At 62.5% G+C, this 55,776-nt stretch carries 57 protein-coding genes and 1 pseudogene; 32 read left to right on the forward strand and 26 right to left on the reverse strand.

Annotation, left to right across the window (positions count from 1 at the left end):
• Positions 1-208: 208 nt before the first annotated feature.
• The gene (locus BC363_RS30630; protein ID WP_202618641.1) at positions 209-877 is read left to right on the forward strand and encodes a GNAT family N-acetyltransferase; all 669 of its coding nucleotides are present in this window, start codon (positions 209-211) and stop codon (positions 875-877) included.
• 131 nt (positions 878-1,008) lie between these two features.
• Here the strand turns inward: BC363_RS30630 and BC363_RS34930 are convergent, their stop codons facing one another.
• Complete coding sequence (locus BC363_RS34930; RefSeq protein ID WP_141690501.1) at positions 1,009-1,194, reverse strand: hypothetical protein; 186 nt, start codon at positions 1,192-1,194, stop codon at positions 1,009-1,011.
• A gap of 348 nt (positions 1,195-1,542) precedes the next feature.
• On the opposite strand from BC363_RS34930, the gene BC363_RS30635 reads away from it, so the two are divergent.
• From BC363_RS30635 to BC363_RS30670, 8 genes are all read left to right on the forward strand, one after another.
• Complete coding sequence (locus tag BC363_RS30635) at positions 1,543-2,307, forward strand: IclR family transcriptional regulator C-terminal domain-containing protein (protein ID WP_065785033.1); 765 nt, start codon at positions 1,543-1,545, stop codon at positions 2,305-2,307.
• Complete coding sequence (locus tag BC363_RS30640) at positions 2,307-3,419, forward strand: extracellular solute-binding protein (RefSeq protein ID WP_065785035.1); 1,113 nt, start codon at positions 2,307-2,309, stop codon at positions 3,417-3,419. Before BC363_RS30635 ends, BC363_RS30640 begins: the two co-directional genes overlap by 1 nt.
• Positions 3,420-3,649: 230 nt before the next feature.
• Positions 3,650-5,368 (forward strand): iron ABC transporter permease, encoded by a 1,719-nt coding sequence (locus BC363_RS30645; protein ID WP_065785037.1) that lies wholly within the window; start codon positions 3,650-3,652, stop codon positions 5,366-5,368.
• Positions 5,361-6,440: an ABC transporter ATP-binding protein gene (locus tag BC363_RS30650; RefSeq protein WP_065785039.1), complete on the forward strand. Its 1,080-nt coding sequence runs from the start codon at positions 5,361-5,363 to the stop codon at positions 6,438-6,440. Before BC363_RS30645 ends, BC363_RS30650 begins: the two co-directional genes overlap by 8 nt.
• Before the next feature lie 40 nt (positions 6,441-6,480).
• Positions 6,481-7,695 carry a CoA transferase gene (locus tag BC363_RS30655; protein ID WP_065785043.1) on the forward strand — a complete coding sequence of 405 codons (1,215 nt, stop codon included), beginning with the start codon at positions 6,481-6,483 and terminating at the stop codon, positions 7,693-7,695.
• Entirely contained in the window at positions 7,692-8,540 is an 849-nt protein-coding gene (locus BC363_RS30660; protein ID WP_065785044.1) for a CoA ester lyase, read from the forward strand. The genes BC363_RS30655 and BC363_RS30660 overlap by 4 nt, the downstream gene beginning before the upstream one ends.
• Positions 8,541-8,581: 41 nt before the next feature.
• On the forward strand, positions 8,582-9,610 hold the full coding sequence (locus BC363_RS30665) for a hydroxyacid dehydrogenase (RefSeq protein ID WP_065785046.1): 1,029 nt from the start codon (positions 8,582-8,584) through the stop codon (positions 9,608-9,610).
• Positions 9,611-9,733: 123 nt separating this feature from the next.
• Positions 9,734-10,411: an RraA family protein gene (locus tag BC363_RS30670; protein ID WP_065785050.1), complete on the forward strand. Its 678-nt coding sequence runs from the start codon at positions 9,734-9,736 to the stop codon at positions 10,409-10,411.
• Positions 10,412-10,547: 136 nt separating this feature from the next.
• On the opposite strand, the gene BC363_RS30675 is transcribed toward BC363_RS30670, so the two are convergent.
• Positions 10,548-10,979: a heme-binding protein gene (locus tag BC363_RS30675; RefSeq protein WP_065785052.1), complete on the reverse strand. Its 432-nt coding sequence runs from the start codon at positions 10,977-10,979 to the stop codon at positions 10,548-10,550.
• Positions 10,980-11,204: 225 nt separating this feature from the next.
• Between BC363_RS30675 and BC363_RS30680 the strand changes: the two genes are divergently transcribed.
• On the forward strand, positions 11,205-11,534 hold the full coding sequence (locus BC363_RS30680; protein WP_141690502.1) for an alpha/beta hydrolase: 330 nt from the start codon (positions 11,205-11,207) through the stop codon (positions 11,532-11,534).
• 136 nt (positions 11,535-11,670) lie between these two features.
• Here the strand turns inward: BC363_RS30680 and BC363_RS30685 are convergent, their stop codons facing one another.
• Positions 11,671-11,850, reverse strand: a complete 180-nt coding sequence (locus tag BC363_RS30685; RefSeq protein WP_141690503.1) for a hypothetical protein — start codon at positions 11,848-11,850, stop codon at positions 11,671-11,673.
• Positions 11,851-12,202: 352 nt separating this feature from the next.
• Here BC363_RS30685 and BC363_RS30690 point away from each other — a divergent pair, with 352 nt between their 5' ends.
• Positions 12,203-12,583, forward strand: a complete 381-nt coding sequence (locus tag BC363_RS30690) for a YciI family protein (protein ID WP_065785059.1) — start codon at positions 12,203-12,205, stop codon at positions 12,581-12,583.
• Here BC363_RS30690 and BC363_RS30695 read toward each other — a convergent pair.
• The gene (locus tag BC363_RS30695; protein ID WP_065785060.1) at positions 12,544-13,176 is read right to left on the reverse strand and encodes a GNAT family N-acetyltransferase; all 633 of its coding nucleotides are present in this window, start codon (positions 13,174-13,176) and stop codon (positions 12,544-12,546) included. The two genes, BC363_RS30690 and BC363_RS30695, sit on opposite strands and share 40 nt — an antisense overlap.
• Positions 13,177-13,185: 9 nt before the next feature.
• The gene (locus BC363_RS30700; RefSeq protein ID WP_065785061.1) at positions 13,186-13,824 is read right to left on the reverse strand and encodes an FMN-binding negative transcriptional regulator; all 639 of its coding nucleotides are present in this window, start codon (positions 13,822-13,824) and stop codon (positions 13,186-13,188) included.
• Between the two features lie 74 nt (positions 13,825-13,898).
• Here BC363_RS30700 and BC363_RS30705 point away from each other — a divergent pair, with 74 nt between their 5' ends.
• Positions 13,899-15,401: a PLP-dependent aminotransferase family protein gene (locus BC363_RS30705; protein WP_065785062.1), complete on the forward strand. Its 1,503-nt coding sequence runs from the start codon at positions 13,899-13,901 to the stop codon at positions 15,399-15,401.
• Between the two features lie 2 nt (positions 15,402-15,403).
• On the opposite strand, the gene BC363_RS30710 is transcribed toward BC363_RS30705, so the two are convergent.
• From BC363_RS30710 to minC, 4 genes are all read right to left on the reverse strand, one after another.
• The gene (locus tag BC363_RS30710; RefSeq protein ID WP_065785063.1) at positions 15,404-16,504 is read right to left on the reverse strand and encodes an NAD(P)/FAD-dependent oxidoreductase; all 1,101 of its coding nucleotides are present in this window, start codon (positions 16,502-16,504) and stop codon (positions 15,404-15,406) included.
• 157 nt (positions 16,505-16,661) lie between these two features.
• Positions 16,662-16,925 carry a cell division topological specificity factor MinE gene (minE, locus tag BC363_RS30715; RefSeq protein ID WP_065785064.1) on the reverse strand — a complete coding sequence of 88 codons (264 nt, stop codon included), beginning with the start codon at positions 16,923-16,925 and terminating at the stop codon, positions 16,662-16,664.
• Positions 16,922-17,737, reverse strand: coding sequence for a septum site-determining protein MinD (gene minD / locus BC363_RS30720; protein WP_065785065.1), 816 nt, complete (start codon positions 17,735-17,737; stop codon positions 16,922-16,924). The genes minE and minD overlap by 4 nt, the downstream gene beginning before the upstream one ends.
• A gap of 32 nt (positions 17,738-17,769) precedes the next feature.
• A complete protein-coding gene (gene minC, locus BC363_RS30725; RefSeq protein WP_065785066.1) occupies positions 17,770-18,513 on the reverse strand; it encodes a septum site-determining protein MinC in 744 nt (247 codons plus the stop codon).
• Between the two features lie 48 nt (positions 18,514-18,561).
• Between minC and BC363_RS36280 the strand changes: the two genes are divergently transcribed.
• A complete protein-coding gene (locus BC363_RS36280) occupies positions 18,562-18,693 on the forward strand; it encodes a hypothetical protein (RefSeq protein ID WP_280137950.1) in 132 nt (43 codons plus the stop codon).
• 48 nt (positions 18,694-18,741) lie between these two features.
• Here the strand turns inward: BC363_RS36280 and BC363_RS30730 are convergent, their stop codons facing one another.
• From BC363_RS30730 to cyoA, 5 genes are read right to left on the reverse strand one after another with little or no spacing between them, the layout of a single operon-like run.
• Positions 18,742-19,485: an SURF1 family protein gene (locus BC363_RS30730; RefSeq protein WP_244519980.1), complete on the reverse strand. Its 744-nt coding sequence runs from the start codon at positions 19,483-19,485 to the stop codon at positions 18,742-18,744.
• A gap of 22 nt (positions 19,486-19,507) precedes the next feature.
• On the reverse strand, positions 19,508-19,915 hold the full coding sequence (cyoD, locus tag BC363_RS30735; RefSeq protein WP_065785067.1) for a cytochrome o ubiquinol oxidase subunit IV: 408 nt from the start codon (positions 19,913-19,915) through the stop codon (positions 19,508-19,510).
• Positions 19,912-20,535, reverse strand: a complete 624-nt coding sequence (cyoC, locus tag BC363_RS30740) for a cytochrome o ubiquinol oxidase subunit III (protein ID WP_065785068.1) — start codon at positions 20,533-20,535, stop codon at positions 19,912-19,914. Before cyoC ends, cyoD begins: the two co-directional genes overlap by 4 nt.
• A gap of 1 nt (position 20,536) precedes the next feature.
• Positions 20,537-22,540, reverse strand: coding sequence for a cytochrome o ubiquinol oxidase subunit I (gene cyoB / locus BC363_RS30745; protein WP_065785069.1), 2,004 nt, complete (start codon positions 22,538-22,540; stop codon positions 20,537-20,539).
• Between the two features lie 32 nt (positions 22,541-22,572).
• On the reverse strand, positions 22,573-23,763 hold the full coding sequence (gene cyoA / locus BC363_RS30750) for a ubiquinol oxidase subunit II (protein ID WP_065785070.1): 1,191 nt from the start codon (positions 23,761-23,763) through the stop codon (positions 22,573-22,575).
• A gap of 263 nt (positions 23,764-24,026) precedes the next feature.
• On the opposite strand from cyoA, the gene BC363_RS30755 reads away from it, so the two are divergent.
• Entirely contained in the window at positions 24,027-25,349 is a 1,323-nt protein-coding gene (locus BC363_RS30755; RefSeq protein WP_065785071.1) for an MFS transporter, read from the forward strand.
• Between the two features lie 387 nt (positions 25,350-25,736).
• On the opposite strand, the gene BC363_RS35250 is transcribed toward BC363_RS30755, so the two are convergent.
• Both BC363_RS35250 and BC363_RS30765 read right to left on the reverse strand, forming a co-directional pair.
• Positions 25,737-25,910, reverse strand: a complete 174-nt coding sequence (locus BC363_RS35250; protein WP_161952502.1) for a hypothetical protein — start codon at positions 25,908-25,910, stop codon at positions 25,737-25,739.
• 131 nt (positions 25,911-26,041) lie between these two features.
• Positions 26,042-27,247, reverse strand: a complete 1,206-nt coding sequence (locus BC363_RS30765) for an MFS transporter (protein ID WP_065785073.1) — start codon at positions 27,245-27,247, stop codon at positions 26,042-26,044.
• A 133-nt stretch (positions 27,248-27,380) separates the two neighbouring features.
• Here BC363_RS30765 and BC363_RS30770 point away from each other — a divergent pair, with 133 nt between their 5' ends.
• Positions 27,381-27,956 (forward strand): TetR/AcrR family transcriptional regulator, encoded by a 576-nt coding sequence (locus BC363_RS30770; RefSeq protein WP_065785074.1) that lies wholly within the window; start codon positions 27,381-27,383, stop codon positions 27,954-27,956.
• Here BC363_RS30770 and BC363_RS30775 read toward each other — a convergent pair whose 3' ends face one another.
• The 3 genes from BC363_RS30775 to ilvD form a co-directional block, all read right to left on the reverse strand.
• Positions 27,957-28,361, reverse strand: a complete 405-nt coding sequence (locus BC363_RS30775; protein ID WP_065785075.1) for a DUF2809 domain-containing protein — start codon at positions 28,359-28,361, stop codon at positions 27,957-27,959. It abuts the gene before it with no gap.
• A 220-nt stretch (positions 28,362-28,581) separates the two neighbouring features.
• Complete coding sequence (locus tag BC363_RS30780; RefSeq protein ID WP_202618642.1) at positions 28,582-29,292, reverse strand: isoprenylcysteine carboxylmethyltransferase family protein; 711 nt, start codon at positions 29,290-29,292, stop codon at positions 28,582-28,584.
• Positions 29,293-29,535: 243 nt separating this feature from the next.
• Complete coding sequence (ilvD, locus tag BC363_RS30785) at positions 29,536-31,209, reverse strand: dihydroxy-acid dehydratase (protein ID WP_065785076.1); 1,674 nt, start codon at positions 31,207-31,209, stop codon at positions 29,536-29,538.
• 110 nt (positions 31,210-31,319) lie between these two features.
• Between ilvD and BC363_RS30790 the strand changes: the two genes are divergently transcribed.
• Entirely contained in the window at positions 31,320-32,249 is a 930-nt protein-coding gene (locus tag BC363_RS30790; RefSeq protein WP_065785077.1) for a LysR family transcriptional regulator, read from the forward strand.
• 39 nt (positions 32,250-32,288) lie between these two features.
• Here BC363_RS30790 and BC363_RS30795 read toward each other — a convergent pair whose 3' ends face one another.
• Positions 32,289-32,762, reverse strand: a complete 474-nt coding sequence (locus tag BC363_RS30795) for an Lrp/AsnC family transcriptional regulator (RefSeq protein ID WP_139110112.1) — start codon at positions 32,760-32,762, stop codon at positions 32,289-32,291.
• Positions 32,763-32,870: 108 nt separating this feature from the next.
• On the opposite strand from BC363_RS30795, the gene BC363_RS30800 reads away from it, so the two are divergent.
• The 9 genes from BC363_RS30800 (at position 32,871) to BC363_RS30840 (ending at position 42,580) form a co-directional block, all read left to right on the forward strand.
• The gene (locus BC363_RS30800) at positions 32,871-34,352 is read left to right on the forward strand and encodes an aminotransferase class V-fold PLP-dependent enzyme (protein ID WP_065785078.1); all 1,482 of its coding nucleotides are present in this window, start codon (positions 32,871-32,873) and stop codon (positions 34,350-34,352) included.
• Between the two features lie 3 nt (positions 34,353-34,355).
• A complete protein-coding gene (locus BC363_RS30805) occupies positions 34,356-35,234 on the forward strand; it encodes an MBL fold metallo-hydrolase (RefSeq protein WP_065785079.1) in 879 nt (292 codons plus the stop codon).
• A gap of 97 nt (positions 35,235-35,331) precedes the next feature.
• Complete coding sequence (locus BC363_RS30810) at positions 35,332-36,108, forward strand: sulfite exporter TauE/SafE family protein (RefSeq protein WP_065785080.1); 777 nt, start codon at positions 35,332-35,334, stop codon at positions 36,106-36,108.
• 241 nt (positions 36,109-36,349) lie between these two features.
• Positions 36,350-37,366 carry an ABC transporter substrate-binding protein gene (locus BC363_RS30815; protein ID WP_083222656.1) on the forward strand — a complete coding sequence of 339 codons (1,017 nt, stop codon included), beginning with the start codon at positions 36,350-36,352 and terminating at the stop codon, positions 37,364-37,366.
• A gap of 20 nt (positions 37,367-37,386) precedes the next feature.
• Positions 37,387-39,075, forward strand: coding sequence for an iron ABC transporter permease (locus BC363_RS30820; RefSeq protein ID WP_065785082.1), 1,689 nt, complete (start codon positions 37,387-37,389; stop codon positions 39,073-39,075).
• A gap of 4 nt (positions 39,076-39,079) precedes the next feature.
• Positions 39,080-40,186, forward strand: a complete 1,107-nt coding sequence (locus tag BC363_RS30825; RefSeq protein WP_065785083.1) for an ABC transporter ATP-binding protein — start codon at positions 39,080-39,082, stop codon at positions 40,184-40,186.
• Positions 40,183-41,040 carry an inositol monophosphatase gene (locus BC363_RS30830; protein WP_065785084.1) on the forward strand — a complete coding sequence of 286 codons (858 nt, stop codon included), beginning with the start codon at positions 40,183-40,185 and terminating at the stop codon, positions 41,038-41,040. Before BC363_RS30825 ends, BC363_RS30830 begins: the two co-directional genes overlap by 4 nt.
• A gap of 59 nt (positions 41,041-41,099) precedes the next feature.
• Complete coding sequence (locus BC363_RS30835; RefSeq protein ID WP_083223611.1) at positions 41,100-41,885, forward strand: MurR/RpiR family transcriptional regulator; 786 nt, start codon at positions 41,100-41,102, stop codon at positions 41,883-41,885.
• Between the two features lie 149 nt (positions 41,886-42,034).
• The gene (locus BC363_RS30840) at positions 42,035-42,580 is read left to right on the forward strand and encodes a ribonuclease H (protein ID WP_065785086.1); all 546 of its coding nucleotides are present in this window, start codon (positions 42,035-42,037) and stop codon (positions 42,578-42,580) included.
• A 76-nt stretch (positions 42,581-42,656) separates the two neighbouring features.
• Here BC363_RS30840 and BC363_RS30845 read toward each other — a convergent pair whose 3' ends face one another.
• On the reverse strand, positions 42,657-42,965 hold the full coding sequence (locus BC363_RS30845) for a hypothetical protein (protein ID WP_065785087.1): 309 nt from the start codon (positions 42,963-42,965) through the stop codon (positions 42,657-42,659).
• 284 nt (positions 42,966-43,249) lie between these two features.
• Positions 43,250-44,380 (reverse strand): citrate synthase, encoded by a 1,131-nt coding sequence (locus BC363_RS30850; RefSeq protein WP_065785277.1) that lies wholly within the window; start codon positions 44,378-44,380, stop codon positions 43,250-43,252.
• Positions 44,381-44,454: 74 nt separating this feature from the next.
• Here BC363_RS30850 and BC363_RS30855 point away from each other — a divergent pair.
• Positions 44,455-45,542 (forward strand): annotated as a pseudogene (locus BC363_RS30855) (citrate synthase/methylcitrate synthase).
• Positions 45,543-45,731: 189 nt separating this feature from the next.
• Here the strand turns inward: BC363_RS30855 and BC363_RS30860 are convergent.
• Both BC363_RS30860 and BC363_RS30865 read right to left on the reverse strand, forming a co-directional pair.
• On the reverse strand, positions 45,732-46,061 hold the full coding sequence (locus BC363_RS30860) for a hypothetical protein (RefSeq protein ID WP_065793356.1): 330 nt from the start codon (positions 46,059-46,061) through the stop codon (positions 45,732-45,734).
• A 35-nt stretch (positions 46,062-46,096) separates the two neighbouring features.
• Positions 46,097-47,077: an AraC family transcriptional regulator gene (locus BC363_RS30865; protein ID WP_065785088.1), complete on the reverse strand. Its 981-nt coding sequence runs from the start codon at positions 47,075-47,077 to the stop codon at positions 46,097-46,099.
• Positions 47,078-47,187: 110 nt separating this feature from the next.
• Between BC363_RS30865 and BC363_RS30870 the strand changes: the two genes are divergently transcribed.
• From BC363_RS30870 to BC363_RS30890, 5 genes are all read left to right on the forward strand, one after another.
• The gene (locus BC363_RS30870) at positions 47,188-48,387 is read left to right on the forward strand and encodes an MFS transporter (RefSeq protein WP_065785089.1); all 1,200 of its coding nucleotides are present in this window, start codon (positions 47,188-47,190) and stop codon (positions 48,385-48,387) included.
• A 197-nt stretch (positions 48,388-48,584) separates the two neighbouring features.
• Positions 48,585-48,833 (forward strand): helix-turn-helix domain-containing protein, encoded by a 249-nt coding sequence (locus BC363_RS30875; protein ID WP_065785090.1) that lies wholly within the window; start codon positions 48,585-48,587, stop codon positions 48,831-48,833.
• Positions 48,834-48,969: 136 nt separating this feature from the next.
• Entirely contained in the window at positions 48,970-49,992 is a 1,023-nt protein-coding gene (locus tag BC363_RS30880) for an LLM class flavin-dependent oxidoreductase (RefSeq protein WP_065785279.1), read from the forward strand.
• A 211-nt stretch (positions 49,993-50,203) separates the two neighbouring features.
• Positions 50,204-51,562 carry a dicarboxylate/amino acid:cation symporter gene (locus tag BC363_RS30885; RefSeq protein ID WP_065785091.1) on the forward strand — a complete coding sequence of 453 codons (1,359 nt, stop codon included), beginning with the start codon at positions 50,204-50,206 and terminating at the stop codon, positions 51,560-51,562.
• A gap of 351 nt (positions 51,563-51,913) precedes the next feature.
• Entirely contained in the window at positions 51,914-52,360 is a 447-nt protein-coding gene (locus BC363_RS30890; RefSeq protein WP_065785092.1) for a GNAT family N-acetyltransferase, read from the forward strand.
• Between the two features lie 153 nt (positions 52,361-52,513).
• Here BC363_RS30890 and BC363_RS30895 read toward each other — a convergent pair whose 3' ends face one another.
• Entirely contained in the window at positions 52,514-52,732 is a 219-nt protein-coding gene (locus BC363_RS30895) for a hypothetical protein (protein WP_065785093.1), read from the reverse strand.
• Between the two features lie 33 nt (positions 52,733-52,765).
• Positions 52,766-54,715: a hypothetical protein gene (locus tag BC363_RS30900; protein ID WP_065785094.1), complete on the reverse strand. Its 1,950-nt coding sequence runs from the start codon at positions 54,713-54,715 to the stop codon at positions 52,766-52,768.
• A gap of 555 nt (positions 54,716-55,270) precedes the next feature.
• On the opposite strand from BC363_RS30900, the gene BC363_RS30905 reads away from it, so the two are divergent.
• On the forward strand, positions 55,271-55,663 hold the full coding sequence (locus BC363_RS30905; RefSeq protein WP_065785095.1) for a hypothetical protein: 393 nt from the start codon (positions 55,271-55,273) through the stop codon (positions 55,661-55,663).
• The last annotated feature ends 113 nt before the right edge of the window (positions 55,664-55,776 follow it).

The following is a 55,776-nucleotide window of genomic DNA, read 5'->3' on the forward strand; positions in this document are numbered from 1 at the left end:
AGATGTGTATAAGAGACAGGTTATATTTTAATTAATCGACTACTTGATCTATTATTCGTACATGCTATTTCTGCCGTCAAGCGGGGCCCTGACCTCACACGAACGACACGATTCGTGTCGGCATTGGCCAACCAGATTGAGGTGACTTATGTCTGTGTTTGCACGAGAGATAACCGAGTTCTGGCGGAGAACCTTCCTGAGCGGCGATGTGCTTCGCCGCGATGACGGCTTTATTGTCTCGGTAAACCCCGATTTGAGCGATGAAAACAGGGTGATGGTGCTGGAAGCCATCGACGGCCAGACGATGGCGGTGTTGACGCCCGCACTCGCCGATCGCCTGGACCTCGCACGACGACCGGACCTCAGCGAGCCGGCCTTTCGTCGGATACTCGCCGAAGCATCGGTCACTCTGAATGGCGCCGACTATCTATTCTATTTCCCTGAAGCCTGCAGGAATTCGCTGTTGCGAGATAAAGTGACGGGCGACTTGCGCCGGCTGACAGCGCGAGATGATGCAGTCTTTGGCGCCTTCGAAGATGCCGCGTCGAAGCAGGATCTGGACGACGCCTATGTGGAACTGGACCACTGGGCGGTGTTTGGCGCCTTCGAGCAGGGTCGCCTTGTCTGTGCAGCCAGCATGTACCCCTGGGAGGATGCCCCGATCGCCGACACCGGCGTCCTGACGCTCCCAGCCTTCAGGGGCAAGGGTCATGCGCGTAACGTCGTCCGCGCAATCAGCAAGTATGCCTACGAACAGGGCGTCGAGCCCCAGTACCGATGCCAGCTCGACAACCATGCGTCCGTGGCACTGGCGAAGGCAGCGGGCTTGACGCTGTTTGGAAAATGGGAAGTGGTCTCGCCCGATTCCACGAATTGATCGGTCGCCTTCGCTGGGCGGCTACGTCGGATCCTTGCCGCCCGCTGCTTTCAGAGGTCGTGGGAGGCCAATCCCCGGTAGTCTTGGCCTCTAAGTTCGGGCGGCGCGCGCGGGAAGCGGGCGCCCGATCGTCAGTCGGTATCGCGATCGAACTGGTTGACGATGCGCATGGTCACCGTCCTCTGGGCGTGGCTAACTTCAGCATCGCGCTTGCTTTTCAGCATCAGATGAGCAGCCCGCACGGCCGGCAATGCCACCGGCTTGTAACCTGGTACGGGGATCGGGCGCCCTGCGGCAGTAGGTTTAGGCTTACGCATATGTTCACTCCTCATTCGAACACTGGCCAGGTCATCCTTACGCCTCAACAGCAATGGTCGACGACCGGGCTCGCAAGGAGCCTGCCTGCCAATGGAGGCGAGCGTTTGATCGGCCATTTCAAGATTTGTTGCGGACTGAAATGACGGCACGGCTCGATTGCATCAGCGAGCGCATCGAATGATTCCCGACTGAACCCGACAGCCGGACCCTGCCTGCCTGGCGCGCCCTTACGCGAGAGAACACCCCACGAAACGACAATAAGGACCGCACCTTGACAAGGGCGGTCGCGCTCGGTAAGTTCACTATATAGCACGCGTTCAATATATTGAACAAGGGAAAAATCAGCAATGAGCGGCCGCGGCGCGGAAAGAATTTTGGACCTGATCGAGTGGCTGGCGTCACGTAGCGAAGCCGTCGCGCTCGCCGACGTCGTGCAGGCCCTTGCTCTGCCGAAGAGCAGCACCCTGCTTCTCCTGCGCACGCTGGTCGATGCCCGATATGTGGTCCGCCAAACGGACGGGCGCTATCTGCTGATCCGGCTGCCCGGCGAGCCGTCGGAGGCAAACAGCGGCTGGGGCACGATCCTGAGGGTCGCGGAGCCGATCCTTCGTGAAACAGTTGCGGCGGTCGAGGAGACCGGTTTCATTGCCGTGCTGACGGATGACCGGCAGGTCCGCTATCTCAACAAGATCCTGCCCATACGCGAGATCCGCTATGACCGGGACATCGCCACGCAGCGTGTTGCCCACTATGTGGCAAGCGGACTGATGCTGCTTTCCGGCCTCTCGGATCAGGATCTCGAGGCCTATCTGCGGCGCTCCGTCCCTGATGAGGACGACCCCGAAGCCATTGCCGAGCGCGTCAGCGCCGGGCGCCGGGAAGGCTATGTCGCCAATCTCTACGGCCGGGTCGAGGGCGCTGCCGGCGTCGCGGCACCCATCCGCGATCCCGACGGTCGCATTGTCGCCGTTGTCAACATCTCCGGTCCGCGCGAGCGGATCGCCAACAATCTTGATCGTGTCACCGAGGCGACGGTCGAGGCCGCGCGTCGTGCAAGTGAGGAGCTTTCGCGACGCATCTTCAAAAATGGGAAAACCCACGGGAGGAATTGATGTCCTATTTGAAAAGGGAGCTTGCCGGTTGGCTGTTGGCCGCATCGGCCACGCTCTCGACCAGCGCCTTTGCCCAGGAGCCGAAGCTGCCCGATTACTATCCGGCCGACTACGGCCAGATCGTCGAAGCGTCGCGCAAGGAGGTCGGCCTCGTCGTCTACTCCAACATGGCCGACAACAACTGGCAGCCGGTGATCAAGGGCTTCAACGAACTCTATCCCTGGATCAAGATCGAAACGCTCGACCTCGGTTCCGGCACCGTGCACACCCGCTGGGAAGCGGAGGCCGGCAGCGGCGCGCGCACCGCCGATGTCCTGGTCTCGGGCGCAAACGATCGCTGGGCACGTTACGGCAGCGAAGCGCGCATGCTCGACTATCCGAGCCCGGAAACCGAACGCCTGCCGGGCTTCGCCAATCCCTACCCCGGCATCTATGTGATGTCGGCGGACCCGCTCGTCATCACCTATAATGCAGCCCTGCTGCCGGAGGGCCAGCGCCCGACCGGTTTCGCCTCGCTGGTCAAGGCGGCCGCGGCCGACAAGGCGACATTCGACGGCAAGATCACCACCTATGACGCCGCCCGCAATTCCTTCGGGCTGGCTGCCTGGTGGAAGACCCTGCAGGTCAAGGGTGACGACGGCTGGAAGGGCCTGCGCGAAATCGGTCCGATGATCCGTGGCGAAGTCTCCGGCGGCCCGATGAACGAAAAGATCGCCACCGGCGAATATCTCGTCGGCATCGCCGTCTCCGGCATCACCATCTTCCCGCGCCTGGAGCAACCCGGCGGCGAGATTCTCGGCTTTGCCTTCCCCGATGACGGCACCCCGGTCATGCTTCGCGGCCTCGGCATCCCGAGCGAGGCGGCCAACCCGAACTCGGCCAAGCTGTTCGTCGACTACCTGCTCAGCCAGAAGGGCCAGACCCAGGTCGGCAAGGGCGGACTGACCCCTTATCGCGAAGATGTCGACGAAGCCCAGGTGCGCTACACCTATCAGGCGATCGCCGCCAAGGTCGGCATGGAAAACCTGATCGCCGTCGGCTTCGACAAGGCGCTCATCGACGACGCTGCGGGCTTTGCCACCAAGTGGACCGCTGCGATGGCCGGTAACTAGAGCAATTCCAGCAAAAGTGCGAAGCGGTTTTGCGTCCGGAATTGCCTAAAAACAAAGGGATAGAGCGTTTCGATGATTCCGTGTGTATCGGAAACGCTCTAACCGGCCTCGGCTTGAGGAGCGCCGGCCGCGAAAAGGTCGGCCGGCGGTTCCTCTGCCCTCATTTTCAACTCTACGAAGCCTGACGACCGTCTCTTCGCGTATGCGGACGGCTTTCGAGGACTATTGCCATGACCGAGCTCTCAGCAGGGTCGGCACCGAGCGCCACGCGTGACCGGTCGACCATCACCTTCTGGGCCGTAAGCATCCTGACGACGATCCTGGTGATCGGGCCGATCGCGCCCATCATTCTCCAGGCCTTTCTCGACCGGCCGCTCTACAAGCCCGACGCCGTCGTCACCGCAGGCAACTTCGTTCGCCTGTTTACCGAGGCGGGCATGGGCAAGATCGTGCTCAACACGCTCTTCTTCGCCGTCGTCACCATGGTCGTCGCCCAGCTCTTCGGCTCGGTTATGGCCGTCATCGTCGGCCGCACCAATCTGCCCGGGCGCCAATGGATCGGCGAGATCCTGATCTGGCCGCTGTTCGTCAGTAACCTCGTCATGGCCTTCGGCTGGTTCACCATGTACGGCCCGTCGGGTTACATCACCCTCGCTTTCAAGGCGAGCACCGGGCTCAGCCCATGGAACCTCTATAGCCTGACCGGCATGAGCATCGTCGCCGGGCTTAGCCAGGCGCCGCTCGCCTACCTCATGTGCATCGGCGCCGTCACCAAGGCCGACGCCCAGCTCGAGGACGCCGCCCGCTCGGCCGGAGCCAGCCCCATGCGGGCGCTGATCAGCATTACCGTTCCGATGATGCGGCCGGCGATGGTCTATTCCGCGGTGCTGAACTTCGTGATCGGTATCGAGATGCTGGCGATCCCGCTGGTGTTCGGCGGCCCGAGCGGCATCCATACGGTGACAACCTTCCTCTATGACCAGGGCATCAACGCGGCGGTGCAATCCGACTACGGCATCGTCGGCGCCGGCGCGGTCATGCTGCTTGTCATCGTCGGTCTGCTCGTCTGGCTGCAGGGCCGGCTGATGAAGGACAGCGGCCGCTTCGTGACGGTGCGCGGCAAGGCCTCCCGTCCCTCGCTCGTCGATCTCGGACACTGGCGCTGGGTCGCCTTCGCCGCCGTCACAGCCTATGTGCTCTTCACCATCGTCGCCGTCTTTGCCGGCATCTTCATGCGCGCCAGCGTCAGCTTCCTGACGCCGTTGGTTCCTTTCTGGAAACTTTTGACCTTTGCCAACTTCGAGCTGATCTTCAATCAGCCGGGCTATGTCAGAGCCATCCTCAATTCCGTGATCATCTCCTTCCTCGGCGGCATCATCGGAACTGCCTGTGTCGTGCTCATCGCGCTCGTCGCCAAGCGCTCCGAATTCCGCTTCCGTCGTGCGCTGGAATATGTCGCCCTGTTCCCGCGCTCGCTGCCCGGCATCATTGCCGGCCTCGGCTTCTTCTATGCCGTCGTCTGGATCCCGGGCCTCGACATGATCCGCGGAACGATCTGGATCCTGATCGCCGCCTTTGTCGTGCGCTACATTCCGATCGGTTTCGGCGCCATCGCGCCAGCGCTGTCGCAGATCGGCGAAGAGCTTGACCGCGCCTCGCGCATTTCCGGCGCCGACTGGTGGACGACGGTGACCCGCATCGTCCTGCCGCTCTTGAAACCGGCGCTGTTTTCAAGCTTCGCGCTGCTCTTCATCCACTTCTTCAAGGAGTATGTGACGGCAGTCTTCCTCTACCAGCCGGGATCCGAAATCATCGGCTCGACCATGCTGCAGCTCTATGCGCAGGGCGACAACGGTCCCGTCTCCGCCCTTGCAACCATCCAAGTCATCATCACGGCCTTGTTCGTCTTCATGGCGCGCCGTCTGCTGGGAGCCAAGATCTATGGCTGATCTCATCCTCGACAATCTCTCCATCAACTACGGTTCCTACAAGGCCGTCAGCGAGGTCTCGCTCACCATTCCGAAGGGTGAATTCCTGACGCTGCTCGGCCCCTCCGGCTGCGGCAAGTCGACGACGCTTTTTGCGATCTCCGGGCTCAACCACGCGACGTCGGGTGCAATCCGCATGGGCGACCGCGTGCTCTTCGACGGCAGGACCGGAACGGTGGTGCCGCCGGAACAGCGCAACATCGGGCTCGTCTTTCAAAGCTACGCGCTTTGGCCGCATATGTCGGTGGCGGAAAACCTCGCCTTCCCGCTGAAACTGCGCAAGATCGGCCGCGCCGAGCAGGACAAGCGCATCAAGGAAGCGCTTGAGCTGGTCGAGATGGCAAAGTTTGCGGAGCGTTATCCTTTCGAGCTTTCCGGCGGCCAGCAGCAGCGCGTGGCGCTCGCCCGGGCACTCGTCTATCGACCGGGCCTGCTGCTGCTCGACGAACCACTGTCCAATCTGGATGCGAAGCTGCGCGAACGCGCCCGCGTCTGGTTGCGCGAACTTCAGGAGCGGCTCGGCGTCACGACCGTTTACGTGACGCACGATCAGGCCGAAGCGCTGGCGGTTTCCGACCGCATCGCGGTGATGGACACCGGCCGCATCCGCCAGCTCGGCACGCCAAAGGAGATCTATGAAACGCCGGCCGATACCTTCGTCGCCGACTTCATCGGCTCCTCGAACTTCCTGACGGGCACCGTGGTCAATCGCGCCGCGGGCATCGCCAATGTTCGTCTCGACGACGGAACCGTGATCAAGGCGAACACCGGCAGGAACGGTGCGGACGAGAATGTCGTGATCGCCGTGCGCCCGGAACGGCTGCAGATCGTCGGCAGCGCCGGAGAGAACGTCGTGCCGGCAACCATCCAGGGCGGTTCCTATCTCGGCTCCGTCTATCAGTACGAGCTGACAGGTGCGGGCAGCACCTTCCGCGTCCAGACCGCGCGCGAGGTCGCCGACAAACATGTCTTCGTCTATGTGCCGCCGGAAGCCTCAACGCTGTTTGCCGCGCAATCCCGGCCGCAGGCCTGAGCCCGTGAATGCGGAGCATCACGTGGACGCGGAGCACCCCATGACCAGTAAACCCAAAAGCTTCGACACTGACGCGAAAGGGCCGCTTGACGGCATTCGCGTCGTCGATCTGTCGCGCCTGGTTGCCGGCAACATGTTGTCGCTGCAGCTCGGCGATTTCGGCGCCGACGTGATCAAGGTCGAGCCGCCGGTCGGCGATCCCTTGCGCGACTGGCGCGACGGCGGAAGCTCGCTCTACTGGAAGACCTACGGCCGCAACAAGCGTTCGGTCATGCTCAACCTTCGCGAACCGGCGGCAATGGATGCCATGCTGAAGCTGCTCGATACGGCAGATGTCTTCATCGAGAACTTCCGCCCCGGGACACTCGAAGAGATGGGCATGGCGCCGGAGACGCTGCTTGCCCGCAATCCCGACCTGATCATCGTGCGCATTTCCGGCTTCGGCCAGACCGGCCCTTACGCCACTCTGCCGGGGTTCGGCACGCTGGTGGAAGCGATGAGTGGTTTTGCCGCCCGCACCGGATTTGCCGATCGCGAGCCGGTGCTACCGCCGCTGGCGCTCGCCGACATGATCGCCGGCATCTACGGATCTTCGGCCGTCAGCATGGCGCTTTTGGCGCGTCAGCGCGGCATCGCACGCGGGCAAGTGATCGACCTGTCGCTGCTGGAGCCGATGTTCTCGGTGCTCGGGCCCGAGGCCGCGATCTACAAGACAACCGGCAAGATCAAGGAACGGGTTGGCAGCGGCTCCAACACGACATCGCCGCGCAACGTCTACCGATGCGCCGACGGCAAATATGTCGCCCTTTCCGGCTCCACCCAGGCGGTCGCCAAGCGCATCTTCGAGATCATCGGTCGCCCCGAAATGATCGCCGATCCGCGGTTCGCCACCAATACCGACCGGGTTCGCAACCGGCCGCTGGTCGATGAGGCTGTCGGCGCCTGGTTTGCGACAAGGGGGCGCGACGACGCACTCGACGTCATGCGCCGGGCCGGCGCGACGGTCGGGCCGGTCTACAACATCGCCGATGCCTTCAGCGACGCGCATTTCATCGAGCGTGAGGTCTTCACCGAAGTGGAGGACCGCGAGCACGGCTCGCTGCCGATGCACAACATCCTGCCGCGAATGTCGGCGACGCCGGGCGTCTGGCGCAACCCGGCGCCGGCGCTTGGTGAAAACACCCGCGACGTGCTCAACGAAGTCGGCCTGTCGGCCGACGAAATCGACCTGATCATGGGAGGCCGAACCGAATGATGCTGCGCTCGCTACTCTATGTTCCCGGCAGCTCGCCCCGTTTTCTGGAAAAGGCCCACCAACGCGGGGCCGACGCCATCATCATCGACCTTGAGGACGCGGTCGCGGTCAACGAAAAGGACGCGGCAAGGGCAGCACTTGCTCGAACGGTGCCGATGGTTGGGCGAGGCGGCGCTCAGGTGATCGTCCGCATCAACACCCATGACGAGATGACGATGCTGGCCGACGCCAGCGCCGCCTGCGAGGCGGGCGCGCGGGCGCTCTACATCCCCAAGGTATCGTCGCCCGAAATTCTCCACAGGCTCGACAGGCATCTCCAACCGTTGGAAGCGGCCGCGAACCGGTCACGGACGTGGTTTGCACCGCTGATCGAGGATCCGGCCGGGCTGTTGAACGCCACTTCGATCGCCGCAGGTCCGCGGGTGTTTGCCCTCTCCGCCGGCGGCGAAGACCTTGCGACCTCCATGGGCGCCCAGCCGACACCCGAAGTTCTGCGCGTGCCGAAACTGATGATCCACTACGCCGCGAAAGCGGCCGGCGTTTTATCCTTCGGGCTGCTGCGCAGCACCGCCGACTATGCCGACAAGGCGGCCCTTTCCGCGGCGATCAGAGAAGCCAAGGATTTCGGCTTCGACGGCGCCACCTGCATTCATCCGAGTGTCGTTCCCCTGCTGAACGACGGCTTTTCACCGTCCGAAGAAGAACTCGACCGTGCCCGCCGCCTGATCACTGCTGCCGATGACGCCGCGCAGGCCGGGATCGGCGCCTTCACCTTTGAGGGCAAGTTCGTCGATCTGCCGATCGTGACGCGCGCCCGCGCATTGCTGGCGCGGTCCACGGGCTGATCCGCTCGCCCGACGTCCCCGCATCTATCCTGGAGAACAGAGTGTCAGACTTTCCCACCGCCGAGAGACATACGGACCGAAAATGGCGCGTCCTCGTCACCCACAACAGGATTGCCGAGAGTGCCGTCGAGCTGCTCAACGCCCATGACTGCGACGTCTTCTTTTCTCCGCCCTACGACGCCTCGGATGTGGTCGCCGCACGCGCGGCCGATCTCGGCGTCGACGCGATCATGGTCCGGCAGGGCCAGATCAACGAGGCCGTCATTACCGCATCGCCGAAGCTGAAGGTCATCGTCAAGCATGGCGTCGGCGTCGACAATGTCGACATCCAGGCAGCAGCCGATCGCGGCATACCGGTGCTGCGCTCGATGGGTTCGAACGCGCGCGCCGTCGCCGAACACACGATCGCGCTTTCGCTGGCGCTGATCAAGGAGATCGGACCGTTGACCGCGGCGGTGAAAAGCGGCCAATGGCCGAAGCCGACCTTCATGGGACGCGACATCGCCGGCACCCTCATGGGGCTCATCGGCTATGGTTCGATCGGCCGCGAAACCGCCGCTATGGCGCGCGCACTCGGCATGGACGTGATTGTCTACGATCCGCATGCCGTAGCCACGCTCGCACAGGAAAACATCGCCGCCATCGACGACGTCGACGAGCTTGTCCGCCGCGCCGACATCGTCAGCCTGCATTGCCCTTTGACGGTAGAGACGCACCACCTGATCGATGCCCGTCGTCTGGCGCTGATGAAGCCGACGTCCTTCATCGTCAACACGGCCCGCGGCGGCATCATCGATGAGGCGGCGCTTGCCCGCGCGTTGGGTGAAAAGCGCATCGCGGGCGCGGCGCTCGACAGCTTCGCCGCCGAACCGCCGGCCGCCGACAACCCGCTATGGGCCTCGCCGCTGGTGCTGGCAACGCCACACATCGGTGGTGTCACGCACGGTTCGTCGAAAGCGATGGCCGAGATTGCCGCGCGCCACATCATCAGCGTCCTCAGCGGCCAAGCGCCGGACGCCTTCAGCCTTGCGACACCGCAGAGCCTTGGCCTGCGCAGGGCGATCGCCTGAAGCTTTTCCAGGAAAAGTGCGAAGCGGCTTTCCGTCAGGAAATGCGTAGAAACAATGAGATAGAGCGTTTCCGCGACTCCGTTTGAAACGGAAACGCTCCGGAGCTCCAGAAGGAAAGAAGATATGCCCATCGGTTTCAGAGTGAAGAACAGCATGGAACGCGTCGACGCCTCCTATGTCGAGGCATTCCGCGTCCTGCCGGTCGCCAACGTGTCCGACAGCATGTCGCGGCTTGTCGCCGGCGGTGACCGACTGCGCCCGATGCATAGTGGCGGCGTGCTTGCCGGCCCGGCGCTAACGGTCAAGACCTGCCCGGGCGACAATCTGATGCTGCACAAGGCGATCGACATGGCGGCACCGGGCGACGTGATCGTCGTCGATGCCGGCGGTGACACCACCAATGCGCTGATGGGCGAACTGATGCTGGCGCACGCGGTCAAGCGCGGCGTCGCCGGCTTCGTCCTCAACGGCGCGATCCGGGACGCCGAGGCCATCCGCGCCCAGAACTTGCCGCTCTACGCGCTTGGCGTCACACATCGCGGCCCTTACCGCACCGGCCCAGGCGAAATCGGCTTCCAGATTTCCATCGCCGGCATGGTCATCAATCCGGGCGACCTGATGCTTGGCGACATCGATGGTGTCGTCTGCGTTCCGAAGGCGGATGCCGAGGCGGTTCTGAAGGCAACGCGGGCCAAACACGACGCCGAAGCGAAGCAGATGGCGGCGACGCTTTCAGGAACGACCGACAGGTCCTGGGTTGATCGCGAGTTGCAGCGGCTGGGCTGCAGCCTGGTCGACTAGGCCGCCACGCGCCTGCGCGTGAGCGCAGAAAGACAATCGATCGGGTGCCCTGGTCGCTTGCCGACGATAAGCACGGGACTGCCGCAAGCGCACAGCGATCGATTTGACCGTCAAGCGGTTGTCGACCAGGCGCCTGTTATCCGGCGTCGGCCAAGAAGCCGACGGCCTCGATGCCGGCGATGGCACAGGCCTCATCATTGTCAGACGTATCCCCCGTGATGCCGACCGCGCCGAGCAGATCGCCATCGGTCGTGCGCACCAGGACACCGCCGGGCACCGGCACGATGCGGCCGCCGGAGACGGCCGAGAGGCCTTGCATGAAGTGCGGCCGCTCGATCGCGGTGTTGTTCAGCCACCGCGAGCCCATGCCGACGGCAAGCGCGCCATAGGCTTTTCCCGACGCGATCTCGAAACGCAGCATCGAGGATCCGTCCTGTTTCTGGAAGGCGACGAGGTGGCCGCCGGCATCGAGCACGGCCACCGAAAGCGGCTTCAGCCGGGCTTTTGCCGCCGCGCCGAATGCGCCGTCGATGATGCCGTTGGCGAGATCAAGGGTCAGTTGAGGCATAACAGTTCCAATCATATTTTTGCCGGCACCAGCCGGCCTGAAGATTTCGGTTCATGGCTCAGAGGGGCTATCGGAATCCATCCGTTTCGTAAGCTATGACAAACGCAACTTGCCCGTCGCCCCGGACACGGTCAACCTGGGCGGCAGGGCAACGCTGCAACGGGCAAAAGCCTTGACTGGTCGGACCGCGGCCAGGTGATCGATTTCATGGTCAGGGATGCCCGCATGATCGCGAGCACCGCGCATCCCCACGACGCGGACCGGATCCGCGCCTTCATCGAGGAGGACTATGATCGCTCGGGCGGCTTCCTCTCCGCCACGAACCACTTCATGCTGCAGGGCGGCGACACCGTCAAAGGCAAGCTCAAATCGCTCGAAGCGCCGCTCCTGGTGATCCATGGCACCACCGACCCCATCTTCTCGGTCGGGCACGGGATGGCGATTTCCGATGCTGTGCCCGCTTCCGAATTCCTTCCGATCGCGAGCGGGGGCCATGAGTTGCACAGGCAGGACTCGGGCACGATCGTCCCAGCCATCGTCAGGCACACGGAATAGGTAGCGTCCGCATCCCGACGTTGCGGTATCCGCATTGAAGCAGGCGGGGCTGAAAACAGGCGCTGCGTGCCGCCGTTGGTTGGTGGCGAAGAAGTAGCCAGGCGCGCGCCAACGATGCCGTTGACGCCGACAGACTTCAGCGGGAACGGGCCCTGTTGCGGGCGATGTCTCGTCTGATCTCCTTGAGCGTGTGTCGCAACTCGGTGAGTGTGCCATCATCGCTCAGAGCGGTGCTGGTGCACTCGAGAAAATCGAGCTTGAGCTCCAGTTCGTCGTGCCGTTCGATCAGTCCGGCCAGTATTCTAGACGTGCGCATGCCATACCCACCAAACGTCGGCGCCGCCACACGTGGCGCGGACATCAAGATTGCTTTGCCGTCTCCGATACGCTCCCTGTGCGACAGTTTGTTGAAACCGTGAGCGCCTCCCACGGGAAGACTGCCTTTGTCCGGCCGAGACAGTTCAAATGATGTTCGGATCGAAGGGCCATTTCGACCGAGAGCTTCTTGCCCAGTTTGTCGAAAGTCTCGAACCCTCGCGTCAACTGAAACCTGCACGCCCGTAGTCTGCGCGCCGATCCGGCCATATAGTCGCGGCGAGGCTCATCCGGCACGCTTTCGACGCTTGCCTGACCGGGCGAAAACCAAAGACGCGCAAGGGAGATGTTTCATGTATTACGCCATCCTCGCCTATCACGAAGAGGGAGTGGTCGAATCCTGGACGGAGGAGGAGGACACCGCGTTGATGACCGACCTGCTCAAGGTCAACGATCGCCTCGTGCGAGAAAAATCCTTAGGGCCCGCCGCACGGCTTGGCCCAACCCAAGGCGCGGTGACGCTGAGAGGCAAAGGCGAGGGCACGGTCATCGATGGCCCCTTTGCCGAAACCAAGGAGCAACTGCTCGGCTTCTACGTCGTGGATTTTCCAACGCTGGAGGCAGCTGTGGCGGCAGCCCGTGAACTGCGTCGGGCCAACCCGACGGCAACCTATGAAATCCGGCCGATTTCGCTCTACCTTCCCGGCACGTCATTGGGTTTCAAGGAAGAGTAACTGCTACGCCTCCAGGCCCCCTGCGAAGGATCAAGCCGCCCCGCCTTGCTCTCCACGACACGGTTCCAATCGTCCTGCCGCAGGCGGAAGCACATCCATGGTGACGGCGAACCCGACAGGTCCAGCGTTGCATCATAGACATGTGTCGCACCGAGCTTGGCGGTTGCCTTTTGCGAACGAATGTTCGTGGGCGCGATATGAAACCAGACATCGGGATAGGCGTGAAAGGCATGACCGAGCATCAGCCGTTTCAGCTCAAAATTGGTGCCGCCGCCCCAATAGGCGTTGCTGAGGAAAGTGAAGCCGATCGAGATGCTGTCCGGCATGTCAGGTGCGACGTAATAGCGGGAGCATCCGATGATCTCTTCGGTCTGCCGATCGACAGCCACAAGCGTCGCCCCGCTTTCGAGCAGCAGTGAGAAGTAAGGCTCGAACTTTTCCCGCTTGTAGCGGTCCGTTGCCGGGTGACCCGCCCAGACATCAGGATGGCCTGCTGCAGAATACAGTCCCTCGAGGTCGTTCGGCCGCAAGGGCCTGAGGAGAATGGCCTCGCCGCTCAGTGCCGGCTGTGGATCGAAATCATGCCTGAACATGCTCTTGTCTCACGATAACGGGGATGGAACGGGGATCATGTCCGCGATGGCGCGGTCAAAGTCGCGAGAACTTTCCGAAAGGCCGTTCTTGACACCCACTCTGTCCGGTTCGGGGCGGTTCTGGCTCAACTTGCGTTTGCCTGCCAACAGCGTGATCGGCATTCGAATTCCGACGATGCCACGCAATTGCGCTGCGATATACGCCGCGGGCGCATCGCTGACGGCCCACGGTTTCGCGGCTGTCCGCTCATGGAGGTCGGTCAGCCGCTTGACGATATCGAGCAGCCGAGCCGGATCATCGAAGAATTCGACCGGGCCCCTCGCCTGGACGGTGGTGTAGTTCCATGTCGGAACCACCTTTCCATGCTCGGATTTCGCGGCATACCAGGCCGGGGTGATGTAGGCGTCTGGACCCATGAAGACAGCGAGAGCATCGCCGATCACAGGCGTTTGCCACTGCGGATTGGGGCGGGCGAGATGGGCATAAAGCGTACCCCTTTCCCCTTCTTCTGCGTCCAGAAGCATGGGGAGCGGTGTCGCGACTGGTCCCTCCGCCGTCGCCGTAATGAAGTTGGCGATACGGCACGCCCGCATCATAGCGTGGATTTCGCCGGTGTCGTCGACCACAAAAGCTGGCGGCGTGTACATCGAACTCTCCTTGAACTCGGCACAGCATCGGCGTTAACTGGCACAAAATAAATATCCAGTTACGGAGATTTTCATTGGGCCAGCTGGATAGCGCGAAATCAAGACGTACGGGCGCTGCCCGCCGCATTTACCTCGATCTGCGCGAACAGATCGGCGCCGGTGTCTATGCGCCCGGTGACAGACTGCCATCGAGCCGTGCGCTCGCCGAAGAATTGGGCGTGTCACGCACCACAGTGACCTCGGCTTTTGATCAACTCGTCTCCGAGGGATATGTGATCAGCCACCAGGGCTCAGCGTCGATCGTCTCGGATATGGCCGCGCCAGGAACACGGCATGGGCGACCAGCTGAGGATCGCCTGGAATGGCCGATGTCCGATTATGCTGCCCGACTGATGCAGCTTCCGATCCATTATCCGGAGAGGCGGCCGGCACTGGAGTTCGATTTCCGCTACGGCGACATTGCGGCTGCCGACTTTCCGACGCTGCTATGGCGGCGGGCGATGAATGCAGCGCTGCTGCGCCGCCGCGACAGCCTTTCCTATGAACATCCGGCAGGCTCCGCCGTCCTGAGGCAGCAACTCCAGGGCTATCTCTGGCGCGTACGCGGCATCCGCTGCGATGCCGATCAGATCGTCGTCGTTTCCGGTTCGCAGCAAGCGCTGGATCTTTGCACCCGCGCACTCGTCGATATCGGCGATCGCGTCATCGTGGAGGAGCCGTGTTATGCCATGGCACGCAATGTTCTGGCCGCCGCCGGCGCTGAAATCGTTGCTGTTTCCTGCGACAATGCCGGCCTTCTCGTGCAGGACCTGCCGCACCACGGAAAATCAGCTCTCGCCTATGTCACGCCGAGCCACCAGTTCCCGCTCGGCGGCGTCTTGCCGCAGAACAGGCGGGATGCGCTGCTGCAATGGGCCTATGCCGTCGGAGCGTATATCATCGAGGACGACTACGATGGCGAGTACCGCTACGACGTGAAGCCGATACCGCCGTTGTTCCAATCGGATCAGGATCGAGTCATTTATGTCGGCACGGTTTCGAAGACGCTCTCACCTGCCCTCAGATTGGGCTATCTCGTCGTTCCCAGCCCGTTGATCGACCTCTTCACCCGATGCAAGCAGCTCGCCGATCGTCATAGCCCCAGCCTCGAGCAGGAGGCGCTCGCAATCCTGCTGGAAGCCGGCTCATACGAGCGACACGTCCGCAAGATGCGTCGGTCCAATGCCGAGCGTCGTGCCGCCCTGATTGGGGCACTGAAATCATCCTTTGGCGAACGGATAGAAATCGTCGGCACATCGGCCGGGCTGCATGTCGTCGTCTGGTTTCGTGAGATCGGCGCGCAGCATGAGGCGCGGCTGATCGAGACCGCCAGGGCTGCGGGGATTGGCATCCACCCCGTGTCGCCGCTCTATCTCGAACGCAAGCCGGACCTGGCCGGCATGGTCCTTGGCTATGCCTCGCTTACCCCGGATGAATTGCGCAAGGGCACGGAAAAGCTGGCATCGGCCATTCAAGCCTTGCCGCGTTCTCTTGCAACTCAAGCGACGGCTGAGCTGCGGCCGGGGCTAGGGCCCTGACCCTAGATTTCTGCGACAAGCTTCGCCAACGCCAGAGATGCGGTCAGGCCGGGTGACTCGATGCCGAACAGATTTATCAGTCCGGGTACGCCGTGCACGCTTGGCCCCTGAACGACGAAATCCTGGCTCGCCACTTCGGGCGGCACGATCTTCGGGCGAATACCGGAATAGGCTGGCACGAGCGCGCCGTCCTTCAGGTCAGGAAAATAGCGACGGACACCGGCGTAGAACGATGCAGCCTTCGCCGGATCGACGTCATAATTCAATGCGTCGACCCACTCGATATCGGGGCCGAAGCGCGCCTGGCCGGCCATGTCGACCGTCAGATGGATCCCGAGGCCGCCCTTGACCGGCACGGGGTAGATCAATCGCGAGAACGGCGCTTTGCCGACATGCGAGAAATAATCGCCCTTGGCATAGTATTCCTTCGGCACCAGCGCGAGAGGCATGCCCTCAAGTCGGCGCGCCAGCTTCGGTGCGGCGAGGCCGGCGGCGTTCACGAACAGGCGGCAGGCAAGGCTCACCGGCTCGGCGCCGCCGACATCGACGACGACACCGCTATCGGCCACTTTGCCCCGCTCGACGGGACTGTTGAGCGCGAGAACCGCGCCGGCATTCTCGGCATCGCCGAGCAGCGACATCATGTAGGCGTGGCTGTCGATGATGCCGGTCGCCGGCGACAGGAGGGCGCCGGTCGTGGCAAGCGCCGGTTCGAGGATGCGGGCATCCGCGGCCGAGATTTGCCGGAGATCCGGCACGCCATTCCTTGCCGCCCGGGCCGCGATATCAGGCAGTTGCTCAAGTTCGGACGCCGAGGTCGCCACGATCAGCTTTCCGCACTGCCGGTGGGGGATGCCGCGTTCCCGGCAATAGGCGTAAAGCAATGTCCGGCCTTCGACGCACAAACGTGCCATCAGGCTGCCCGCCGGATAATAGATCCCGGCGTGGATGACTTCGCTGTTGCGGGACGACGTTTCGCTGCCGATGCGGTCAGCCGCCTCGACAATGATCACCTCGCGGCCCGCCTGTGCAAGCGCGCGCGCGACAGCAAGCCCGATAACGCCGGCTCCCGCGACAATACAGTCCACTTGCTCAAGAGACATGGCGGAGCCCTACAGTGCCGCGCGCCGAATATGACGCGCTACGGACGCTGCAAAATCATGCAGTAGCACAGGATGGCGGGATGCGTCAGGCAGCAGGGCAAGCTGATCCAATCGATCAATACCCCCGCTGCCCGATATCACGCACTGGGGCCAGTTATCAGGCCGCCCGAGCGCCTGCAGCAATCGGGATCTCGATATCGACTTCCAGCGTCGTCACGTGTTCGCCCCGGTCCATCTTGACCGTGACCTTGTCGTCGTCGATCTGAACGTGCTTGGAGATGACCGCAAGGATCTCTTCGCGCAGCAGCGCCACAAGATCCGATTGACCGACGGAGGCCCGCTCATGCGCCAAAAGGACCTGCAGTCGCTCGCGCGCCGTCGGGGCCGAACTCTGCTTTTTGAAGAAACGGAAAATGCTCATGCTGCCCTCCGTCCGAAGATCTTGCCGAACAGACCGCGCTTTTCGCCCGGAATGGTCATCGGCACGGTTTCGCCCGCAAGCCGGCGGGCTGCGTCGAGATAGGCGAGCGCCGGGGCGGACTTGCTGTCGGCGAGCGTCACCGGAGCGCCGATGTTGGATGCCTTGAGCACGTCCATGCTCTCGGGAACGATGCCGAGCAGCGGGATAGACAGGATCTCCAGGACATCGTCGACCTTCAGCATGTCGCCACGCTCGGCGCGCAGGGCGTCATAGCGGGTCAGGAGCAGGTGTTTCTCGACCCGCTCTCCCCGTTCCGCCTTCTCGGTCTTGGCGTCGAGCAGGCCGATGATCCGGTCGGAGTCGCGGACCGACGAGACTTCCGGATTGGTCACGATGACGGCCATGTCGGCATGGCGCATGGCAAGCGTGGCGCCGCGCTCGATCCCGGCCGGGCTATCGCAGATGATCCAGTCGAAATGCTTCTTCAGATCGTTGATGACACGCTCGACGCCTTCCGGCGTCAAGCTGTCCTTGTCACGGGTCTGCGATGCCGGCAACAGGAAGAGCGTGTCCAGGCGCTTGTCGCGGATCAGCGCCTGCGGCAGCTTGGCGTCGCCCTGAATGACGTTGACCATGTCATAGACGACCCGGCGCTCGGCACCCATGACGAGGTCGAGATTGCGCAGGCCGACATCGAAATCGACGACGACGGTCTTCTCGTTGCGCTGCGCGAGCGCTGCGCCGAGAGCAGCGGTCGACGTCGTCTTGCCGACGCCGCCTTTGCCCGATGTAACAACAACTACTTTCGCCATCTTCCGCTCCTGTTTCCTGGCCGGCAGCCGGCTCAGTTAAGTCTCTCTGCCATGATCGAGTCGTCTTCGAGCCAAAGCTGCACCGATTGTCCGCGAAGCTCGGCCGCCATGTCGTCGGCGGTCTTGTAGACACCATCGATGGCCAGCAGTTCCGCCTCGAGCCGGCGGCAGAAGATGCGCGCCGAAGTGTTGCCCACCGACCCCGCCAGCGCCCGCCCCCTGAGCGCTCCGTAGATATGGATCGAACCGCCGGCGATAATTTCCGCACCGGATGCGACCGACCCGATCACGGTGACATCGCCTTCCGGAAAGATCACCGATTGTCCGGAGCGAACGGGCTCCCTGACGATGATCGAAGCTGTCGCTCTGGCCGCCGGCGTTTCCTGGCCGACGACGGAGACAGCCTCAGGTGCCTTTGGCTCTCCGGCGATCAATTCGCCTGCCGCTGCCTCGAAATCCGGCGCCGGTCGGCCGCCTCTCATCGATGGCGGCATGCCCGGCTCGAACAAGGAGGGACGCCCGCCCTCAATGCCCAGGACCCGGACATTCCTCTTGGCGAGTTCGTCGAGCAGGCCCTTCAACTGTGGCCGGTCGATTTCGAGATCGACGATGTCGAGCACCACCGGCCGGCCGAGAAAGAAGCCCGCCGAGCGTGCGGCCAGGTCGTCAAGCCGCGTCAGCCACGAATCGAGCGGTAGCTCCGGCGACAGCGCGAGGCTCAGGAACGAGCGGCCCTTGATACGGATCGAACGAGCGTCTGTTAGCACTTTGATCATCTTCGTTAATTTTTCGTTGCCAGGATCTAGGCGACGGATGGTTAACAAATGGTTAACAAGCACCTGCCGCTTCTCGCAGGCGGGCTTGCGAGCGGGCTTCGTTGGCGGGATGGTGGAGCGCGCCATCTCGGTGGCTATCCCCACGAATGCACCGGCCGCAATGCGCCGGAAGCAGACTGACCAACGGCTGCGACGGAGACGAAGGGCGACAAGGAGACGGCTAGGGTCTCAACCCACTCGCGAGCGATGAACGACGAAGATGCCCGTCGCGCTCATCAGTGCCAGCACATACCAGGTTGCCGCATAAACGAGGTGGCTATTGCGAAAGCTGACCACCGTCAGACCACCAGCCGGCAGGCCACCCGGATTGGGCGTGGCGTCGGCATCGATGAAGTAGGGCGCGACATTCGCCAGACCTTTGGCCTTGGCAATCGCAACGACGTCACGGGAATACCACCGGTCGCCTGTCGGGTCGTTGGAGCGCAGGAAGCCGCCGCCCGGCTCGGACATGCGCAGGAGGCCGGTGACATCGATGATACCGGACGTCTCGCCTTGAGCGCGCCCGGCAGCATCGCGCCGATCCGACGGGACGAAGCCGCGATTGATCAGGATGGTCGAACGGTCCTCCTGGACGATCGGCGTCACCACCCAGAAGCCGGCGCCGCGTTCGGTGACCGCCTGAACCAGCACTTCCCGTTCATGGTCGAAGGTGCCCTGTGCGGTCACGCGACGATATTCGTCCTTTTCCGCGCTGATGCCGGGCCATTCCGGCGGGGGCGGAGCCGGCACCGGTTCGGCATGAACGCGGGCGTCCACACGGGCGATCAGGTCGAGCTTCCAGAAGAGACGCTGCACCTGCCAGGAGCCGAGAGCGATGAAAACCACCGCCAGCACCGACAGGGCGACGGTGAGAACGAGGCGGGAGCGCGAGGGCCGCGCGCCCGCCTTCATGTCTGCCGCACGCTCGTTCATGGCCACCCCCGTCAACGGGCCGTCATGGCATGTTCTTCATCATCTCGTGCGTCATGGGCATCATGTTGACGTTGAGGTGATGCATGACCCAGAGCGAACCGGCGAGCGCAATGCCGACGATGATGAGGGTGAAGATCAGCGCCATCATCGTCCAGCCGCCTTCCGAGCGCGGGTTCATGTGCAGGAAAAAGACCATGTGCACGACGATCTGGATGGCACCGAGGCCCATGACGAGCACGGCCGTCATCATCTTGCTGTCGAGCACGCCGCTCATGACCAGGCTGAAGGGAATGGCGGTCAGGACGACGGAAAGCACGAAGCCGATCATGTAGCTCTTAAGCGAGCCATGGCCCGCTTGGTGACCGTGGCTGTGGCCATGATGGGCCTGGCTGGCATCTTCATGGGCGAGGCTGTGTGGCTGTGGGCTCATCCGATGGCTCCGATCAGATAGACGAAGGAGAAGACGCCGATCCAGATGACGTCGAGGAAGTGCCAGAACATCGACAGACACATCAGCCGGCGGCGGTTCTCGGGGATCAGGCCATGCATCTTGACCTGCACCATCATCGTCACGATCCAGATGATGCCGAAGGTGACGTGCAGGCCGTGCGTGCCGACCAGGGTGAAGAACGACGACAGGAAGGCGCTGCGTGTCGGGCCGGCCCCCTCAAGGATCAGGTGATAGAACTCGTAGAGTTCCACGCCGAGGAACGCCAGGCCGAACACGGCTGTCACGCCGAGCCAGAAGATCGTCTCCATCCTGGCGTTGCGCTCCATCTGGAGCATGGCAAAGCCATAGGTGATCGAGGAGAACAAAAGCATCGCCGTGTTGAAGGCAACAAGCGACAGATCGAACAGATCGGCCGGTGACGGACCGGCCGCATAATTGCGCCCGAGCACGCCGTGGGTGGCAAAGAGGACTGCGAAGATGAGGCAGTCGCTCATCAGATAGATCCAGAAGCCGAGCATGGTGCTGCCTTCGGGATGGTGCTCCTCCTCAAGGTAGAACTGCGGCGCTTCGGTTGCTTCAACTTGGGTCTTGTTGGTCATCTCAGCTCCGCTCCGCCAGAAGTTCGGAACGGGCGTCTTCCGTTGCCGTCACGGTCGCTGCGGGGATGTAGAAATCCCGCTTGTAGTTGAACGTATGCCCGATCGCCACGGCCAGCATGGCAACGAACGAAACGATCACCAGCCACCAGATGTACCAGATCAGCGCGAAGGCGAGCGCGACGCTGATGCCGGCGAGGATGACGCCGGTTCCAGTGTTCCTTGGCATATGGATCGGCTTGAAGCCGCCGAGCGGGCGCTCGTAGCCGCGGTTCTTCATGTCGTACCAGCTGTCGTGATCGTGCACGACCGGGGTGAAGGCGAAGTTGTATTCCGGCGGCGGCGAGGAGGTCGACCACTCCAGCGTCCGGCCGTGCCACGGATCGCCGGTCGTGTCGCGCAGCTGATCGCGCCTGAGGTAGCTGACGATAAGCTGAATGACGAAGGAAGCGATCCCGAGTGCGATCAGGACGGCGCCGAAGGCGGCGATGACGAACCAGATCTGCAGCGACGGATCCTCGAACTGCGACACGCGGCGGGTGACGCCCATCAGGCCGAGCACGTAGAGCGGCATGAAGGCGAAGAAGAAGCCGATCTGCCAGAACCAGAAGCTCATCTTGCCCCAGAACGGATCCAGCTTGTAGCCGAAGGCCTTCGGCCACCAGTAGACGAGGCCCGCCATCAAGCCGAAGACGACGCCGCCGATGATGACGTTATGGAAGTGGGCAATCAGGAACAACGAGTTGTGCAGCACGAAATCGGCCGGCGGGATCGCCAGCATGACGCCGGTCATGCCGCCGATGACGAAGGTGACCATGAAGCCGACGGTCCACAGCATCGGCACTTCGTAGCGGATGCGGCCGCGATACATGGTGAACAGCCAGTTGAACATCTTCGCCCCCGTCGGGATCGAGATGATCATCGTGGTGATGCCGAAGAAGGCGTTGACCGATGCGCCCGACCCCATGGTGAAGAAGTGGTGCAGCCAGACGAGATAGGACAGGATCATGATTACGCAGGTCGCATAGACCATGGAGGCGTAACCGAAGAGGCGCTTGCCGCAGAAGGTGGCGACGACCTCCGAGAAGATGCCGAAGGCCGGCAGGATGAGAATATAGACTTCCGGATGGCCCCAGATCCAGATGAGGTTCACATACATCATCGGGTTGCCACCAAGGTCATTGGTGAAGAAATTGGTGCCGGCGTAGCGGTCGAGCGACAGCAAGGCGAGCGTGGCCGTCAGGATCGGGAAGGTTGCAACGATCAGGATGTTGGTGCAGAGCGACGTCCAGGTGAAGACGGGCATCTTCATCAGCGTCATCCCCGGCGCGCGTAATTTGACGATGGTCGCGATCAGGTTGATGCCTGATAACGTCGTGCCGACACCCGCCACCTGCAGGCCCCAGATGTAATAGTCGACGCCGACGCCCGGACTGTAATCGGCACCCGAAAGCGGCGGATAGGCGAGCCATCCGGTGCGGGCGAACTCGCCGACGAACAGCGACATCATGATGATGACGGCACCAGCCGTCGTCATCCAGAACGAGAAATTGTTGAGGAACGGAAAGGAGACGTCGCGCGCGCCGATCTGCAGCGGCACGACATAGTTCATCAGGCCGGTCACGAACGGCATGGCCATGAAGAAGATCATGATCACGCCATGGGCGGTGAAGATCTGGTCGTAATGATGCGGATTGAGATAGCCTTCATTGCCGTTGAAGGCGATCGCCTGCTGCAGCCGCATCATGATCGCGTCGGCAAAGCCGCGCATCAACATGACGAGCGCCAGGATCACGTACATGACGCCGATCTTCTTGTGGTCGACGCTGGTGAACCACTCGTTCCAGAGGTAGCCCCAGAGCCTGTATTTGGTGATCAGCGCCAGGATGGCGAGGCCACCGATCGCCACGGCGATGAACGTCGCCACCAGGATCGGCTCGTGATAGGGGATCGCTTCTAAGGTGAGCCGCCCGAAGATGAATTGTGTGAGGTTGGTGTTACCGAACATAGGGCTATCCAAATTCTCTTGAAATGCGGGCGTCAGGGCTTTGTGATGCCGGCGTTGTTCAACTGCGCAGGCACCGGGCCGTCCTGGTTCTCGGCGGGCGCCTTCTGGTCGCCTTCCATGTTGTGCATGTCGTGGTTCATCGACTGCGGCTCGTTGTCGATGCCTTCGGCCGGCTCTTCGCTCTTTGATGGATTGCCTGTTGCCGGGAAGGTGGCGCCCGGTGCCGCTTCGCCGGCATGGCCCGTTTCCCCCGCATGGCGGTTGTCATGCTCGAGCTTGGCGCGGTTCTCGTGGCTTTCGACGCCGGCACCGCCCATCATGTCGATGTGCATCATGTCGTTCATGCACATCTGGCCGGTGCGCACGCACATGTTGAGCACCGCTTCGTAAAGTCCGTTCTCGACGCTGGCGTAGTAACGGACCGGTTCCTTGGTGCTCGGCTTTTCGAGTTTCAGGTAGCTGTCGCGGTTGAGCATGGTGCCGTTCTGCTTGACCCTTGCGACCCAATCGTCGAAGCCCGCCTGCTCCAGCCCGTGAAACTTGAAGCGCATGTGCGAGAACCCGTCGCCGCTATAGTTTGACGACAGGCCTTCGTATTCGCCTTTTTCGTTGATGACGGCGTGCAGCTTGGTCTGCATGCCGGGCATCGCATAGATCATGCCGGCCAGTGCCGGCACGTAGAAGGAGTTCATGACCGAGGATGAGGTGATCTTGAAGTTGATCGGCACATCAACGGGTGCCGCCATCTCGTTGACGGTGGCGATGCCGTAATCCGGATAGAAGAACAGCCATTTCCAGTCGAGCGCCACGACCTCGACCGTCAGAGGCTTTGTATCGGCGGGAACGGGTCGATTGGCATCGAGCCGGTCGAGCGGCCTGTAGGGATCGAGCTTGTGGGTGCTGATCCAGGTGATGGCGCCGAGCGCAATGATGATCGCCAGCGGCGCAGACCAGATGACGACTTCCAAGCCGGTCGAGTGATGCCATTCCGGGTCGTATCTGGCCGCCGTGTTGGACTGGCGGTAGCGCCAGGCGAAGAACAGCGTCAGGAAAAGCACCGGCACGATAATGATCAGCATCAGGATCGTCGAAACGACGATCAGATCTCTCTGCTGCGCCGCAATATCGCCGGAGGGCGACATCACGACCAGGTCGCACCCGGCAAGGGCCAGGGTAGAGAGAAGAACGACCGATCGTCCGGCGAGCTTCAATGGAGTGGGCATTTCGGGCTCCATTTGCGTTTTGTCTAGTCGGCACTAATCGCGTATCGGGCTCGGTGGAATGAGGTTGTTCGTCGCACTGCAGCATTCTGTCGCATCGCAGCAGAGTGGACGGCGACGTCCGCAAAGGCCCAATCTAGGGCATCCTCGCCGGCCGACCATTGGAAGATGCCGATGAGTTCACGTTTTTTTCGCCGCTTTCCTTGATCTCGAACGTTGATTGATCAACATTCCGACGAGGCGGCACAAATCGCCGGGAGGAATTTATGAGCTCGGTCGTCAATCCTACGTCTTCAGGCCTTGAGCGGGACGCCCGTCGCATCCATGACGACAAGCCGCTGTCGCCGGGCAGCATAGCCATTGGCGTGGTCATCGGCCGCATGTCGGAATTCTTCGACTTCTTCGTCTACGGCCTCGGCTCGATCCTGGTTTTTCCAAAACTCATTTTCCCGTTCGCACCCAGCCCGGTTGCTGCCACGCTGATGTCGTTTGCGATCTTTCCGCTCGCCTTTATCGCCCGTCCGGTCGGTTCCCTCGTCTTCATGTGGATCGACCGCAACTACGGGCGCGGCACCAAGCTGACGATCGCCCTGGTGATCCTCGGCGGCTCGACGGCATCGATCGCCTTCCTTCCGGGCTACGAGACGATCGGCTACTGGGCGGTGGCGCTGCTGGCGCTTTTCCGACTGGGACAGGGCTTTGCGCTCGGCGGCGCATGGGACGGGCTTGCATCCTTGCTCAACCTCAACGCGCCCCCGAACCACCGGGGCTGGTATGCGATGATCCCGCAGCTCGGGGCACCCATAGGCTTTGCGCTCGCCAGCATCATCTTCTGCTATTTCGTTGCCAATCTTTCCGAGGATGATTTCCTCTCCTGGGGCTGGCGCTATCCCTTCTTCGTGGCGTTTGCGATCAACGTCGTGGCGCTGTTCGCGCGGCTGCGCATCGTCGCCAGCAAGGAATTCGGCGCGGCGATGGAGGCACAGGAACTGCAGGCCCGGCCGGTGTTCGAGATGCTGAGCAAGCACGCGCTGGACGTGGTGCTCGGTGCCTTCGTGCCCTTGGCGAGCTTTGCAATGTTCCATCTGGTGACGATCTTCCCGCTGAGCTGGGTCATCCTGAACGGCGGACAGTCAGCCGCCCGGTTCCTGCTGGTCCAGGTCGCGGGCGCAGCCGTCGGCGTGATCGGCATTGTCGTGTCGGGCGTGATCGCCGACCGCATCGGTCGCCGCACCGAGCTGATGATCGGCGCGACGCTGATCGCGATCTTCAGTTTCTCCGCACCCTTCCTTCTTGATGCCGGCGGGGCCGGACAGGACGCCTATATCCTGATCGGCTTTGCCGTTCTCGGTCTGACCTTCGGCCAGGCCTCCGGCGCCGTTTCCTCGCGCTTCACCCAGTACTACCGCTACACCGGCGCGGCGCTGACCTCCGACCTGGCCTGGCTCGTCGGCGCCGCCTTCGCGCCGCTGGTGGCGCTTGGGCTTGCGACCAGCTTCGGCATCGTCTTCATCGGCGGCTATCTGATCTCCGGGGCAATCTGCACGCTGGTGGCGCTCAGCCTCACGCGGGCGCTCGACCAGAACTGAACCGTCCCTTTTTTTCGGGGGGGGGGGGAGCGGTACGACCCGCATCTGACGTCATTGCCCACGCCGCTTGTTCAGGTGATCCCGTTTCGTCGGGATGATGCCGCGATCAAGGCGGACATTCGCGCGGAAACAGATGAGGAGCGATAAGCCGCAACGTCGTCTACCGGAACACGATCGCCGGCCCTGGCTGGTATCGGCGGATGGCACCGGCAGCGCGCTAGCCCACCGCAGAAAGCAAGAAGCGGGGACCGGTTGCCCGGTCCCCGCTCTTTTGCGATTTCGCTATCACCGCGTATGCCACAGCTTGCCGGAACGGTACGAGCGGTCCGAGCCGTTCGAGCGGGAATTGGACGAACTGTTCGATGACGAGTTCGAACTGGAGTTGCTCTACGAGTTGGAGGAGCTGTTACCCGCAACGATAATGGTACCGTCGTCGTGGCCGCCTGCTTGCCTGCCGTCCGCGTGCCCCGGAGCCGTGCTCTGCCTTGCCTGCGCTTCGACGCCGGCAAAGGCGGTAACGCGGGCGATGAGGGCGGTGCTCTGTTTCCAGTGGTTCTTCATGCCCATGACTCCTTCTTGAAAAACGAACCGGCATCTCCCGTCCGAAGGGATAACGGGCGTTATGAAGCTCTATTCCATCGAGAAGCGCTTTCTTCGTTCGATTTGTGGCTGAGCGCGCCTGCAATGATTGGTCATGAAACCGCCGGCACCGCTGCCCGACGCTCACGGCTGGCGATGAGTCCGCCAACGGCGGTGACGATGATGACGGCGGCGTAAATGTCGGTGGTCGCCTGATAGCCCAGCGTCTTTGCAAGAAACCCGGCTGCCATCGCCGGCAGGCTGAAGGCCAGATAGCTCTGGATGTAGAAGGCGGACAGCAACCCGGCGCGCTCCTCCGCCTTGGCGAGCGGCATGATCGACCCCATGATGCCGAGAAAGCTGGTGCCGAAGCCGGCGCCGGTGAGCAGCGTGCCGAGGATCATGACCGGCACATTCGCCAGGTGAGTGCCGGTAACCACGATCAGCATGCCGGCGGTCGTGGCCGAGACGCCGAAGGTTACGTTTGCCCGAGGACTGTATGCGCGACGCAGGAAGACGCTGAAGGCACCGGCCGCCATCAGCGTGGCAACAACTGCGCCACCGGTCAACGGCGCCCTGCTGCCGGTAACGGACGCGACGAGCGAGGGCATCAGCGAGAGATAGAAGCCGCCAAGGGCCCAGTTGGCGATGTTGATCGGGGTGGCCAGCGCGAGCGGCCGCTTGATCTGAGGCGGAATGGCGATCGTCGGCTTGAGCGAGGAGAGCGCGCCGATGCGTTTGCCGCCCGTCTCCGGCGTCAACCATATCGCCGTTGCCTGCAACGCAAAGCCGATCAGAAGCAGCCCGTAGACGAGGTGAAGGGGAAATGGGCCGTATTGAATGAGCGCGCTGGTCCCCAAGGCGCCAACGGCCATGCCGATCAGCGGCGCGAGCGAATTGACGAGCTGGCCCTGGGCGCGATCGACATCAACCAGCGACGCGCCGATCGAGGCGCCGGCGATGCCGGTCGCAAGCCCCTGAACAACGCGCGCCGCGATCAGCCAGGACGGCCCGTCGGCAACGACGAAGAGCATCATCGCCACGATTTCGAGAAGCAGCGCACCGAAAATCACCGGCTTCCGGCCGAGGTGGTCGGAGATCGAACCGGCGATCAAAAGCGCGGTGAGAAGCGCGAAGGCATAGACCGCGAAGACTCCCGTCATCATGACCGGCGAGGCGGCAAAGCTTTCCTGATAGATGCGGTAAAGCGGCGTGGGTGCGGCCGACGCGCCGAAGAACGTGGCAAGCGTGACCGCGTGGAAGGCGATGGGGTTGGCGGCGGCAGCACCACTCTCACTGGATTTGGCAGAGGAGAACATCTATATAATCCTTAACGCTAAATCGTTGCGTTTAGGCGATGTAGGAACGGACAGACACAAAAGCAAATAATTTGCGTTTATGGTGCTGTGAAAGTTTCTGATCCATGCGCAGCAGACGGAAGGAAGAGTTGGAATGGCAGGCAGGGAAGGTCCACGCCCGGGTGGACGAAGCGCCAGGGTACAGGCATCGGTGCACGGGGCCGTGCAGGCTCTGATGACCAGAATGGAGCGCGCGGAGGTCACCATTCCGATGATCGCCGCGGAAGCGGGCGTGACGCCGTCGACCATCTACCGCCGTTGGGGCGACATCCAGGAACTGTTGGCCGATGTCGCAGTCGAGCGGCTGCGACCCGACATGGAGCCGGTCGATACCGGGAATGGCGGCCGAGATCTGCTGGCCTGGGCCGAGCAATATGCGGAGGAGATGTCCTCGAAACCCGGGCGCGCAATGATACGCGATGTGCTGGCGGCGCAGGACGGCAGCGGCGCCTATCAGTGCTGCAACTTCACCAAACAGCAGATCGAAGCGATCGCGGCGCGCGCTGAAGGCCGCGGCGAAGCATTTCCGGATGTCGACGCCGTCATGGACCGCGTCGTCTCGCCCATCATGTACCGCATCCTCTTTGGCGAGGTGCCGGATACGGCTCGTGTCGCGCGCCTGGTGACCGGGGCAATGGCACTGGTTTCGCCGGCGCCCGGGCCCGTCTAATCATAGCGCGCGCAGCGCAACGGTGCGGCGCTGCCGGAAGCGGCCGAGCATCGCCATGCCCAACACGAGGACGGCACCCAACGCATAGGCCAGCACATCCCACCAATCCGGCGTCGCCCCGAGCACAATCCTCAAAATGGGGTTGGAAACGCGGACACCGAAATTGGACGCCAGGTACTGTGCAAGTTCGACCGCCACGCCAAGCGAGAATGCGATACCGGCGACCAGTTGGGGTCGAGCCGTCACCACCGATGCGAGCATGCAGTAAACCCACATCACGGCAAGGACATCACCGGAAAAGCCGCGGATCCAGCCCCATCCGGCCCCGACCGTCGCCAGCAGGACGAGGACGACGAACAGCAGGATGGAGAATACGAAGGCGGGGCGGTTGAAGCGGAGTTCCATGGCGAGCGATGTAAAGGGGTGCGACCCGCCTGTCGAGCGGCGAGGCTCGGCCAATGGCGCGATTGCCCGCGAAAACGGGAACGCTGATCAGAGCGGTGATGATGCCGAGCGGGATTTCTCGTGACCCGAGCGTCGGCGATCCGAGGGCAAAGTCATGAGTTTGCTAGTCAGGTTAATGCTGGGTGTCCGGTACAAATTGGGGGATGAAAGATCGCCGGCGTCACCAGATGCCGGGAACCAGCCTCCATCGAACCCGACGGGAATAGGCTTCATATCCGGAAAGCTCGGCCCGCAGCAGCCGATCTTCCCACGACGTGCGCAGCACGAGCAGCGTCCCCGCCAGCGCTGCGGGAATGAGCGCCCAGAACGAGCCGAGCGCAAGCGCCATGCCGAAGAAGAGGAACAGAGCGGCGATGTAGCCGGGGTGACGGACGAAACGATAGGGGCCGGTATCGATCACGCGGTGGTGCCGCTCGGATTGAATCCGCACACCCGGCTCGAAGAACGGATTGACCGCCTGCGCCCAGGCGGTCACCGCGACGCCGGCCAGCATGGCGCCGTAGCCCGACAGCATCGCCCAGGTCGGAACGATCGACCAATGGAACCGCCCGGCATCAAGCGCTGCGACCGGGAGCACCGCAACCATTGCCGGCAGGATGACGGCAAGCAGAGCCATGTCCCAGCTTTTCGTGCCCGCCTGAAACCGGCTGCGCGCGCGGAAGATCACAGGATTGACCCGTGCAAGCACCAGAGCGGAAGCGCCGAAACTCAAGATCAGGACCGCCAGGAACATCCAACCAGGGCGCCAGGCAATCGTGCCGGCCGGCACGAAGATCAATGCCAGCAGCGAAAGCGGCAGGCCGATCGCATAGGCAATGGCCATGCGGCGCGACATCGCGCGCGGCTCCCGCGGCGCTTCGGTCTCTTCCATAGCCTTGGTCCTTCGGCGAAATATCTCCGGACTGACTTTTGCTGCCTTGTCCCCGCATGGGGCTTGGCACTGACGATCGCAATGTCACCATCACCACAGCCACCAACTAGGGCGGCAGGCGCCAGCAGCAACACGATCGGGCTTTTTCGCGCAGATAGAGCAGGCCGCTGGCCGAAGACCCGAAAGCCAGATCAACCGCTGACATGCGCGGCCTGCTGACGACCCGCGATTGGCCAATGCAAATCACCCGGTGACGGCGCCCTCATTGGCCGGGCGCGCCAGCGCTGCAAACTTTGCCAGCACCCCGCGTTTGTAACGCGGTTCCGGCTGTCGCCAGTGGGCGCGCCTTCTTGCCAATTCTTCCGGGCCGACGTCGAGATGCAGCAACTGTCGATGGGCGTCGATAACGATCCGGTCCCCTTCTTGCACCAGCGCGATCGTGCCCCCTTCGAAAGCCTCCGGCGTGACGTGACCAACCACCATGCCCCAGGTTCCGCCCGAGAAGCGGCCGTCGGTGATGAGACCGACGCTGTCGCCCAAGCCTCTGCCGATGATCGCCGAAGTCGGCGCCAGCATCTCAGGCATGCCGGGGCCGCCCTTCGGCCCGAGATAGCGCAGCACGAGGATATCGCCGGGCCTGATCCTATCCGACAATATGGCATCCATCGCCGATTGTTCGTCCTCGAACACCCGCGCAGGCCCGCTCATCACGGGGCTTTTCAAGCCGCTGATCTTGGCAACGGCACCGCCTTCGGCCAGGTTCCCTTTCAGCACCGCGAGGTGGCCCTCGCGGTAGATCGGTCTTTCATACGGCCGGATAACGTCCTGGTCCGAGCGGGGCTGGTCCGGAACGGCTGCAAGCTCTTCCCCGATCGTCCTGCCCGTGATCGTCAGACAGTCGTGGTGCAGAAGGCCCGCATTCAAAAGGATCTTCAACACCTGCGGCACGCCGCCCGCCCGGTGCAGGTCGACGGCCATGTATCTGCCCGATGGCTTGAGATCACAGAGGACGGGGACGTTGCGGCGAACGCGCTCGAAATCGTCCAGTGTCCACTCGACTTCCGCCGCATGCGCGATGGCGAGATAATGCAGCACCGCGTTGGTCGATCCGCCCGTCGCCATGATCAGGGCGACCGCATTTTCGATCGACTTGCGCGTGACGATGTCCCTTGGCTTGATGCCCTTCTTGACGGCTTCGACCAGGACATGGGCCGATTGCGCGGCGCTATCCAGCTTTTCCTGGTCGGGATTAGCCATGTTGGAGGAATAAAGAAGCGACATGCCGAGCGCCTCGAAGGACGAACTCATGGTGTTGGCCGTATACATGCCGCCACAGGAGCCGGTCGACGGACAGGCATTGCGTTCGATGCCTTCGAAATCCTCTTCGCTCATCCGGCCGGCCATGAAGGCGCCGACGGCTTCGAACGCAGAGACGACCGAAAGGCTCTGCCCCTTCCAGTGGCCGGGCTTGATCGTGCCGCCATAGACATAGATCGCCGGAACATTGGCGCGAAGGATGCCGATCATGCCGCCCGGCATGTTCTTGTCGCAACCGCCGAGGACGAGGACGCCGTCCATCCACTGGCCCTGCACCGAGGTTTCCACGCAATCGGCGATGACCTCGCGGGACACAAGCGAATACTTCATCCCTTCGGTGCCCATCGACATGCCGTCGGAAATCGTCGGCGTTCCGAAGATCTGCGGATTCGCGCCGGCAGCCTTGATTGCCGCGACAGCGGCGTCGGCCAACGGTTGCAGCCCGGCATTGCAGGGCGTGATCGTCGAATGACCGTTGGCAATGCCGATCATCGGCTTGGCGAAATCGGCCTTCTCGTAGCCGAGGGCATAATACATCGCCCGGTTGGGGGACCGTGCGACACCTTGCGTGATGTGTTTCGATCGTTCGTTGTAGGCCATGACTTGCTCCCTCAATTGGTTCGAGGTCGAGTTTACTGGCGTTCAAGGTGACTGTGAAATATACTTTTCTCGAGCGAATAAGTCGCGGAAAATATCAATAGAGACAGATCATGGATTTGAGGCAACTTCGCCAGTTCGTCGCCGTCGCCGAAGAACTGCATTTCGGCCATGCGGCCTCCCGCCTCAACATGACGCAGCCGCCGCTCAGTCAATCCATCCTCGCATTGGAGAAGGAACTGAAGGTACAGCTCTTCAAACGTACCAAGCGGAACGTGGAGCTGACATCCGTCGGCAGGCAGTGGCTCGTCCATGTCCGCCAGGTGCTCGACGGGGCGAACGGCCTTGCCGACACCGCAAAAAGGCTGTCACGCGGCGAGATCGGGCACCTGCGCCTATCCTTCGTCAGCACGGCCGACTATAGCGTACTGCCCGACATCGTCAGCCGCTATCGCGCGGCCTATCCGCATGTGGAACTGACGATGCGCGAAGCCACCAGCGATATCCAGATAGAGGCGCTGCTCGATGAAGAGATCGATGTCGGGCTGATCATTGCCCCCAACCAGGCGTCCCTTCATCCCACCCTTTCCTACCTGCCGCTACTGCGGGAACCGCTGGTTGCCGCGGTGCCCACGGCCTGGATCGAGGAGCAGCGAGTGGGTTTTGCAGGAAGTGTTCTGGAGCCAGCCGACTTCTTCAAGGCGCCCCTCATCGTTTTTCCGCGGCGGGCCGCACCGGCCTTTCACGATATCGTCTCGGGATATTTCGCCGAGCACGGAATGGCATTCTCGACCTACCAGGAAGCCATCCAGATGCAGACGATCGTCGGTCTGGTCGCATCCGGGCTCGGCGTCGCCTTGGTCCCCCGATCGATGACCAACCTTCAGCGGCGCGGCGCGACCTATTTGCCACTGGCCGGCCGTGTACCGGAGGTGGAAACCGGCCTTGCCTGGCGTCGTTCGGACCAAAATCCGGCCCTCGACACCTTTCTTGCCGCCGCGATACCGGTCGGCAACAAATGCTGTGCGCCCTTCGACCCGTAGACTGCGGCGCAACGGCCGCGCTGGAGCACCACGTGCACGTTACCGGGTAAGACCGCGCAGGTCGGGCATGCGGTTGCTGATGATGGTTTCCATCGAGAAGAAACCGGTGACCGTCATCAGGTCGAAATCGGTGATCAGCTTCTGATAGAAGGCGTCATAGCCGGCCATGCCGCGTGTCACCACCTTGATCAGATAATCCCAGTCGCCGCCGATCCGGTACAGATCCGTCACCTCCGGCAGGCGCTCGACATGCTTGCGGAAGCTGTCGGCCCATTCCTTGGAATGGTGGCGGGTGCGGATCATCACGAACACTGTGAGGTCGAAGCCGAGCGCTGCGACGTCGACCGCGGCATGGGTACCAAGCACGAGCCCGCTGGCGTTCAGCCGCTGCAGGCGCCGCCAGCAGGCATTCTGCGACAGGCCGACACGGTCGGCCAAATCACGCTGCGAGATCGTGCCGTCCTTTTGCAGGCAGGATAGGATCCGCATATCAATTTCGTCGATTTTTTCCATTTCAGCGATCATACGACCCGATTGCGGCGCATACAAGCATAAGAATGATGAGGTTTCCATGCAACGGCTCGATTAGACTTATCGTCTGTGCGACCCCGGGAGGAAACGATGACGACGCCGTGCCCACGCCAGCCACACCTTACCGGTCCGCTCGATGCGTTTCGGGAGAGCCTTGCTGGCGATAACGCGATCGCGGCCCTGCGAGCCGGACTGGTCGGCAAGAACGCAAAGATCGAGGGGCCGTTCGGCGTCAAGAAGCTCGTCTATGCCGACTATGTCGCTTCGGGCCGAGCATTGATGCAGATCGAGCATTTCATCCTCGAGCAGGTGCTGCCCTACTACGCTAACAGCCACACCGAGGCTTCCTACTGCGGCGGCTCGATGACGAGGCTGCGGCGCGATGCGCGCGCGGTGATCGCCGCCTGCTGCGGCGCGGGACCTGAGCACGCCGTCATTTTCGCCGGCTCCGGCGCCACTGCCGGCATCAATCGGCTGGTGAAGCTGCTGGGGGTTGACGACGCGGTCGCCGCCGGCCGGCGCGTTCGCATCCTGATCGGCCCCTATGAGCATCATTCCAACATCCTGCCCTGGCGCGAAAGCGGCGCCGAGGTGGTCGAGATCGCCGAGTGTCCGACTGGCGGACCGGACCTCGCCGCCCTGGGCGAAGCGCTAAGGCAGCCAGCCGATCTCGTCGTCTGCGCCTTCTCTGCCGCTTCCAATGTCACCGGCATCGTCACCGACGTTGCTGATGTCACCAGGATCGCGAAGGCCGCAGGCGCAAAGATGGTGTGGGACTATGCCGGTGCAGGGCCCTACCTGCCGATCGACATGTCGCCCGATAAAGACACCGCAATCGACGCCGTGGTCATCTCTCCGCACAAGTTCATCGGCGGCCCCGGCACGTCAGGTGTGCTGATCCTGCGACGTGACGCGGCTGTCATCGCCAAGCCATCCTGGCCCGGTGGCGGCACCGTCAAATTCGTTTCGCCGACCGGCCACGACTACAGCAACAGCCTTGAGGCGCGCGAGGAGGCGGGCACGCCGAACGTCGTCGGCGATATCAGGGCGGCACTCGCCTTCCTCGTCAAGGAGGCGATCGGCGCCGAGGCAATGCAGGCCAGAAATGCCGAGTTGACGTGCCGCGCAATCACCGCATGGCGGGGCGTCGAGGGGCTGGAACTGCTTGGCCCACTAGAACCAAGGCGGCTGCCGATCTTTTCCTTCCGCGTCAAGGACGACAAGGGCGGTCATGTCCACCAGCAGCTCGTGACCCGCATGCTCAGCGATCGCTTCGGCATTCAGGCGCGCGGCGGCTGCGCCTGCGCCGGGCCCTATGTCCACCGGCTGCTGGGCATCGACGATGACCAGTCGCAGCGCCTGCGCGAGGCCATCCTCGCAGGCCAGGAAATGCTGAAGCCGGGCTTTGTTCGACTGAACTTCAGCGTCCTGCTTGCAGACGAGGAAGTGGCGTTCATCCTCGACGCCGTCGCCAGGCTCGCCGGCGACGCAGCCAGCTACGAGCGGCACTATGATTTCGACCCGGCGCGGGCGATCTTCTTCCCGCGCGCCGCACTTGCAGCGGAGGCATGAGGCATGGCCAGGCCCGACATTGCGGCTTTCTTCGACCCGCGAACCTGGTCCGTGCAATATGTGGTCAGCGACCCGAAAACGCGGGCCTGCGCGATCATCGATCCGGTGCTCGACTTCGACGAGAAGTCCGGCTCGATAGCGACTGCCAATGCCGACCGGCTGCTCGACTTCGTGCGGGCCCAGGACCTGGACGTCCAATGGATCCTGGACACCCATCCGCATGCCGACCACTTTTCCGCCGCCGCCTATCTGAAGGCCAAGACCGGCGCGCCCACGGCCATCGGCACGTGCATCGTCGATGTCCAGAAGTTGTGGGCCGACATCTACAACTGGCCAAGCCTGCAAACGGACGGATCGCAATGGGACCGGCTGTTTAATCGCGGCGACACATTCCGGATTGGCAGTCTCGAGGCCGGGGTGATGTTCTCTCCGGGCCATACGCTGGCATCGATCACCTATCTCGTCGGTGACGCCGCCTTCGTGCACGACACGGTCTTCATGCCGGACAGCGGAACCGCGCGCACGGATTTCCCCGGCGGCAGCGCCAATGCGCTCTGGGCGAGCATCCGCGACATCATGGCCTTGGCCGACGACACCCGTATCTTCGTCGGCCATGACTATCAGCCCGGTGGACGCGAGCCGCGTTGGGAAAGCACGGTTGCTGGGCAGAAGGCGGACAACATCCATTTGACGCGCTATGGCTGCGAAAGCGAGTTCGTCGCGTTCCGCGAGGAACGGGACCGAACGCTGCCGATGCCCAAGCTCATCCTCCATGCCTTGCAGGTCAACATCAACGGCGGTCGGCTTCCGGAGCCGGAGGAAAACGGCCGGCGCTACCTGAAACTCCCCATCGACGCCCTACAAGGTGCGGCATGGTCCTGACGCCGCTCCATTCACGAGCACGCTCTGCGTCCAGGCCGTCTTCCGGCTTCGACACATCGCAGGCGCCATCGTTTCCCCGCCGGCACGGTGCCGAACCATGACGCTGGATCTTGTCCAATACATCCTGGCAGCGCTCTGCGGCGGTCTCGTCGGCTTCAGCCTCGGGCTGTTCGGCGGTGGCGGCTCCATTCTGGCCGTCCCGCTGCTCGTCTATGTCGTCGGCGTCAGCAACGTGCATGTGGCGATCGGGACGAGCGCCGTCGCCGTCGCAGCGAATGCGCTCTCGGGACTGGCGGTGCATGCGCGACACGGCACGGTGAAATGGCGCTGTGCGACAATGTACTGCATCACCGGTATCGGTGGCGCATGGATCGGCGCGACGCTCGGCAAGGCTCTGGAGGGCCAGCGGCTCTTGCTGTTGTTCGCGGCGCTGATGGCCGTTGTCAGCCTCACCATGCTGAAGCGACGCCACCTGGCTGGCGATCCGACGTCGACCTGCACGCCCAGAAACGCGCCGAAAGTGCTCTCCTTTGGCGCCGGAACCGGCATCGTTTCGGGTTTCTTCGGGATCGGTGGCGGATTCCTGATCGTGCCGGGCCTGATGGTTTCGACCGGCATGCCGACGATCAACGCAATCGCCACATCGCTGGTCGCCATTTCCGCTTTCGGTCTCACCACGGGTGCAAGCTACACGTTCTCCGGCCTGGTCGATTGGCCACTCGCCTTCTCCTTCGTCGGCGGCGGGGCTCTCGGCGCGCTGGCGGGCTGTCGCGCCGCCCATAGTTTCAGCAAGTACCAATCCACGCTGAACCTGCTGTTCGCCGCACTCACCTTGGCCGTCGCCATTGGCCTGGCGTTCTATGCCTGGCGATAGGATCGCCGGCCCGCGCCGTATGTCTGCTCGGCGACACGCTTCCGCCGGATAAATCGTCCTGCCTGGAAACACTCTTTGTCGCTTACCTCAAGTGCCCGGTGGGAAATGTAGCTAAGCTACATTTATTTTGACAAATGTAGATTCCTTCATTATCACGATGGTCACGCACGGCGAGTGAGACCACGAAGGCCCAGGAAGGGTTCTCGGGAGAGGCCGATGCGATCGTCTGGAGGAAATCGATATGTCACGCCGTTTCGCGCTGGCTTCAGCGCTTGTTGCCCTATGCTCAGTTTTCTCGTCCGGTAGTGCCCATGCCGGGGGAATGACCGTCTATTGCCCGATGTCAGAAGACGATTGCGCCTCCGTCCTGAAGGCGTTCAAGGACGACACCGGCATCGAAGCGCAGTTCGTGCGCATCGGCGCTGGCGAAATCCTCGCCCGCATTCGCGCGGAAAAGAGCAATCCCCAGGCTGGGCTCTGGCTGGCAGGCGCTGCCGACAACTTTATCCAGGCCGCCAACGAAGGCCTGCTGGCACCGCACAAGAATGCCGGCATCGACAAGATAGACCAGCGCTACATCGACAAGGAGAGCCGCTGGACCCCCATTTCCATCTCACCGATCGTCTTTGCCTACAGCCAGGCCGTTCTCGATGAAACCGGCGCCAAGCCGCCGACAAGCTGGAAATCCTTCGCGGATCCAGCCTTCCAGCAGAGCGTCGCCCTTGCGCATCCGGCCTCTTCCGGAACGGCTTATGTCGCTCTTGCCTCCATGGTTCAGCTTTTCGGCGAGGAGCCGGCCTTCGAGCTGATGAAGAAAATCGACGAAAATGTCGTTCAGTACACGCGCTCCGGCGTCGCGCCGTCGCGCATGGTCGCCAACAACGAGATCGCGCTTGCCATGGCCTATACCCAGGATATCGAGGCGGCCCTGGCGCAGGGCTACCCGGTCGGCTACGCCTTTCCTGAAGAAGGCACCGGCTTCGAGGTGAATGCAGCGGCGGCCATCGCCAATGCGCCCGAGGAGCAGTCGAAGGCTGCCGCCGCGTTTCTCGACTGGGTGCTGACGGAAAAGGGCCAGGCTGCCATTGGCGCGACGTTCCGCGGGCCAATCGTGCCGGGCTATAAGAACCCGGCGGCCAAGATCGACCTCTCCAACGTGAAGATGATCGACTACAACTTCAGCTGGGCCGGCGAAAATCGCGCGCGCCTCCTGGAGCGCTACGAAAACGACGTGCGCCACAAGGCCGACGCCAAGTAACGCCGGCAAGGAGCCTCGCCATGACCCTCGTCTCGCAAGCGACCCCGTCCGGGCGGACGGGGGCATCGCCGGCCTTCCTGCGCAAGATCGTCGTCGACCCGTGGCTGTTCGGCATTTTCGCCGTCGTCACGCTCTCGGTGCTCGTCTTCGCGGCCTTGCCGATCTTCACCGTTCTGAAGCAGGCCGTTGTCACCGACCGCGGCTTCGACCTCGCAGCCCTCGCCGTGGTGCTGACGAAATCCTTCGTCTGGGAATCGTTGTTCAATACGCTGCTCCTCGGCGCAACCTCGGCCGTGATTGCCACCCTGACCGGCTTCGTGCTTGCCTTCTCGGCCACGCGCACGACCATGCCGGGCAAGACCTTCGTGCATGGCGTGGCGCTGCTGCCGATCATCTCGCCGCCTTTCGTCATGGCGCTCGCGGTGGTGATCCTGTTCGGACGCTCGGGCCTCATCACCCGTGAGCTGCTCGGCATCCGCAACGCCAACGTCTACGGCTTTCACAGCCTGGTCCTGATCCAGTCGCTCGCCTTCACGCCGATCGCCTATCTCAACATCCGCGGCATGCTGCAATCGATCGACAGTGCGCTGGAGGATGCTTCCGCCTCGCTCGGCGCCTCGCGCTGGATCACCTTCTCGCGGGTGACGCTGCCGCTCGTCACGCCGGCGATCCTCAGCTCGGCCTTGCTGGTCTTCGTCAAATCGGTCGAGGATTTCGGCAATCCCATGCTGATCGGCGGCAATTTCAACACGCTCGCCGTCGAAGCCTATTCACAGATGGTCGGCTACTTCGACCTGCGTTCCGGCGCGCTGCTCGCAAGCCTCATGCTGGTTCCCTCGATCACCGCCTTCCTTGTCCATCGCTACTGGGTGGCCAAGCGAAGCTATGTGACCGTGACCGGCAAGCCGACGGCTCAGACGATCCGTATTTCCGGCGCGGCCGTGGTGCTGCCGCTTTCGATGCTCTGCTACGCCATCGTCCTTGCGATCTTGCTGTTCTACCTGACGGTCATCTACGTCTCCTTCACCCGGCTGCCGGGCATCGACAACACGCTGACGACCGACCACTACGCAACGGTCTTCACGGCTGGCTTCCAGACGCTCACCAATTCCTTGCTGCTGGCGGGTATCGCCACGCCTGTGACGGCCGTCGCCGGCATGCTGATCGCCTATCTCCTGGTCCGGAAGGCGTTTCCCGGCAGCTTCCTTTTGCGCTGGGGCACGCTGCTCTCCTTCGCCGCGCCGGGCACCATTCTCGGCATCGGCTATGTCAGCACCTTCAACGCGCCGCCGCTGCTCCTGACCGGCACCGCTTTCATTGTGGTCGCCGCCATGGTGGTGAAGAACCTTCAGGTGGGCATCGAAGCGGGCTCAAACCAGCTTCGCCAGATCGACAAGTCGATCGAAGAAGCTTCGATGACGCTCGGCGCATCCAATACGCGGACCTTCTTCCAGATCACCTTGCCGCTGCTCAAGCCGGCGCTGTTCACGTCGCTTTCCTATGCCTTCACGCGGTCGCTGACGACACTGAGCGCGGTGATCTTCCTGGTTTCGGCCAACTGGACGCTGATCACGGTGACCATCCTGTCGCAGGTGGAGACGCTCAAGATCGGCGTCGCCGCAGCTTACTGCAGCATCCTCGTCTTCGTCGTGCTCGCCATCCTGGCGCTCATGCAACTTCTCCTGTCGTCGACATCGCCCAAGAGGTAATCCCATGTCGAAAGTCATCTTCTCCAACATCTCCAAGCGTTTCCCCGGTGTTTCCGGTGCGGCCGCGGGCCTGGCGGTCGATCGCCTCAACCTCGTCATCGAAGAAGGTACGCTGGTGACATTGCTTGGCCCCTCGGGCTGCGGCAAGACGACGACGCTGCGCATGCTTGCCGGTTTCGAGACGCCCTCCGAGGGAGCCATTACCATCGGCGGGCGCGATGTCACCAATGTCCCCGTCAATGCCCGCGATGTCGGCATGGTGTTCCAGAGCTACGCTCTCTTCCCGCACATGACGGTGCGCGAAAACGTCGAATACGGCGTGCGGCTTCTCAACCTGCCGCGGCACGAGATGAAGGATCGGGTCTCCTCCGTTCTTGCGACGATGGCGCTCGAGACCTACGCCGACCGCTCGCCGTCGCGGCTCTCGGGCGGCCAGCAGCAGCGCGTGGCGCTTGCCCGCGCCGTCGTCACCCAACCGAAGGTGCTGCTGTTCGACGAGCCGCTCTCCAACCTCGACGCGCAGCTTCGCGAGCGCATGCGCGACGAATTGCGCGCCATCCAGCTTCGCCTCGGCATCACCAGCCTCTACGTCACCCACGACCAGAGCGAGGCGATGGCGATTTCGGACCGCGTGGTGGTGATGCGCAGCGGCGTCATCGAGCAGGACGACACGCCGCTTAACGTCTATTCGCGTCCCGGCACCGGCTTCGTCGCCGAATTCATGGGCAAGGCGAACATCCTGCAGGGCCGCGTCGAAAAGCTGGATGAATCCACGGTGTCGATCCGCATTGCCTCCACGGTCGCCTTCACGCTGCCGCGCGGCAACCGTGCGTTCAGGCCCGGCGAACAGGTGCGCTGCGTCGTGCGCCCGGAACATATCCGTGTCGATGCCAACGGCGCGATGCAGGCGAAGGTGCGGCGCGTGGTGTTCCAGGGCGCCTACGTCGAATACCTGACCGACCTGGAGGGCCAGGAATGCGTCTTCCTCGATAGCGATTATTACCGCACGGGCGTGGCCGAAGTCGGCCAGATGCTGCGCCTGTCCGTCGACAGCCAGCCGGTCTGGATCCTGCCGTACAATGAAGCCGCCGACATGGGAAAAGCCGCATGACCATCAACCAACCGATCATCCGCGATCTCTACGAGACGATCACCAGCGTTGCCAAGGAAGCCACGCTTGCCGCAGGCGCCGTTGCGCGCAAGGGCTTCATCGAGGCAAGCCCGGAGACGCTGCGGACCGAGCAGAAGGCGGGCTTCTTCGACATCGTCACGGCCTGCGACAAGGCCGCCGAACGGGCCGCCTGCGACATCATCTGGTCGCGGCTGCCGCAATCGCGCATTCTCGGCGAGGAAAGCGGCTGGCAGGGTGAAGGCGAGACGACCTGGATCATCGACCCGATCGACGGCACCAGCAATTTTGCCTCCGGCCTGCCGTTCTTCTGCGTTTCGATCGCGGCCTATCACGCCGGCGAGCCGGTCTGCGGCATCGTCTACGACCCGATGCGGGAAGAGCTGTTCATGGCGAACGCCGGGCGTCTGACGCTGAACGGCGACATCGTTTCACCCTTCCTGCGCGCAAGCAGCGACCACCACGTCGAAGTCCTGAGCAACGCACCTTATGAGGGCGAGCGGCCGGACCTTGAGGCGCTCGAGGCCTATGCAGATCTCGTCAACTCCTTCCGTGCCGTTCGACGATTGGGCTCCTGCGCGCTCCACCTCGCCTATGTCGCCGTCGGGTGGGTGGCGGTCGCCTACGAGTCCAAGTTCAGCGCCTGGGACATCGCCGCCGGCCTTCAACTGGTTGTGGCAGCCTCCGGTCAGATCATCGCTCAAGACGCAAACGGACAGCGCATCGATCCGAGCGAGCAAGCGCTTGGAGCCGTGAAAAGGCTCGTTGTCGCGCACGCCGGTTTTGACTATCAATCGTCCTGCCTGGCGAAGCTGATGGCAGATGGCAAGTTGTAGCCCAATTGCGAAAGGCGCTTTATGACACGAGCATCCAAGACGTCAGAACGACGGGTTCCATGCTGGATCTGATCAGGCAATCCCTGGCCCAGTTCACGCCCGCCGAGCGCAGGATCGCGGAAGCGATCCTCGACACGCCGAGCACGGCCATCACCTGGTCGATCACCGATGCGGCGCGCGTCGCCAAGGTCAGCGAGCCATCGATCATCCGTTTCTGCCGGCGGCTCGATTGCGACGGATTTCCGGATTTCCGTCTGAAGCTCGCCCAGCAGCTTGCCGTTCGCCAGTCCACGGCAACCGTCGCCGAAAACGGAACCGATCCGTTCTCCGGCATGGTGGACGACATCTTTAATCGCGCGGCAGAAGCATTGCGGGAGGCGCGGCACGACCTCGACCTCGATTCCCTGCGCCGCGCTGTCGATCTTCTGGCGAAGGCTCGCCGGATCGACGTCTATGGCTATGGTGGATCCGGCTTTCTGGCAGGAGAGGCCCAGCATCGCATGGCCTCTCTCGGGATCGCCAGCGTCGCCTATGCCGATCCGACCTTGCAGATGGTCTCGGCCGCCCGCCTGTCCCCTTCAGATGTGCTGTTCGTCCTCTCCTTCTCAGGTCGTACCAGCTACCTGATCTCCAACATCGAGATCGCCAGGAAGTCGGGCGCGCGCGTCGTTGCCATCTCCCCCGGCGGCTCCATCGTCGCCTCACTGGCCGACGAGAACATCAATCTCAATGCCTACCGCACATCGGCGAGACCGCTCATCGTGCCCACCGGCCGCGCGCCGATGTATGTGATGCTGGACGTGCTCTTTGCCCTGCTGGCGCCTAAGCTTCACGAGACGGGCTGAACCGGAGGGTCATCATCGTCGCTGACCTCGATGCCCCGATAACGATCGCCCGGCGCTGGTATCTATGAGCGCTGCCAGCGTCAGCGCGCAACATTCCGGATCGTCTGGCAGACATGGGTAAAGTTGCACGGAAGGGACAGACCAGCGAGATGAACGGCATTTCCACCAAGCTCAGCTCCGCCACGAATACGGTCGAGATGCAGCCTTCCTCCCCAGGTCTCCAGGTCTTCACGGACGGTTCGTATGAACCGATCTCGGGCGAGGGCGGATGGGCATTTGCCGTCTATCACGATGGCGCGGAAATAGCGGCCGCGTTTGGTGGCGCGCAAGGCTCCGCCGACAACACAATGGAGCTGACCGCGTTGCTCAAGGCAGCGCTGTGGATCAACAGCAATGCTTCTGGGCAGCCGGCGGTCGTCTGGTCCGACTCTGCCTACACAGTCAAGGGCTGCAACAGCTGGCGTCAGATCTGGAAGAACAACGGCTGGAGAAAGATCGTCCCGAATGCAAAGGCCCGAAGCCGAGCGATAGCCAATCGCGACCTTTGGATGGCAATCGATCTTCAACTATCCCGCGCCCCTCTCCTGACCGTCGCATGGTGCAAGGGCCACTCCGGGATAGTCGGCAACGAACGCGCGGATACACTCGCATCGCATGGACGCCAATCGATCCGGAGCGGCGAACCGGCGCCCTAGAAACGCAGTAACCGTCCTCGAAGGAGGACGGTCGACAAAGCCCTTTGCAAGCCAACGAAGGCACCGCCCAGAACGTCTACTGGCGCACCTCCGAAGTGCTGTTCATGACAGCGGTCGCCGCGCGACCGGACCGCGTTGAAGACAGATGCACAAGATTTATTCCCAATTCGAGGAGCAACTCGGCCGACTTGAGATCATGTTCTGCAAGGTTGTCCGTGTATCCGCGGATCGTACCCGCCACACATTTCGAGTGGGTGGCGAAGCGCGTGTCGCCCAGATCGTCGGCCTCTTCGGCGATGGCATCGAGCGCACAGGCCACCGTCTCGAGCATGCCGCACCGCTCGCGCAAGCTCATTTCTTCAAGCGTCTTCGGAATCCCGTTCATATCGCCTCCTTCGCGCCCGGCAGGCTCGCTGCGGCGCTGGCATCGCGTTCGACGTCAGGTGTTAGGCAACATATGGAGTTCCGTGCGAACATTAGCAAATCATGTCCGCCATGCGGCTAATGCATGACATGCGCCGGCCAGCTGACGACGCGCCGTGGAATTTAACCGAGAGCCCAGTGTTGGAGAGTAAAGGGTTCGGAATGGCGATCGCATTCGCGCTGCATCCCAGTAGAGCGGGTGACCGTCGGCAGATGACCGTCCAAACGGTGCGCTCGCCTGTTATTTCATTGTCCGGAGTAACGCGCTCGCGGACGGATCATGTGGCCGCTCTCCACCTGCTCCATCGCATGGGCAAGCCAACCGACGGTACGCGAAAGCGCAAAGATCACCAGCGGCGCTTCGTCAGGCAGCCGGAACGTGGCCGCGAGCGACGCCAGTGCGAAATCGATATTGACCGGCTCTCCCAGAAGTTCTTCGCCTGCTTCGGCCAACAGGCCGTAGAGCGGCGGAGCCTCGAAACTTGCCATGATCGCCTTGGCGCGCGGGTCACCGTGGGGATACAGCCGATGGCCGAAGGCGCGAACAGCCCCTTCAGAGGACAGCATGCCGCGTATCGCCTCGCGTGCGCCGACTGCGTTCGTCCGCTCTGCAAGCTGCGTGACGCTGAGCCAGGCACCGCCATGGCGAGGGCCGGTCAATGTCGCCAGCCCGGAAAGAACTGCGGCCGAAAGAGCGGCGCCGGACGAGGCCGTCACGCGCGCCGCAAACGCGGAAACATTGAGTTCGTGCTCCGCCGCCAACACCAGCGCCTTTCGGATAGGCTCCGTCGCTTCTGGCCGCGCCCATCCGAGTGCCAACCGCCGATGCAGCGGCAGCGGTTCCGGCCACGGTGCCAATGCTGCCGCCACTGTCGACAACACATCGGCGGCCTCAATCCTCAAAATAGGCGACGCACGACCAAGAGCGGGCAGGTCCTCGGCCACACGGGCGGCAAGGCTCATCAAAGTCGCCGCCAGCCGCGATCGATCCGCCAAGTCGCAGCCGGCGGCGTGGACAGCGACCACTTGGGTTTGCCAGAGCAGCGCGGCGACCTCCTCCAGCTCGGCCGTGACGGCGAGCTCGACCGCATCATGGCCGCGATAGGATAGCCGTCCGTCGGCAATGCTGGATATCGTCGTCGGCAAGACGGGGTCGCCCCAGCGGATCGCCTCGGCCGCGACGGCCGACGTGCGCGGGCGGCCGGCATGCCGTTCCGCAAGCCGCCTCACGTCGTCGGCGTGATAAAGGCTGCGGCGCGAGTCGAGCGGATCAGGCTTGGCGCGTATGCGCCCGCGGCTCACATTCGCATAAAGCGTCTGCGGTTTGGTGCCGAGCTGGCTGAGCGCCTCCTCAGCGGTTATCCAGAGTGCGTTCATATTGATCAAATTTATCAAGATTGACGTCAATACATCTAAGCTGGACCATTCTCCCGCGTAAAGGAGAAACGCTTATGAAAAACGGACTTGAAGACGTCGTCGCCGCTGAAACGCAGCTCTCCGACGTGGACGGCGAGGCAGGCCGATTGGTTATCCGCGGCGTGTCGCTCGACCATCTTGCCGAATACGCCAGCTATGAGGATGTCGCGGCCCTCTTGCTCGACGGCCTGATCGAAGGAAACCTCGAAAAGGAAAATCTGCGCCGGCGCCTGGGACAAGCACGAACAGAGGTCTTCGCGCACATCCGGGCCATCGACGACGATATGCTGGGATTGCCGCCAGTGGACATCATGCGCGCGCTCACCGCCCGCCTGCCGGACGGTGACGATCTTGAGGCCGCGCTCGGCCTGCTTGCGGCACCGGCCGTCTTTCTGCCGGCAATCCTGCGCCTGAAGAATGGCGACGAGCCGGTTGCTCCATCGCCATCGCTCTCCCAATCGGCGGACATTCTCGCTATGCTTGGCGGGGGAGACCGAGCAAGGAAAAGGTGAAAGCGCTCGATACCTATCTCGTGACGATTTCGGATCACGGCCTCAACGCTTCGACTTTTGCGTCAAGGGTGATCGCCTCCACCAAAGCCGGCCTTACCTCGTCGGTACTCGGCGCGATCGGCGCCCTGAAAGGGCCGCTCCATGGCGGCGCGCCTGGACCGGTGCTGGACATGCTGGATGCGATAGGAAGTCAGGACAACGCGAAAGCATGGCTCAACCAAGCGCTTGATCGGGGCGAACGCCTGATGGGCTTCGGCCATAGGGTTTACCGCGTCCGGGATCCCCGCGCCGATGCGCTGAGGTATGCTTTGCGGCCCCTGATCGACGCCGATCAAGTCGATCGCGAACGCATCAAGCTTGCAAATGCGGTCGAGCTGGCAGCACTGGCGATCCTGAAGGAGCGCAAGCCGGACCGGCCTCTCGACGTCAATGTTGAATTCTATACGGCACTGTTGCTCGATGCATTGGGCTTCCCGAGAGATGCCTTCACCGGTGTCTTCGCCATCGGTCGCACCATCGGCTGGATCGCCCATGCACGCGAGCAGGCGCTTAGAGGTCGCCTGATCCGTCCGCGCTCGCTCTATGTCGGACCGCTGCCACAGGCGGCCTAGGTCGCATCTGTGTTGACCGCCGCTGGCCGACGGCAGTGGTCTATGCCGGGAGGCCAGGTGGGGCCGCCGACTGCATAATTCCTTAAATCGAAATCGATTTAAGGATAAATTATGCAGCAAGTTTAAAGTGTTACAGCGTCCTTCGCGCATCATATTTGATGCGCGGCGCTGTAGCCAATCGTGCCTTGATCATTCGCGCGTCGGCGCTGCCCTCGGCTCCAGCGGCACATAGCCGTCGGCGGTGAGCCAGTCGAGCGTCGTCTTGCCCACCCCGCGCAAATAGGCCACGGCTTCAATGAGAAGAGGATCGGTCAAGTCTGCCGGGCCGAGCAGACGGCTGGTCTCGCCATCCAGACACGACACTATCGCCGCTCGATCTCCCTCCTCAATGTAGGACCGAACGACATAGGCCTTTCCCCCTTCCGAAAATCGATAGATGTCATACTCGTAGTGATAGTCGTAAAAGCCTTCCGCGTCGGGCGCCGAAGCATCGATATGATGGCTGACGTCAACGCGCATGGCAGCAACCCGCGATGCTTGATTCGGTTCGGCCGTCAATGATCATGCCCGACCTCCCCGAGGGCGGCGGAGCCGGCTGAAGGCAAGCGCGAATTCTGGGCCGAATTCCTGCTTCGATAATGGCTTGGCGGCGCCCCGATGATCTTGCGGAACGCACGGCTGAAAGAAGCTTCCGAATCGTAGCCGAGGCGGCCCGCGACAAGGGCCACCCGCTGCCCTTCCTGCAGCCATTGATGCGCCTGGTGCATCCGCATGCGCGCGACATAGCGGGCCGGCGTCTCGCCCACGGTGTCGACAAAACGCTGGGCGAAACCCGATCGCGACGCCCCCATGAGCTTTGCCAGTTCGGGCACTGTCCAATCCCTTGCAGGTTCGAGATGGATGGCTGCAAGGACACGTCCGAGTTCCGGGTTGCGAACGGCCGCAAGCCAGCCGGTCGCCGTGCCGCAGCCATGCTCCACCCAGGTTCGAATGAGCGTAGCGGTGAGCACATCGGCGAGCCGCGCGAGAATGCCGCCCGAGCCGACGCGCTGCATTTCTGCTTCCCGCATCATGGCATCGAGCAGCGGCGGGATCGACGGTTCGCTCGACGCAAGGTCGCTGGTGCGCATGACGGCGGGCATCAATTGCAGCAGCGGATGCAGACGATCGACATTGAACCGCATCACCGCAAAGAAGATGAGGTTCTTGCTGTCTGTCGATGGGCATTGCACGTCGATGATGCCGTCGCACAGCTGCCGCCTCGGCAGGTCGCTTATCGAAACCGCAGGGATGCCCGGCTTGCTGGCAAGCACATGCGCATCACCCCTGGGCAATAGCACCGCATCGCCCTGGGCGAGCTCGATCCATTCGCCATCCGGTGTCTGAAGATGGGCCGAGCCTGCCGCGAGAAAATGGAAGCGTGCGGGCTCCTGCGCCGGGTAAGCCGTCGCCCAGGGCGCACAGGGTTGGCAACGCCCGTATTCGACGCCGTCGAGCCTCAGCCCGCGCAAAATCTCGGTCAATGCATCGCTCATGGGGCGCTCCGCAAGTTTGGACGAACGGCATAGTCTTTTGGATTTTCTAGCATAGAAACTCCGAACGGTCATGCCTACCTTCGCCATCAACAGTAGCGGAGATAAAAAACATGGATGGCGTCGTGACGAAATCAGGTGCCCCGACTAATGAGCAGAGCAATGCCCGCTGGGGCGCTGTCGTTTCCCTTTCGCTCGGGGTTTTTGGCCTGGTGACGGCAGAATTTCTGCCGGCAAGCCTGCTGACCCCGATGTCGGCGGACCTCGGGGTCAGTGTCGGAGCGGCCGGACAATCGGTGACCACGACTGCGGTCGTCGCGGCGGTCGCCGGCCCGGCGATCGTTGTCTACACGGGACGGTTCGACCGGCGCACGGTTCTTCTGGCCCTGACTGGCCTGCTGGTCGTCTCGAGCCTGATGGCGGGCTTCGCACCGAACCTTCCGTTCCTGCTTGCGGCCCGCGTCTTGCTCGGCGTTGCGCTCGGCGGTTTCTGGGCCATGTCGCTGGCGCTGGCCATGCGGCTGGTTCCGGGCAGGTTGATGCCTCGCGCCATGGCAATCGTGATGTCAGGCGTCTCGATCGCGACGGTTTGCGCCGCACCCGTCGGCGCCTGGATCGGCGCGACGCTCGGCTGGCGTTATGCGTTCCTGCTTGCAGCCGCAGTCGGGGTGATAACCTTTGTCGTCCAGGCCCTGACCGTTCCATCCCTGCCGCCGATCGGGACCACCGGCCTTGGCACGATCGCAAGAGTGCTGAGACGCCCGGCGATCCGGCTTGGGCTTGCCACGATCCTGCTGGTGGTCACCGGCCACTTTGCCGGCTTCACCTACATCCGCCCCTTTCTCGAACAGGTGCCGCGTTTCGACGTCGAAATGATCACCGCGATCCTGCTTGCGTTCGGTATCGGCGGCTTCTTCGGCAATATCGCCGGCGGCTTCCTGGCAGAGCGCAATACGCGCCTGTCCATGACACTGGCGGCCGTTGGCATCGCCGCCACGGCACTCCTGCTCGCCGTAGCCGGCATGCTGCCGGCCATTGCCGCCGCTGCCACGGCAGCCTGGGGCTTCGCCTTCGGTGCGCTTCCGGTCAGCGTCCAGTCCTTCATCAGCCGGGCCGCCGGCGACGAGGCGGAGGGTGCGGGTGCAGCGACATTGACGACATTCCAGATCGCCATCTCGACCGGGGCAATCCTCGGCGGCCTCATCGTCGAGCTCCAGGGGCCCGCCGGCGTCTTCATGTTCGCGTCACTGGCCGCCTTGCTGGGCGCTTCACTCGTCGCGGTCTCCCGCAAGATGGCGCTCCAAGCCGGCTGAGATGAAGGGCCTGCCAGTTGGCGGCCGAGACCCTGCATTTCGGCGGGGTCGAGTAAGCCGCCAACTGCGCTCCACAGAACAAACCTGCGCCGTTCATGTCGGCGACCGCGCGTCGGCGCAGCGATCGGTTGGGCCATCGAGCATCTGGGCGAGCCATTGTCTCTCGAAAGGCTGGCGGCGCGGGCCGGAATGAGCCTGTGCAGTTTCACCCGGCATGTCAGGAAGGCGACCGGAACCACCTCACGCAACGGCGTCTCAACCAACGGCTGGCGACCGCGCAGCGCCTGCTGGAAACCGGCTCCTGCTCGATCGGCCGCATCGCCGAGATGGCCGGCTTCGGCTCCACGGTATCGCTGCGCCAGCATTTCACCCGGGCCTTCTCGATCTCGCCCGCGAGCTATCGCCGACAGTTCAGGAAGAAGCCCGCCGCCCTGGCGGCTTGGTGAAGAGCTCCAAGGTCAGGTTTGTGACTATTCTACGTGAGCAGATCGGAAACACAGCGTTCGGCCTTCAACGCCTGTCGCCCGAGCCTGTCTTATGCCATCTAGGAGAGTAGCAATGACACATTCTCAGGGCGCTCTCGTGAAGAAAATCGGATTCCTTTCCTTCGGCCATTGGACCCCCTCCTCCCAGTCGCAAACCCGCTCGGCGGGCGATGCGCTGCTGCAGTCCATCGATCTTGCGGTTGCCGCCGAGGAGCTCGGCGCTGATGGCGCCTATTTCCGCGTCCACCACTTTGCCCGGCAGCTGGCTTCCCCGTTCCCGCTGCTGGCCGCCGTCGGTGCCAAGACGAAGCGCATCGAGATCGGCACGGCGGTCATCGACATGCGCTACGAGAACCCGCTTTACATGGCCGAAGACGCCGGTGCCGCCGACCTGATCTCCGGCTCCCGTTTGCAGCTCGGCCTCAGCCGCGGGTCGCCCGAACAGGTGATCGACGGCTGGCGATATTTCGGCTACCAGCCGCAGGACGGCGCATCGGATGCGGATATGGGCCGCAGCCACACCGAAGTGTTTCTCGAAGCAATGAAAGGCAACGGTTTCGCCCAGCCGAACCCGCGCCCGATGTTCCCGAACCCGCCAGGCCTGCTGCGCCTCGAGCCCCATTCCGAAGGGTTGCGCGACCGCATCTGGTGGGGATCCAGCTCGAACGCCACCGCCGTCTGGGCGGCCAAGCTCGGCATGAACCTGCAGAGTTCGACGCTGAAGGACGACGAGACCGGAGAGCCGTTTCACGTCCAGCAGGCCGCACAGATCCGCGCCTACCGGCAGGCGTGGAAGGAAGCGGGCCACGCGCGCACGCCGAGGGTTTCCGTCAGCCGCAGCATCTTTGCGATCGTCGATGATCGCGACCGCGCTTATTTCGGCCGAAGCGGCAAGGAACAGGATACGATCGGCTTCATCGACGAGAACACGAGGGCGATCTTCGGACGGTCCTATGCGGCCGAGCCTGACGTGCTCGTCAGGCAACTCGCCGGCGACGAAGCCGTGGCCGAGGCGGACACGCTGCTCTTGACCGTCCCCAATCAGTTCGGCGTCGACTACAACGCCCACGTCATCGAAGCTATTCTGAAGAATGTCGCTCCCGCACTGGGTTGGCGGTAAACAGCGAAACCGCCTCATTCGAACGGCGGCTGGATTGTGCCGGCGCGGAAGAGCGCGGACCGGCGACCGCTACGCGCAGGAAAATTATTCCACCTATGGTGGGCCACGTGTCAAAGCATTGCTTATCCCAGGCAGCAAGCTTGACTAGATTGCGCCAGTTGCGGAAGCTCTCTGCGAACGCTCCTCGCCTGCCATCAATCGAGTGTGAATCTTGTCCCAAGCTACTACCAAATCCCCGTCGAAGCCGTTTTTCCTGTCGTTCGGCTTTCAAGTTCTGGCAGCCATGGTCATCGGGCTGCTGCTCGGCCTCATCGCCCGAAATATGGGTGCCGATGCGGCCGGCAACCCCAACTGGCTGACCGTGACGCTCCAGACCATCGGCTCCATCTTCGTGCAGCTTTTGCGCGCCCTGGTCCCACCGCTCGTCTTTACGGCGATCGTCGCGTCCATCGCCAATCTGGCGACGCTCCAGAATGCGGCGAAATTGGTCTGGCAGACGCTCCTCTGGTTCGCGATCACGTCGCTCATTGCAGTTATCATCGGCATCGCGCTCGGCCTTATCATTCAGCCGGGCATCGGCTCGGCCGTGTCGCAGGAGGCTGCCAAGGCGCCATCCTATGCCGGCTCCTGGCTTGATTTCCTCAAGGGCCTGGTGCCCGCCAACATGCTGGGCCTTGAGGCAAGCACCAAGCTGACGGACGGAAGCGCCAGCACGTCGCTGAATTTCAACGTGCTGCAGATCCTCGTCGTTTCCATCGCCTTCGGTGCAGCCGCGCTGAAGGCGGGCGAAGCGGCCAAGCCCTTCCTCGCCTTCAACCAGTCGCTTCTCGCCATCGTCCGCAAGATCCTGTGGTGGGTCATTCGCCTGACGCCGATCGGCACGATCGGCCTGCTCGGCCGCGCCGTGGCGCAATATGGCTGGGGAACGCTCGCGCAGCTCGGCTGGTATGCCGCGGCAGTTTATATCGGCCTCGCCATCGTGCTCTTTGTCGTCTATCCGGCACTGCTGATCGCGCACGGCCTGAAGCCCTCGCGCTTCTTCGCCGGTGCCTGGCCGGCGATCCAGCTTGCTTTCGTGTCGCGCTCTTCGGTCGGCACCCTGCCCGTCACCGAAACCGTGACGGAAAAGAGCCTCGGCGTGCCGCGCGAGTTTGCGGCCTTTGCGGTCCCGCTCGGCGCAACGACCAAGATGGATGGTTGCGCTGCGATCTACCCGGCGATCTCGGCGATTTTCATCGCCCAGTTCTTCGGCGTGCCGCTTGGGCTTCAGGAATATGTGCTGATCATCTTCGTCTCCGTGCTCGGCTCGGCAGCGACCGCCGGCCTGACCGGGGCGACAGTCATGCTGACGCTCACCTTGTCGACGCTTGGCCTTCCGCTCGAGGGTGTGGGCCTGCTGCTTGCCATCGACCCGATCCTCGATATGGGCCGCACCGCCGTCAACGTCGCCGGTCAGGCACTGGTGCCGACGATCGTTTCCAAGCGCGAAGGCATTCTCGACGAGACCGTCTACAATGCCGGCAAGTCCATAGAGGACCCGGAACCGGCGGCTGTGCTCCAGACGGCATGATCGCCTTCACATCCAGAGAAAGCCGGCACCTCGCCGGCTTTCTTGATTCTTTTGCTGGCCATCCGCCGGATGCCTCGGATTGTTGCAGTTCGGGGACCTGCGCATCGCATCAGCCTTCCGCCTTTTTGCACTGCTTTCATCGATAGCGTCAGCGAAGCAGGACCGCGAAGGTCGGTAGACCAAAATCATGACCGATCCATTCCGAATGCAAAACTTGCCGGCAGCATTCGCGCTTCAATCAGCGCGTTTCGATGACGACCAGCGATACCGTAGAGTTGTTCTCGGCCCGCGATTGGAATACTGAGTGACTGTGATTTCTGCCTTAACAGCACGTTACGCAGCGGAGCTTGGATGCCGGTCATCTTCCAGCGGATAAATCAGGACCACGCGTTGCAGGCGGCTACCATTATCGTCAAGGCATATGTTGAGCCGCCTTGGAATGAGGAGTGGACGTTTGACAGGGCGGCGGCACGCATGGGCGAGTTGTCGACCACTCCGGGGTGGCTGGGCGTCGGGGCACTGGAGGATGGCAGGCTGTATGGGTTTGCCATCGGCCTTCCTCATACGTCGGCTTCAGGCCGAGGCCTGTATATACCTGAGATCGCGGTGCTTCCATCTCACCAGGCCAGAGGCATCGGGAAACAGCTGCTCAAACTGCTCGAGGCTGAAGCCCGGAACGCCGGTTTCTCGAGCGCATGGCTTTTGTCGCAAGGTCAGGGCGCCGCTGCAGGATATTACAAGGCAAGCGGCTACGAACAGGCCGCGAGGCTCAGGGTCTATTCAAAATCGCTACAATGACGTTCTGAACGCGCGCAGCCGTTTCAGCATAGTCCTCGCCGCTCTCATCACGTCAAAGGCACGACAGCGCCGCGCGTCTTGTCAGACGCGCAAAGGTCGCGCTAGCACTTTGAAGTAGGCTCAGGACTAGGCTCTGGTTTTTAGAGCGAAGCCCTACCCCTCGTAGTGGCCCGATGATGCGGCGGCGGCCGACTTGACGACCAACGCCACGTCCGCACCCTTGATCACGCTCACCCCTGCCGCGCGCAAATCGGCAACTGTCTTCAGTCCGCCTGCCTTCGGTGCTTCAAGTGGCTCGACGCTGCGAGCATCCAGATCGACAACCCAAAGACCCTCTTCGCCTTCGATACCTATGACAACAACTTTGGCCATCCGTTTTCCCCTCTTGCTATGGATTTGCCTGGTCTAAAATCCCGCCCTCTTCAAGCCTTCTCGATAGAGGTCCTTGTGCCATTGTTCCTTGCTGGGAACGGCGGCAAGCCATGTGTCCAGATCGAAATTGGGGTTGGCTTCGCGCACTCGGCGAACAAAGGCGCGCGCCTTGTCCCGCTGGCCCAACATCGCCCAGTTTGCAGCCGACAGCCTGTCCGCCAGGCTCGGATCGGCCATCCGCCCGATGAAGTCGAGCGAGGTCTCGAATTCGCTGAGCGCGTAGTTCGCTCCCGCCGCGGTCCAAAGATAGGAGTCCGGGCTCAAAGGATTGAGCTCGATCGCGCGTTCGATCTTTTGCAACGCCTTGCCGGGAAGTGAACAATGCACGAGAGTATCGGCATGGTCGGCGATGATATCCGCGTGGTGGGGACCAAGCGTCTCGGCCAGCTCCATCGCTTCGGCGCTTTCATCGAAGCCCCCCTGCAGCAGCTTGGCCACGCCGAACTCGCGATAGCCGTCAGCCAGATTCCGACGGGCATCGATGGCACGCATCGCGAACACCTCGGCCGACTTCAGCAGTTCGATATCGCCACGTGCCGTCAGCAGCCATTCCTTGGAGTAGGTCCTGGCGATCGAACTCAGAGCCGGCGCAAAATCGGCGCTCGCATGCAGCGCGGCCTTCATCTCCTTGCGCGCGCGCCGCAGATCCGGAAGCGTGAGCCGGTTCAAGTGTCGCCTTCCAACGAGATAACTATGATACGCAGCCGGGTTCAGTTCGCGATAGATGCGCGCCGCCTCATGCCGTTCGATCTCGCTTGAAACCGAAAGCGCGATGTTTCGCGCGATCACGTGTCGGGTACCGACAAGGTCCGGATGGTTCAGACTGAACCGTTCCGCCCACACAACCTCGTTGTCAGGAAAGAAGACGAGCTGAACGAACAACGTGCCGTCGCGATCGTGATTGTTGAACCGGCTATCGAGGATATAGCTGAGAGAATGACGCTCGAAGAAATCGGTCCGACCCTCGAACTGACGACCTATCTGGACGGCAGAATGATGCGCAATCACCTGAAGGCTGTTGAAGGCGCAAAATCCGATCGTGATGTCCTCGATCAAGGCGTTTGCGATGAAACGGCTGTCCGGGTGCCCGGCGTGGTCGCTCGGGGGCAGCAGCACCAGACGAGGAACCGTCTGTTGGCGGACCTCTGCAGATCCGGCCTGGGAGCCGAGTTCCGACATGCTCGCGGGACGAGCGTTCACCCCGGCGCCCGGCGCCGTTTCCCGCATGCTTCTGTTCGCCGTAGCGTTCACGAGATCGGCGCCGCGTGCAAGCGCACGGCTTCGCCTCTCGACAATCTTGCTGAGATGATCGACTTGATCTTCGGCGTGAAAGACTTCGACAAGCAATTGCAGCGTGTCCGAATCCGCGTGTTCGACTCCGAGCAGCAGGATCCCCGCGTCCTTCAGAACTTCGGCATCTTCCTCCGACCGCGCCGAGCGCGACGCCTTTCTCAACAAAGCCTTGAGTAGAGCGTTTTGGCGGTCCTTCTGCTCGGCAACCCAGCCATAAAATTCACCGCTCTGACAGCCGACCTGCCCAAGGAAAGAGCGATGCATCAGCGTCGCAAGGTTGCCGAGCTGGGCCAAAGGCTCGGCAACGTCCCCATCGATGGTCCAAACCATATCCGACAATAGGGATACTCGATCAACCAGGATCATACTGTCAGTAAAGGACAGGAACTGCACTCCGAGTTCCTTCTGGCGGAGCCTGATCCTCGAGATCATCTTGCGCATGTTCACGAGAGAAACGGCACTGTCTTCGTTGCCCCACAGGAATGCGGCCATCGCCGTCCGGTGTTCGGCTCCTTCTCTGGTCGTCAGCAAATAAGCGAGAAGTAACAAACCTTTTTCGGGATAGGCGACCTGTCGTCCTTCCGGATCAACAAGCTTCAGACCGCCAAAGGTTTGCAAAAAGAAAGCCATTTGTACCTTTAGGCGGTTGCGCCAATATTGATCAGCGTCCCCCGCGCAGAAAAACTCAACGGCAGCGTCTAAGCCTTTCGGGCGATAGTCGGGAAGCACTTTGGACAAACGATTGCTCGATAGAGTTTGTATCAAGGGCTTCCAGAATTCAACCAGGAATTTACATCGATAGTCGAAACCTGTGATAGTTTACCGACAGATATTCCCCGAGCATTTGCAGCTTATTCTACTTTCAATTGCAGACTTTATTCCAAACGACCCCGCAAAGACTGAAAAACCTCTTCGAATGACACAAGTGCCGTGTGCACCGGGATTGGCACTTCGCTCCGCTCTTCAGATCTGCTGCGGAACCACCCCTGACCTTACGATCCGTTGAACTCGCACGGAGATCAGCTGGGCATCGCCGAAGGACAAGGGGTCGTGACCTCGTACCAGCCTGCACCGGCATGACGCTTGCGCCTGCGAAACGCCATCGTGATTGGACTTCGCAGCCTTGTGGAGTCACGACAGAAAATGGGCTGGCGCAAAGCATCTATCGTCTGAATGGAGGCGACAATGAAGCACCGAACGCGCGAGCAACTGCTGGCCGTTGCGCAGGTTGAACGGGACCTGCGGCCAGCAAGCATGTCTCGCAATCAACGTCTTGAACGCTGGGCGGAACTTCTCGAGCTGATACCGCAGCAGCTTCTCTCAACAATCTTCGAAACCGAGTACAGGCCCGTCGAGGTCCGCGCCATGTTGCGCAGCGACAATTCGCCGATCTCGGTTGCGTTCGCGGATGCGGCGCTGCGCTCGGCCGGATTGCAGAGCGACACTTACGGCGAAGCAAAGCGCTTCTTCGAACTGAGCGACGCTCAACTGCACGAAGTCATCTGCTATTGTCACTTCGGAACCACCGTCAGCGCGACAACAGCGGCCCGCATCATCCGATCGACGCTGATTGAGTGATCGTCGAGAACGGCGCGCGGCAGGAGACGATAAGGACCAATTGAGTGCGGTGAGCGCTTTTTGCGATATCATCGAGGGCCCCCCAGGCGAGGCTTGGGTGCCGGGCGCGGGCA

Origin of the sequence: Ensifer sp. LC384, assembly GCF_001695865.1 — a bacterium.
Lineage (GTDB): Bacteria > Pseudomonadota > Alphaproteobacteria > Rhizobiales > Rhizobiaceae > Ensifer.

Bases quoted from the DNA above. Each gene is read 5' to 3' on its own strand.
- BC363_RS34930 (WP_141690501.1), bottom strand. From the start codon at position 1,194: ATGCGTAAGCCTAAACCTACTGCCGCAGGGCGCCCGATCCCCGTACCA.
- BC363_RS30635 (WP_065785033.1), top strand. From the start codon at position 1,543: ATGAGCGGCCGCGGCGCGGAAAGAATTTTGGACCTGATCGAGTGGCTG.
- BC363_RS30640 (WP_065785035.1), top strand. From the start codon at position 2,307: ATGTCCTATTTGAAAAGGGAGCTTGCCGGTTGGCTGTTGGCCGCATCG.
- BC363_RS30645 (WP_065785037.1), top strand. From the start codon at position 3,650: ATGACCGAGCTCTCAGCAGGGTCGGCACCGAGCGCCACGCGTGACCGG.
- BC363_RS30650 (WP_065785039.1), top strand. From the start codon at position 5,361: ATGGCTGATCTCATCCTCGACAATCTCTCCATCAACTACGGTTCCTAC.
- BC363_RS30655 (WP_065785043.1), top strand. From the start codon at position 6,481: ATGACCAGTAAACCCAAAAGCTTCGACACTGACGCGAAAGGGCCGCTT.
- BC363_RS30660 (WP_065785044.1), top strand. From the start codon at position 7,692: ATGATGCTGCGCTCGCTACTCTATGTTCCCGGCAGCTCGCCCCGTTTT.
- BC363_RS30670 (WP_065785050.1), top strand. From the start codon at position 9,734: ATGCCCATCGGTTTCAGAGTGAAGAACAGCATGGAACGCGTCGACGCC.
- BC363_RS30675 (WP_065785052.1), bottom strand. From the start codon at position 10,979: ATGCCTCAACTGACCCTTGATCTCGCCAACGGCATCATCGACGGCGCA.
- BC363_RS30680 (WP_141690502.1), top strand. From the start codon at position 11,205: ATGATCGCGAGCACCGCGCATCCCCACGACGCGGACCGGATCCGCGCC.
- BC363_RS30685 (WP_141690503.1), bottom strand. From the start codon at position 11,850: ATGCGCACGTCTAGAATACTGGCCGGACTGATCGAACGGCACGACGAA.
- BC363_RS30690 (WP_065785059.1), top strand. From the start codon at position 12,203: ATGTATTACGCCATCCTCGCCTATCACGAAGAGGGAGTGGTCGAATCC.
- BC363_RS30695 (WP_065785060.1), bottom strand. From the start codon at position 13,176: ATGTTCAGGCATGATTTCGATCCACAGCCGGCACTGAGCGGCGAGGCC.
- BC363_RS30700 (WP_065785061.1), bottom strand. From the start codon at position 13,824: ATGTACACGCCGCCAGCTTTTGTGGTCGACGACACCGGCGAAATCCAC.
- BC363_RS30710 (WP_065785063.1), bottom strand. From the start codon at position 16,504: ATGTCTCTTGAGCAAGTGGACTGTATTGTCGCGGGAGCCGGCGTTATC.
- minE (WP_065785064.1), bottom strand. From the start codon at position 16,925: ATGAGCATTTTCCGTTTCTTCAAAAAGCAGAGTTCGGCCCCGACGGCG.
- minD (WP_065785065.1), bottom strand. From the start codon at position 17,737: ATGGCGAAAGTAGTTGTTGTTACATCGGGCAAAGGCGGCGTCGGCAAG.
- minC (WP_065785066.1), bottom strand. From the start codon at position 18,513: ATGATCAAAGTGCTAACAGACGCTCGTTCGATCCGTATCAAGGGCCGC.
- BC363_RS36280 (WP_280137950.1), top strand. From the start codon at position 18,562: ATGGTTAACAAGCACCTGCCGCTTCTCGCAGGCGGGCTTGCGAGCGGG.
- BC363_RS30730 (WP_244519980.1), bottom strand. From the start codon at position 19,485: ATGAACGAGCGTGCGGCAGACATGAAGGCGGGCGCGCGGCCCTCGCGC.
- cyoD (WP_065785067.1), bottom strand. From the start codon at position 19,915: ATGAGCCCACAGCCACACAGCCTCGCCCATGAAGATGCCAGCCAGGCC.
- cyoC (WP_065785068.1), bottom strand. From the start codon at position 20,535: ATGACCAACAAGACCCAAGTTGAAGCAACCGAAGCGCCGCAGTTCTAC.
- cyoB (WP_065785069.1), bottom strand. From the start codon at position 22,540: ATGTTCGGTAACACCAACCTCACACAATTCATCTTCGGGCGGCTCACC.
- cyoA (WP_065785070.1), bottom strand. From the start codon at position 23,763: ATGCCCACTCCATTGAAGCTCGCCGGACGATCGGTCGTTCTTCTCTCT.
- BC363_RS30755 (WP_065785071.1), top strand. From the start codon at position 24,027: ATGAGCTCGGTCGTCAATCCTACGTCTTCAGGCCTTGAGCGGGACGCC.
- BC363_RS35250 (WP_161952502.1), bottom strand. From the start codon at position 25,910: ATGAAGAACCACTGGAAACAGAGCACCGCCCTCATCGCCCGCGTTACC.
- BC363_RS30765 (WP_065785073.1), bottom strand. From the start codon at position 27,247: ATGTTCTCCTCTGCCAAATCCAGTGAGAGTGGTGCTGCCGCCGCCAAC.
- BC363_RS30770 (WP_065785074.1), top strand. From the start codon at position 27,381: ATGGCAGGCAGGGAAGGTCCACGCCCGGGTGGACGAAGCGCCAGGGTA.
- BC363_RS30775 (WP_065785075.1), bottom strand. From the start codon at position 28,361: ATGGAACTCCGCTTCAACCGCCCCGCCTTCGTATTCTCCATCCTGCTG.
- BC363_RS30780 (WP_202618642.1), bottom strand. From the start codon at position 29,292: ATGGAAGAGACCGAAGCGCCGCGGGAGCCGCGCGCGATGTCGCGCCGC.
- ilvD (WP_065785076.1), bottom strand. From the start codon at position 31,209: ATGGCCTACAACGAACGATCGAAACACATCACGCAAGGTGTCGCACGG.
- BC363_RS30790 (WP_065785077.1), top strand. From the start codon at position 31,320: ATGGATTTGAGGCAACTTCGCCAGTTCGTCGCCGTCGCCGAAGAACTG.
- BC363_RS30795 (WP_139110112.1), bottom strand. From the start codon at position 32,762: ATGGAAAAAATCGACGAAATTGATATGCGGATCCTATCCTGCCTGCAA.
- BC363_RS30800 (WP_065785078.1), top strand. From the start codon at position 32,871: ATGACGACGCCGTGCCCACGCCAGCCACACCTTACCGGTCCGCTCGAT.
- BC363_RS30805 (WP_065785079.1), top strand. From the start codon at position 34,356: ATGGCCAGGCCCGACATTGCGGCTTTCTTCGACCCGCGAACCTGGTCC.
- BC363_RS30810 (WP_065785080.1), top strand. From the start codon at position 35,332: ATGACGCTGGATCTTGTCCAATACATCCTGGCAGCGCTCTGCGGCGGT.
- BC363_RS30815 (WP_083222656.1), top strand. From the start codon at position 36,350: ATGTCACGCCGTTTCGCGCTGGCTTCAGCGCTTGTTGCCCTATGCTCA.
- BC363_RS30820 (WP_065785082.1), top strand. From the start codon at position 37,387: ATGACCCTCGTCTCGCAAGCGACCCCGTCCGGGCGGACGGGGGCATCG.
- BC363_RS30825 (WP_065785083.1), top strand. From the start codon at position 39,080: ATGTCGAAAGTCATCTTCTCCAACATCTCCAAGCGTTTCCCCGGTGTT.
- BC363_RS30830 (WP_065785084.1), top strand. From the start codon at position 40,183: ATGACCATCAACCAACCGATCATCCGCGATCTCTACGAGACGATCACC.
- BC363_RS30835 (WP_083223611.1), top strand. From the start codon at position 41,100: ATGCTGGATCTGATCAGGCAATCCCTGGCCCAGTTCACGCCCGCCGAG.
- BC363_RS30840 (WP_065785086.1), top strand. From the start codon at position 42,035: ATGAACGGCATTTCCACCAAGCTCAGCTCCGCCACGAATACGGTCGAG.
- BC363_RS30845 (WP_065785087.1), bottom strand. From the start codon at position 42,965: ATGAACGGGATTCCGAAGACGCTTGAAGAAATGAGCTTGCGCGAGCGG.
- BC363_RS30850 (WP_065785277.1), bottom strand. From the start codon at position 44,380: ATGAACGCACTCTGGATAACCGCTGAGGAGGCGCTCAGCCAGCTCGGC.
- BC363_RS30860 (WP_065793356.1), bottom strand. From the start codon at position 46,061: ATGCGCGTTGACGTCAGCCATCATATCGATGCTTCGGCGCCCGACGCG.
- BC363_RS30865 (WP_065785088.1), bottom strand. From the start codon at position 47,077: ATGAGCGATGCATTGACCGAGATTTTGCGCGGGCTGAGGCTCGACGGC.
- BC363_RS30870 (WP_065785089.1), top strand. From the start codon at position 47,188: ATGGATGGCGTCGTGACGAAATCAGGTGCCCCGACTAATGAGCAGAGC.
- BC363_RS30890 (WP_065785092.1), top strand. From the start codon at position 51,914: ATGCCGGTCATCTTCCAGCGGATAAATCAGGACCACGCGTTGCAGGCG.
- BC363_RS30895 (WP_065785093.1), bottom strand. From the start codon at position 52,732: ATGGCCAAAGTTGTTGTCATAGGTATCGAAGGCGAAGAGGGTCTTTGG.
- BC363_RS30900 (WP_065785094.1), bottom strand. From the start codon at position 54,715: ATGGCTTTCTTTTTGCAAACCTTTGGCGGTCTGAAGCTTGTTGATCCG.
- BC363_RS30905 (WP_065785095.1), top strand. From the start codon at position 55,271: ATGAAGCACCGAACGCGCGAGCAACTGCTGGCCGTTGCGCAGGTTGAA.